Annotated in this window: 49 protein-coding genes (2 of these 49 only partly in view); 18 read left to right on the top strand and 31 right to left on the bottom strand. The window is 61.2% G+C overall.

What is annotated here, in order from left to right; genetic code table 11:
• A protein-coding gene (gene yjeH, locus AB5Y81_RS07975; protein ID WP_279484696.1) for an L-methionine/branched-chain amino acid transporter crosses the window boundary here: on the bottom strand, positions 1-809 show its 5' portion. The gene continues 472 nt to the left of window position 1, outside the view; only the first 809 of its 1,281 coding nucleotides appear in the window; its start codon is at positions 807-809; its stop codon lies off the left edge, out of view.
• A 177-nt stretch (positions 810-986) separates the two neighbouring features.
• Positions 987-2,282 (bottom strand): HAAAP family serine/threonine permease, encoded by a 1,296-nt coding sequence (locus AB5Y81_RS07980; protein ID WP_005303413.1) that lies wholly within the window; start codon positions 2,280-2,282, stop codon positions 987-989.
• A gap of 507 nt (positions 2,283-2,789) precedes the next feature.
• On the opposite strand from AB5Y81_RS07980, the gene AB5Y81_RS07985 reads away from it, so the two are divergent.
• Positions 2,790-3,704, top strand: a complete 915-nt coding sequence (locus AB5Y81_RS07985) for a LysR family transcriptional regulator (RefSeq protein WP_017781890.1) — start codon at positions 2,790-2,792, stop codon at positions 3,702-3,704.
• A 99-nt stretch (positions 3,705-3,803) separates the two neighbouring features.
• Positions 3,804-5,222 carry an MATE family efflux transporter gene (locus tag AB5Y81_RS07990; RefSeq protein WP_279484697.1) on the top strand — a complete coding sequence of 473 codons (1,419 nt, stop codon included), beginning with the start codon at positions 3,804-3,806 and terminating at the stop codon, positions 5,220-5,222.
• Between the two features lie 7 nt (positions 5,223-5,229).
• Here the strand turns inward: AB5Y81_RS07990 and pdxY are convergent, their stop codons facing one another.
• The 21 genes from pdxY to rpsB form a co-directional block, all read right to left on the bottom strand.
• Entirely contained in the window at positions 5,230-6,093 is an 864-nt protein-coding gene (pdxY, locus tag AB5Y81_RS07995; RefSeq protein ID WP_017764131.1) for a pyridoxal kinase PdxY, read from the bottom strand.
• 71 nt (positions 6,094-6,164) lie between these two features.
• Positions 6,165-8,297: a lysine decarboxylase CadA gene (locus tag AB5Y81_RS08000; RefSeq protein ID WP_279484698.1), complete on the bottom strand. Its 2,133-nt coding sequence runs from the start codon at positions 8,295-8,297 to the stop codon at positions 6,165-6,167.
• Between the two features lie 76 nt (positions 8,298-8,373).
• A complete protein-coding gene (gene cadB, locus AB5Y81_RS08005) occupies positions 8,374-9,708 on the bottom strand; it encodes a cadaverine/lysine antiporter (protein WP_017764129.1) in 1,335 nt (444 codons plus the stop codon).
• Between the two features lie 757 nt (positions 9,709-10,465).
• A complete protein-coding gene (gene cadC / locus AB5Y81_RS08010) occupies positions 10,466-11,992 on the bottom strand; it encodes a lysine decarboxylation/transport transcriptional activator CadC (RefSeq protein ID WP_279484699.1) in 1,527 nt (508 codons plus the stop codon).
• Positions 11,993-12,393: 401 nt separating this feature from the next.
• Positions 12,394-13,344, bottom strand: a complete 951-nt coding sequence (gene accA / locus AB5Y81_RS08015) for an acetyl-CoA carboxylase carboxyl transferase subunit alpha (protein ID WP_005303428.1) — start codon at positions 13,342-13,344, stop codon at positions 12,394-12,396.
• A 16-nt stretch (positions 13,345-13,360) separates the two neighbouring features.
• Entirely contained in the window at positions 13,361-16,840 is a 3,480-nt protein-coding gene (gene dnaE, locus AB5Y81_RS08020; RefSeq protein WP_005303432.1) for a DNA polymerase III subunit alpha, read from the bottom strand.
• 53 nt (positions 16,841-16,893) lie between these two features.
• Complete coding sequence (gene rnhB, locus AB5Y81_RS08025) at positions 16,894-17,484, bottom strand: ribonuclease HII (RefSeq protein WP_019839053.1); 591 nt, start codon at positions 17,482-17,484, stop codon at positions 16,894-16,896.
• Between the two features lie 75 nt (positions 17,485-17,559).
• Positions 17,560-18,699: a lipid-A-disaccharide synthase gene (gene lpxB / locus AB5Y81_RS08030; protein WP_279484700.1), complete on the bottom strand. Its 1,140-nt coding sequence runs from the start codon at positions 18,697-18,699 to the stop codon at positions 17,560-17,562.
• Positions 18,692-19,483 carry an acyl-ACP--UDP-N-acetylglucosamine O-acyltransferase gene (gene lpxA / locus AB5Y81_RS08035; RefSeq protein ID WP_005303438.1) on the bottom strand — a complete coding sequence of 264 codons (792 nt, stop codon included), beginning with the start codon at positions 19,481-19,483 and terminating at the stop codon, positions 18,692-18,694. Before lpxA ends, lpxB begins: the two co-directional genes overlap by 8 nt.
• 5 nt (positions 19,484-19,488) lie before the next feature.
• On the bottom strand, positions 19,489-19,950 hold the full coding sequence (fabZ, locus tag AB5Y81_RS08040) for a 3-hydroxyacyl-ACP dehydratase FabZ (protein WP_010634777.1): 462 nt from the start codon (positions 19,948-19,950) through the stop codon (positions 19,489-19,491).
• A 24-nt stretch (positions 19,951-19,974) separates the two neighbouring features.
• Positions 19,975-20,994, bottom strand: coding sequence for a UDP-3-O-(3-hydroxymyristoyl)glucosamine N-acyltransferase (lpxD, locus tag AB5Y81_RS08045; protein ID WP_005303442.1), 1,020 nt, complete (start codon positions 20,992-20,994; stop codon positions 19,975-19,977).
• A 3-nt stretch (positions 20,995-20,997) separates the two neighbouring features.
• Positions 20,998-21,510: an OmpH family outer membrane protein gene (locus tag AB5Y81_RS08050; protein ID WP_017764121.1), complete on the bottom strand. Its 513-nt coding sequence runs from the start codon at positions 21,508-21,510 to the stop codon at positions 20,998-21,000.
• Between the two features lie 148 nt (positions 21,511-21,658).
• The gene (gene bamA / locus AB5Y81_RS08055) at positions 21,659-24,082 is read right to left on the bottom strand and encodes an outer membrane protein assembly factor BamA (RefSeq protein ID WP_005303446.1); all 2,424 of its coding nucleotides are present in this window, start codon (positions 24,080-24,082) and stop codon (positions 21,659-21,661) included.
• 34 nt (positions 24,083-24,116) lie between these two features.
• A complete protein-coding gene (rseP, locus tag AB5Y81_RS08060; RefSeq protein WP_017764119.1) occupies positions 24,117-25,469 on the bottom strand; it encodes a sigma E protease regulator RseP in 1,353 nt (450 codons plus the stop codon).
• 82 nt (positions 25,470-25,551) lie between these two features.
• Positions 25,552-26,745 carry a 1-deoxy-D-xylulose-5-phosphate reductoisomerase gene (ispC, locus tag AB5Y81_RS08065; protein ID WP_139431428.1) on the bottom strand — a complete coding sequence of 398 codons (1,194 nt, stop codon included), beginning with the start codon at positions 26,743-26,745 and terminating at the stop codon, positions 25,552-25,554.
• Positions 26,746-26,808: 63 nt separating this feature from the next.
• Positions 26,809-27,666, bottom strand: coding sequence for a phosphatidate cytidylyltransferase (locus tag AB5Y81_RS08070; protein WP_005303453.1), 858 nt, complete (start codon positions 27,664-27,666; stop codon positions 26,809-26,811).
• A 26-nt stretch (positions 27,667-27,692) separates the two neighbouring features.
• On the bottom strand, positions 27,693-28,469 hold the full coding sequence (gene uppS / locus AB5Y81_RS08075; protein ID WP_279484701.1) for a polyprenyl diphosphate synthase: 777 nt from the start codon (positions 28,467-28,469) through the stop codon (positions 27,693-27,695).
• 72 nt (positions 28,470-28,541) lie between these two features.
• Positions 28,542-29,099 (bottom strand): ribosome recycling factor, encoded by a 558-nt coding sequence (gene frr, locus AB5Y81_RS08080; protein ID WP_005303456.1) that lies wholly within the window; start codon positions 29,097-29,099, stop codon positions 28,542-28,544.
• A gap of 94 nt (positions 29,100-29,193) precedes the next feature.
• Entirely contained in the window at positions 29,194-29,928 is a 735-nt protein-coding gene (pyrH, locus tag AB5Y81_RS08085) for a UMP kinase (RefSeq protein WP_005303458.1), read from the bottom strand.
• Positions 29,929-29,999: 71 nt separating this feature from the next.
• A complete protein-coding gene (gene tsf / locus AB5Y81_RS08090) occupies positions 30,000-30,881 on the bottom strand; it encodes a translation elongation factor Ts (RefSeq protein WP_005303460.1) in 882 nt (293 codons plus the stop codon).
• 104 nt (positions 30,882-30,985) lie between these two features.
• Positions 30,986-31,714, bottom strand: a complete 729-nt coding sequence (gene rpsB, locus AB5Y81_RS08095) for a 30S ribosomal protein S2 (protein WP_005303470.1) — start codon at positions 31,712-31,714, stop codon at positions 30,986-30,988.
• Positions 31,715-32,075: 361 nt separating this feature from the next.
• On the opposite strand from rpsB, the gene map reads away from it, so the two are divergent.
• The 4 genes from map to AB5Y81_RS08115 all read left to right on the top strand — a co-directional run bounded on the left by map (position 32,076) and on the right by AB5Y81_RS08115 (position 37,110).
• Complete coding sequence (gene map / locus AB5Y81_RS08100; RefSeq protein WP_005303471.1) at positions 32,076-32,864, top strand: type I methionyl aminopeptidase; 789 nt, start codon at positions 32,076-32,078, stop codon at positions 32,862-32,864.
• Positions 32,865-32,949: 85 nt separating this feature from the next.
• On the top strand, positions 32,950-35,586 hold the full coding sequence (gene glnD, locus AB5Y81_RS08105) for a bifunctional uridylyltransferase/uridylyl-removing protein GlnD (RefSeq protein WP_017779848.1): 2,637 nt from the start codon (positions 32,950-32,952) through the stop codon (positions 35,584-35,586).
• A 184-nt stretch (positions 35,587-35,770) separates the two neighbouring features.
• Positions 35,771-36,598 (top strand): 2,3,4,5-tetrahydropyridine-2,6-dicarboxylate N-succinyltransferase, encoded by an 828-nt coding sequence (gene dapD, locus AB5Y81_RS08110; protein ID WP_005303473.1) that lies wholly within the window; start codon positions 35,771-35,773, stop codon positions 36,596-36,598.
• Between the two features lie 128 nt (positions 36,599-36,726).
• Positions 36,727-37,110, top strand: coding sequence for a DUF3461 family protein (locus AB5Y81_RS08115; protein WP_005303475.1), 384 nt, complete (start codon positions 36,727-36,729; stop codon positions 37,108-37,110).
• 162 nt (positions 37,111-37,272) lie between these two features.
• On the opposite strand, the gene ptsG is transcribed toward AB5Y81_RS08115, so the two are convergent.
• The 6 genes from ptsG to AB5Y81_RS08145 form a co-directional block, all read right to left on the bottom strand.
• Positions 37,273-38,703 carry a PTS glucose transporter subunit IIBC gene (gene ptsG / locus AB5Y81_RS08120; RefSeq protein WP_005303477.1) on the bottom strand — a complete coding sequence of 477 codons (1,431 nt, stop codon included), beginning with the start codon at positions 38,701-38,703 and terminating at the stop codon, positions 37,273-37,275.
• A gap of 432 nt (positions 38,704-39,135) precedes the next feature.
• Positions 39,136-40,005 (bottom strand): MalM family protein, encoded by an 870-nt coding sequence (locus tag AB5Y81_RS08125; RefSeq protein ID WP_226009481.1) that lies wholly within the window; start codon positions 40,003-40,005, stop codon positions 39,136-39,138.
• A 182-nt stretch (positions 40,006-40,187) separates the two neighbouring features.
• Positions 40,188-41,462, bottom strand: a complete 1,275-nt coding sequence (locus tag AB5Y81_RS08130; RefSeq protein ID WP_005303479.1) for a maltoporin — start codon at positions 41,460-41,462, stop codon at positions 40,188-40,190.
• 528 nt (positions 41,463-41,990) lie between these two features.
• Positions 41,991-42,431, bottom strand: a complete 441-nt coding sequence (locus AB5Y81_RS08135) for a flavodoxin (protein ID WP_005303481.1) — start codon at positions 42,429-42,431, stop codon at positions 41,991-41,993.
• A gap of 69 nt (positions 42,432-42,500) precedes the next feature.
• Positions 42,501-43,298: a tRNA pseudouridine(65) synthase TruC gene (truC, locus tag AB5Y81_RS08140; RefSeq protein ID WP_279484702.1), complete on the bottom strand. Its 798-nt coding sequence runs from the start codon at positions 43,296-43,298 to the stop codon at positions 42,501-42,503.
• Positions 43,299-43,324: 26 nt separating this feature from the next.
• The gene (locus AB5Y81_RS08145) at positions 43,325-43,660 is read right to left on the bottom strand and encodes a YqcC family protein (RefSeq protein ID WP_005303485.1); all 336 of its coding nucleotides are present in this window, start codon (positions 43,658-43,660) and stop codon (positions 43,325-43,327) included.
• Between the two features lie 221 nt (positions 43,661-43,881).
• Between AB5Y81_RS08145 and AB5Y81_RS08150 the strand changes: the two genes are divergently transcribed.
• From AB5Y81_RS08150 to AB5Y81_RS08170, 5 genes are all read left to right on the top strand, one after another.
• Entirely contained in the window at positions 43,882-44,910 is a 1,029-nt protein-coding gene (locus AB5Y81_RS08150; protein ID WP_017784025.1) for a DUF3549 family protein, read from the top strand.
• Between the two features lie 67 nt (positions 44,911-44,977).
• The gene (locus AB5Y81_RS08155) at positions 44,978-45,277 is read left to right on the top strand and encodes a DUF3301 domain-containing protein (protein ID WP_005303488.1); all 300 of its coding nucleotides are present in this window, start codon (positions 44,978-44,980) and stop codon (positions 45,275-45,277) included.
• 57 nt (positions 45,278-45,334) lie between these two features.
• Complete coding sequence (locus tag AB5Y81_RS08160; RefSeq protein WP_005303490.1) at positions 45,335-45,571, top strand: DUF2789 domain-containing protein; 237 nt, start codon at positions 45,335-45,337, stop codon at positions 45,569-45,571.
• Between the two features lie 88 nt (positions 45,572-45,659).
• Complete coding sequence (locus tag AB5Y81_RS08165; RefSeq protein ID WP_279484703.1) at positions 45,660-45,956, top strand: DNA-binding protein; 297 nt, start codon at positions 45,660-45,662, stop codon at positions 45,954-45,956.
• Between the two features lie 3 nt (positions 45,957-45,959).
• Positions 45,960-46,745: a Zn-ribbon-containing protein gene (locus AB5Y81_RS08170; protein WP_017779841.1), complete on the top strand. Its 786-nt coding sequence runs from the start codon at positions 45,960-45,962 to the stop codon at positions 46,743-46,745.
• A gap of 69 nt (positions 46,746-46,814) precedes the next feature.
• Here AB5Y81_RS08170 and syd read toward each other — a convergent pair whose 3' ends face one another.
• Positions 46,815-47,363, bottom strand: coding sequence for a SecY-interacting protein (gene syd / locus AB5Y81_RS08175; protein ID WP_279484704.1), 549 nt, complete (start codon positions 47,361-47,363; stop codon positions 46,815-46,817).
• Positions 47,364-47,521: 158 nt separating this feature from the next.
• Here syd and queF point away from each other — a divergent pair, with 158 nt between their 5' ends.
• The 7 genes from queF (at position 47,522) to AB5Y81_RS08210 (ending at position 56,630) form a co-directional block, all read left to right on the top strand.
• Positions 47,522-48,370 carry an NADPH-dependent 7-cyano-7-deazaguanine reductase QueF gene (gene queF / locus AB5Y81_RS08180; RefSeq protein ID WP_279484705.1) on the top strand — a complete coding sequence of 283 codons (849 nt, stop codon included), beginning with the start codon at positions 47,522-47,524 and terminating at the stop codon, positions 48,368-48,370.
• Between the two features lie 137 nt (positions 48,371-48,507).
• Positions 48,508-50,778, top strand: a complete 2,271-nt coding sequence (locus AB5Y81_RS08185; RefSeq protein WP_279484706.1) for a hypothetical protein — start codon at positions 48,508-48,510, stop codon at positions 50,776-50,778.
• 90 nt (positions 50,779-50,868) lie between these two features.
• Positions 50,869-52,476 carry a GGDEF domain-containing protein gene (locus AB5Y81_RS08190; protein WP_279484707.1) on the top strand — a complete coding sequence of 536 codons (1,608 nt, stop codon included), beginning with the start codon at positions 50,869-50,871 and terminating at the stop codon, positions 52,474-52,476.
• Positions 52,477-52,626: 150 nt separating this feature from the next.
• Complete coding sequence (ppnN, locus tag AB5Y81_RS08195) at positions 52,627-53,982, top strand: nucleotide 5'-monophosphate nucleosidase PpnN (RefSeq protein WP_005303505.1); 1,356 nt, start codon at positions 52,627-52,629, stop codon at positions 53,980-53,982.
• A gap of 128 nt (positions 53,983-54,110) precedes the next feature.
• Entirely contained in the window at positions 54,111-54,914 is an 804-nt protein-coding gene (xni, locus tag AB5Y81_RS08200) for a flap endonuclease Xni (RefSeq protein WP_279484708.1), read from the top strand.
• A 146-nt stretch (positions 54,915-55,060) separates the two neighbouring features.
• Positions 55,061-56,068, top strand: coding sequence for an isocitrate dehydrogenase (locus tag AB5Y81_RS08205; RefSeq protein WP_279484709.1), 1,008 nt, complete (start codon positions 55,061-55,063; stop codon positions 56,066-56,068).
• A gap of 121 nt (positions 56,069-56,189) precedes the next feature.
• Entirely contained in the window at positions 56,190-56,630 is a 441-nt protein-coding gene (locus tag AB5Y81_RS08210; RefSeq protein WP_279484711.1) for a hypothetical protein, read from the top strand.
• A 71-nt stretch (positions 56,631-56,701) separates the two neighbouring features.
• Here the strand turns inward: AB5Y81_RS08210 and rlmM are convergent, their stop codons facing one another.
• On the bottom strand, positions 56,702-57,671 hold the 3' portion of the coding sequence (gene rlmM, locus AB5Y81_RS08215) for a 23S rRNA (cytidine(2498)-2'-O)-methyltransferase RlmM (protein ID WP_005303513.1). Its footprint extends 125 nt past the window's final position; the window shows 970 of its 1,095 coding nt (coding positions 126-1,095); the start codon falls outside the window, past its right edge; it ends in the stop codon at positions 56,702-56,704.

Consider the following 57,671-nt stretch of genomic DNA (forward strand, 5'->3'; position numbering starts at 1 on the left):
AGCCACTTGGCGGTGGGGCCGAACAGCAGGGAGAGCAGGGCCGGAATGGCGGTGGCATTGGTCGCCTCGTCCCCGTAGAGGCCATATTTGAGCACCACCAGGGAGTGCACCCAGTAGATGAGCCCCGCCAGCAGCACGCCGCCCAGCAGGGCCAGCGGATAGTCCCGCTCTGGCCGCTTGAACTCCTCCCCCATGTGGGCGAAGGCCTCGAGCCCCACGAAACACCAGAACATCACCGCCAGCGCAGAGCCCATGGCAGGCCACTCGTCCGTCGTCGGTAGCGGCTTGGCCGCATCGTGCCAGCTCAGATCCCCCTTGAACCAGATGAGCAGGGTGAGCCCCAAAATGGCGAGCGCGATCAGCAGTTGCAGGTTGCCGGAGGAGCGCGCCCCCCTGAGCCCCAGCAGGAAGACCCCGAGCAGGGTGAGCAGCTGGATGCCCCACAGGGTCCACTCCCCCATGTCGAACAGGGCGTGCCAGAAACCGGCGGCGATGGTGAGGGCGGCGGGCAGGCCCACCGGCAGCACCGCCAGAAACAGGAAGGCGGAGAAGCGCTCGGCGCCGTTGCCAAAGGCAAGGCCAATCAGATGGGGGGCGCCCCCCGCGTGGGGATAACGCCGCCCGAGGCGGGCGAAGGTAAAGGCGATGGGCAGCACCAGCGCAATCAGCAGCAACCAGGCCCAAAGGGACGCCCCGCCCGCCAGGGAGGCGGCCGTCGCCGGCACCACGAAGATCCCGGTGCCGAGCAATGAGGTGGCGAGCAGTCCCATCCCCTGCCAGAGCCCGAGATCCTTTTTCAACCCAGACATATCCTTTTGTCCCGACTAGAAAAACATCCCGCCATGTTAGGCCTCCCCCGCCCCTTTGTTAAGCACGATGGCGAGAATATGCCCGGTTTTATGCAAGGCCGTAGCCCTGGACAGCGGCCATAAAAAAAGCCGCCTCTTGCGAGGCGGCGTCTTCATTCAAGCGGGTAACCGGTGTTATCAGGCAATCAGCTTGTAGATGATACCGGACATGGCGATCAGGCCGATGATGGTCACGAAGCCGTTGCTGATGTTGCCAGCGTATTTGCGCATGGCCGGCACCTTGGTGATGGCGTACATCGGCATCAGGAACAGCAGCATGGCAATGATGGGGCCGCCCAGGTCTTCAATCATGCCGAGGATGCTCGGGTTGATGGTGGCGATGGCCCAGGTGGTCAGGATCATGAACACGGCAGTAACTTTGTTCAGTTGCTTGGTGTCAACGTTCTTGCCCTTCTCGCGCAGCGCCTTGGCCATCAGGCCGTTCATGCCCTCTTGCGCACCCAGGTAGTGACCCAGAAAGGATTTGCTGATGGCAACCATGGCGATCAGCGGAGCCACGGTGGCGATGACCGGGTTGTCGAAGTGGTTGGCCAGGTAGGACAGGATGGAGATGTTCTGTTCCTTGGCAGCAGCCAGGTCAGCCGGAGAGAGGCTCAGTACGCAGCTGAATACGAAGAACATAACGGTCATCACCATCATGACGTGGGCGCCCAGCAGGATGTTGCTGCACTTCTTCTCGGCACCTTCACCGTAACGACCCTTGTTGTCCACCGCGAAGGAGGAGATGATCGGGGAGTGGTTGAAGGAGAACACCATGACCGGGATGGCCAGCCACAGGGTCTTGATGAAATCGCCGTTGAAGGCATCACCCAGCGCCGGGGCTTCGGTGATGATGGCACCATTCCAGTGCGGGATCAGGTAGAGCGCCAGGCCCATCAGGGTGATCACGAACGGGAATACCAGCACGCTCATCGCTTTGACGATGACCTGGCCGCCCAGACGAACAACCGCCATCAGACCCAGGATCAGCGCCAGTGACAGGACGGCACGGGGAGGTGCAGTCATGCCCAGCTGGTGAACAATCAGGCTCTCGACTGTGTTGGTGATGGCGACCGAGTACATCAGCACGATCGGGTAGATGGCAAAGAAGTAGAGCAGGGTGATGAACTTGCCTGCGGTCTTGCCGAAGTGCTCTTCTACTACTTCGGTGATGTCGCCGTCACGGGTGGAGCCGGACAGCACGAAGCGGGTCAGGCCACGGTGGGCGAAGAAGGTCAGCGGCAGGGCCAGGATCAGCATGGCAACCAGCGGCCACAGGCCACCTACACCGGCGTTGATCGGCAGGAAGAGCACACCGGCACCGATGGCGGTACCGTACAGACCCAGCATCCAGACCACATCGGCCTTGTTGATGCCACGGGAAGACGCATTACTGGCTAAGTTGCCTTCTACTGCAATGTTCATGTCAGACATAGGGGTGTTCCTGTCATCAAGGAAAATAGAAAATATCTAGTCAACCGGGCGCAATGCCCTGTCCCATTTCCCTGGAACGCTTGCAGTCCATCCCTGTTTTATTCTCATTCCCATCGCTCCGGCAAACTGGTCATCACTCCATGTAACAACCAAATTGCAACAAACAGACCGGTGGGGAGTGGGCCCGAGGGCCGCAAACGAGTCAGTTTTTACAACTCACTAACACGCCTTTGTTTCGATGAGCTGACTCTAATTAAATCCCCTTAGCGATCACAGTGTTTTTTTGAATTAATCAACCAAAGTTTGATTGGAATCGCCTTTCTGGCGTCAGAGATCACGTTTCGAGCCCAATTTTGTGAACAGCCGTTAACAAACAGCGGTAGTTTCACCCGTATCTATATCCTTATGGGTAAAACAATTTCGCTACATATGTCTGTTTGTTGGCCACGTTGTGCCTTGCCCCGCCCTGGCGTACCCTGTTGTTCAACATTTTTCCGCTGAATTGATATGGCCATCACCCGTACCGACCTCGCCGAACTGGCGGTGTTTGCCGCCGTCGCCCGTCACCAGAGCTTCAGCAAGGCCGCCCTCGAACTCGGGGTCTCGGCATCCGCCCTGAGCCACAGCCTGAAAGGGCTGGAGACCCGGCTGGGGGTACGGCTGCTCAACCGCAGCACCCGCGCCGTGGTGCCCACCGAGGCGGGCCAGCGGCTGCTGACCCAGCTGCTGCCAACCCTGAACCATCTGGAGAGCGCACTGGGCGAGTTGACCCGTCACAGCGACGAGCCGGTGGGACGGCTGAAGATCTGCGCACCGCGCGGGGCCATCGACGACCTGCTGGCCCCGGTGTTGATCGATTACCTGGTGCGCTACCCGCGCATGCAGGTGGAAGTGGTGGAACAGGAGCTGATGCCGCGCCTCATCGAGGATGGCTATGACGCCGCTATCTTCTACGGCGATCTGCTGCCCAAGGAGATGATCGGAGTACCGCTCGGGCCGCCCCAGCGCTATCTGGTGGTGGCGGCGCCCGCCTATCTGGCCGAACACGGCACCCCGCAACACCCTCGCGAGCTGTCGCGCCACGCCTGCATCGGCTACCGGCTCACCCCCTCCCATCACTACCGCTGGGCCTTCGCCGGGGAGGAGGGTTCCCTGCTGGAGATAGAGGTGACGGGTCCGCTCACCACCAGCACGCCGGCCCTCTATCTGGGGGCTGCCGAGGCGGGGCTGGGGCTGGCCTACTGTCTGGAAGAGGAGGTGAGCCAAAAAGTGGCTCAGGGGAAACTGCTCACCGTGCTGGAGCCCTGGTGCCCCACCTTTGCCGGTTTTTATCTCTTCTATCCTAGCCGGCATCAGCTGGGCAGCGGCTTGCGGGCTCTCATCGACATGCTGAAAGCCCACTATCAACCGACCAATTACTGAATATTACTCATCAATCCTTCAAGTAGAACCAGGATTATCGCAAAAACAATATTAATCTAGACTGTCTGCTCGATAATCGAACTCCCCAAGAGAACAGATATGTCTGCCTATTTCACTCTGCGCCAGCGGGCGATGACCCGCCGTTTCTGGGGCTATGCCCTCCCCTCCGTCATGGCCATGCTGGTATCCGGCGCCTACTACCTGGTCGATGGCATCTTCGTCGGCCACTACGTGGGGGCCGCCGGCCTCGCCGGCATCAACCTGGTCTACCCGGTCATCATGGTGCTGATCGGCCTTGCCGCCATGATCAGCATGGGGGCGGCCACCGCCATCTCCTTCCAGCAGGGCGCCAGGAACACCGGGCTGGCCCGCCAGGCGCTGGTCAATGCGCTCTGGTTGCTGGCGGGGCTGGGCACGGTGGCGCCGCTGCTGCTGCACTACTGGCACATCGACATCCTGCTGGCACTGGGCATCGAGCAGGGCACCGACACCTGGCAACAGGCCAGCGACTACCTCTACTGGATCGGCGGCGGTACCCTGCTGCTGGCCTGCAACCTGGCGGTGCCCTATCTGCTGCGCAACGACGGCCGGCCGAGGCTCGCCATGCTGCTGGTCAGCGGCGGAGCCATCCTCAACATCATCCTCAACTACATCATGGTGGGCCGGCTGGGGCTGGGGCTCATCGGGACAGCCCAGGCCACCCTCATCTCGGAAGGGGTGGTCAGCCTGCTAGGCCTGGGTTACTTCTTTACCCGTCACGCCAGATTGCGGCTGGAATGGCGCCAGCTGCTGCCCTGCTTGCCGGCCATGCCAAACCTGCTGTTCACCGGTCTGCCGAGCCTGATCGCCCAGTTCAACCTCGGCCTGCTGCTGATGCTGCACAACAGCCAGCTGATGGTGCACGGTTCGGTCAAGGATCTGGCGGGCTTCACCGTGGCCGGCTACACAGAGGCGGTGTTCATCGTCATTCTGCAGGGGCTGGCCTTTGGCATCCAGCCGCTGGTCAGCCAGGCGGCCGGCGCCAAGCGCCATCGCGATCTGAAGTTCCTGATGGAGATGGGGCTCAAGATCACGCTCGTCTACGGTCTGGCGGTCTGGCTGCTGATCCAGCTGCTGCCGCGCCAGGTGGCCATGCTCTACACCGGCGATCAGGATGGCGAGCTGCTCGCGGCCGCCATCAGCAGCCTGACCCTCAACCTCGGCGCCATTCCGCTGGAGGGGATCATCATGTTCGGCATAGTGCTGCTGCAATCCATGGCGCGCACCCGTCAGGCGCTGTTCATCTCCATCGCAAAGACCCTGCTGCTGCTGCCGCTGATCTTCATGCTGCCGCTCTGGTGGGGCCGCGACGGCGTGCTGCTGGCCCAGCCCACCACTGTGCTGCTGCTGACCCTGCCACTGTGCTGGTTGCTGTGGCTCGAGTGGCACCAGCTCAAGCTGGCGTGCGCCCCGCACACCAGGCGCTCGCCCAAGGCGCTTGCCCGTCAGCAGGTCACGCTGGCACGGCGCGCAGGCTGATGCGCGGCTAACCCAGCCGGCTGGCGCAGGTGCGGATCTCGGGCTCGACCAGCGCCTGCTGGGCGGCCACCAGCTGCAGCTCGTAGGCGCCCGCCAGCCAGGTCCGGGCCAGCACCATGTCCACGCTGGCATTGGTGCGCTCGAACGCCGCCACCGGCGTAAAGCCCGCCAGCAGGTTGGCCAGCATGGTGGCGCTCAGCAGATCCCCCACCCCGATGGGCTGACGTTGAAACTCATAGAGGGGGCGCGAGATATGAAACGCCCCCTCTTCGCACACCAGCAGCATTTCGAACCGGTCCAGGCTCAAGCCGGCGCGGCCCAGATGCTTGACCATCACCAGTTCGACACCCCCGTCACGCAGTTGCTGGCAGGCGGCCAGCGCCTCGCTCAGGTTGCAGATCTCGCGGCCGGTGAGCTGCTCCAGCTCCAGCAGATTGGGGGCCAGCAGGTCGGCGCAGGCCAGCGCCCGGTTTTTCAGAAAATCGGCGACGCCGGGCGCGACGATGCACCCCTTGTCGGGATGCCCCATCACGGGGTCGCAAAAATAGCGGGCGGCCGGATTGAGCGCCTTGAGGTGAGCCACCGCCGCCAGGATCTCCTCCCCCTGCTCGGCCGAGCCGAGATAACCGCTCAGGATCGCATCGCACTGCCCCAGCACGCCGATGTCGGCCAGCCCCGCCATCAGCTGGCGGATATGGCCGTTTGGCATCACCATCCCCTGCCAGCCGGCGCTGTACTGGGTATGGTTGGAAAATTGCACCGTGTTGACGGGCCACACCTCCAGCCCCATGCGGCGCATGGGAAACACGGCTGCGCTGTTGCCGGCGCAACCGAACACCACGTGGGACTGGATGGAGAGAACTCGCTTCATGCTGACTCGCAAAAAAATGAATGAATCAAAATGGGAAAAACGGGCCTTGCGGCCCGTTGTTGTCACTGTGATTAACGCAGCACCTTGACGGTGTAGCTGCCATCGGCCTGACGATAGAGGCCGTGGATGTCGGTCTCGAAGCCCGGGTAGTGGGCGCCGATCTCGCACAGCATCTCGAGGAACTCGAGTACCGGCAGAGAATCCCTGGTCACCATCTCGCCCGGCAGAACCAACGGTACTCCCGGCGGGTAGGGCAGGATCATGTTGGCGCTAATGCGGTCCACCATGTCGCGCAGCGGCACTTCCACCACGTTGCCGGCCAGCTCCTGCTGCCAGGCGGCGTGCGGGGTCATCTTCATCTCCGGCAGCACGTCGAACGCCTTGAACATCAGCTCCGGCAGACGGTACTTGCTGGTCAGATCGTGAATGCGCTGGGCCAGCTCCTGGATACGCATCCCTTCGTAGAAGCTCGGGTCTTCACGATAGAGGCTCGGCAGAATGCTCTTGATGGTCAGGTTCAGGTCGTAGCCGCGCTTGAACTCGGTCAGGGCACGCAGCAACTGCATCGCCTTGGACTGATCGATACCGATGGAGAAGAGGAACAGCAGGTTGTAGGGGCCGGTCTTCTCCACCACGATGCCGCGCTCGTCCAGGAACTTGGAGACCAGGGACGCCGGGAGACCGCGCTCCAGCAGCTGGCCATCACGGCCCATGCCCGGGGTCAGCAGGGTCACCTTGATGGGATCCAGGTACATATGGTCGTCATCGATGTCCTTGAAGCCGTGCCAGTCATCCTTCGGATCCAGCTTCCAGCACTCGACGGTGTCGATGTCGTCCGGCTGCCATACATCGAAGAACCAGCCTTCGCTCTGCTCGCGCAGGCGCTTGATCTCTTTGCGGAAGGAGATGGCGCGATCGATGGAGTCCTTGATCAGCCGCTTGCCGGTGTTGCCACGCATCATGGCAGCGGAGATCTCGGTGGAGGCCACGATGCCGTACTGCGGCGAGGTGGAGGTGTGCATCATGAAGGCTTCGTTGAAGGTCTCTTCCTCCACGTCACCCTTGATGTGGATCATCGAGGCCTGGGAGAAGGCCGCCAGCAGCTTGTGGGTGGACTGGGTTTCGTAGAACACCTTGCCCGGCATGGCTTCGCCGCTCATGCCGCACTTGCCTTCGTAGATCGGGCTGAAGTTGGTGTAGGGCACCCAGGCACTGTCGAAGTGGATGTAGGGGGTGTCCAGCGCCTCCTTGATGAAGCCGGTGTTGTAGAGCAGGCCGTCATAGGTGGAGTTGGTGATCACGGCGTAGCGCGGTGCCTGGGCACCCGGGGTGGCGGCGACCTTGGCAGCGATGGTGTCGCGGCTGAACTCGCTCTGCGGGATGCCACCCAGAATGCCGTAGGCGTTGCGGGTCGGACGGAAGTAGATCGGGGTCACGTCGTTCATCATCATCAGGTGAGTGAGCGACTTGTGGCAGTTGCGATCCACCAGCACTGTGCTGCCGGCCGGCGCGGAGTACATGCCGACAATCTTGTTGGCGGTGGAGGTGCCGTTGGTGACGATGTAGGAGCGATCGGCGTTGAAGGTACGAGCGATGTACTCTTCGGCTTCCTTGTGCGGGCCTGAGTGATCCAGCAGGGAGCCCAGCTCCGGCATGGAGATGGAGACGTCGGCCTTGAAGGCGTTCGGGCCGTAGAAGTCATAGAAGATGCTGCCGGCCGGGCTCATCTGGAAGGCGGTACCGCCCATGTGACCCGGGGTACAGAAGGTGTACTTGCCCTCTTCCACGTACTTGAACAGCGCCTTGGTGAAGGGCGGCAGAATGGCGTCCTGATACTCCTGGGTGGCCTGACCAATCTTGAGGGCGATATCGTCGGCCATGCCGAGACGGTACTCGAAGAAGTGCACGTTCAGGCGCAGGTCGGTCAGGTGAATGTCCAGGGTGGACTGGTCGTTGGCGAAGGCGAAGATCGGCAGCTTCTCGTTGCGATCGTGGATCTCCTTGCACAGACCCAGGGAGTATTTGTCCCAGTCAAAGATGGCGCCGCAGACGCGGGGGTTCTTCTCGATGAGTTTCAGCAAGTCGGCCACATCGACCGGATAGACGACCTCGAAACCCTTGCGCTCGAGGGAGGCTTGCAGCTGGCGAATGGGTTCTTCTTTAAAGAAAACGCCGAGGTGGTTGAGGATGGCAATGATGTTCATCTTGATGCTCCACACGTAAGAGGGCGCTCTCCATCAGGGATGGTGAGTGAAGAGCGCTCGGAAGATAAAAGGGAAATCAGTTGCTGGGCTGTTCGCTCAGCAGGGCATCGTGCTGACGCAGGCCCAGTTTTTTGGCGTAGAACATCAGGATGATGAGCGACACCACGAAGGTTGCTGTGAGGTTGGAACCCTTGGCGCCCATCAGGGCAATCAGGCAGAAGACGCAGGCCACACCGGAGAAGATCATGGCGCCTATACTGCGGGAGGTCATGCCCTCGAAGCGAATGAGGTTAATGCTGGAGTAGAAGTAGGGCAGCATGGTCAGCAGCACCGCATCTGTGGTCAGCACGTTGAAGAGATCGGCCGCGTGGGCGGACTGGGAGGTGAAGGCGGTCAGGCCGATCATCAGCGCAGTCATCTTGAGGGAGCCCAGGATCAGACCCTTCTTGGCCACGCCGTTCTTGTCCACTTCACCGTAGATTTTCGGGAAGTTGCCGTCGTGGGCGGCGCGCTTGCCCGCCTCGCCCACCAGCATCATCCAGGAGCCCAGCGAGGTGAAGCAGGCCAGGGCGGTGAAGGCGGAGACGAACGGTGCGGACCAGTTGCCGAAGATGACGGAGGAGGCCATGGCAAACGGGGCGCCGGAAGCCGCCACTTCACCGGCCGGGAACATGCCGCTGATCACCTGGGTAGAGAGGATGTAGATGACCCCCGCGATACCGGTGCCCAGCATGGTGGCGAGCGGTACGGTACGCTTGGGGTTCTTCACCATGCCGGAGGAGACGGCAGCAGACTCCACCCCCACGAAGGACCAGAGGCAGATCAGCACGGCACTGATGACCGCATGCAGGTCGCTGCCGCTGGTGGTGTTCCAGTTCTGGCTGTAGACGGCGCTGTCGAAGTGACCCCAACCCACCAGGGCTGTGCCCACCACCGGCAGCAGGATCAGCACCAGACCCAGGGTACAGAGCCGGCTCACCCAGCTGCCGCCCAGCAGGTTGACCAGGGTGAAGATCCAGACGGCGGCGATGGTGGCTGCGGCGGCCGGGATCGGGCTGTTGAGGATCGGGAAGAAGACGGAGAGGTAGGAGACGCCGGTGATGGCGATGGCCAGGTTGCCGATCCAGTTGGCATGGTAGTAGAGCACACCGGTCTGGAAGCCGAACACCGGAGAGATCTCGCCGGCATAGGCGATGGGGCCGCCCTCCTGCGGGTTCTTGGTGGCGAGGCGGGCGAACACGAAGGCCAGCCCCATGGCGCCGACCAGGCAGATGGCCCAGCTGAACACAGAGATGGAACCTATGGTGGCCAGGGCCGAGGGCAGCAGCGCGATACCGCTCCCCATCATGTTGCCGGCCACTACACCTGTACAGGCGACAAGGCCGATCTTCTTGCTCGTATCTAGGGACATAAAATCTCCGGGTCGATATTAAGGCATCAAACACACGCTTGGCGGAGCCTTCCGCCAATCAATGGCCACAGACTAGGCCTCTGCGCCCCGGAAAACATAAAGTCCCGCTAAGGGATAAAAACATGAGCAAACTTTTTCAGCCCGCCCGTCGAAGCTGATAAAAACAGAGTTAAAACAGCAGGTTGACTGAAGGCACCGCAAGCATCTTGATAAAATCTTGATATCCTTCGCCCTCCTTGATGAGAGCACTCGGTGCCACCCGAACCACCTTGATATTTTTCTGATGACCCGCTGCGGTGCAGCTGGGCCGATAACCCCCTCTCCCCCGAACTGCATATGCCAAAGCGACCCCCTTTTCCCCTCACCGCCCTTCATTGCACCGCTCGCTTTGCACGATCCAGCCCCCCTGGCCGGCATAACGCCCCCTCACACACCAAACGGACGAAGTGATGACCCGGTGCGATATCGACAAAGGCGGCCAGGTCGCCGGGGCGACGGTCACAACTGTCGGCATCGACAGGTAGCACCAGGAAATCGTGGCCAGGGCTTTATCAGCAGAGGATGGAACAGGGGGATGGCGCAGCCACAAGCCTGCCATGGCCAGTCGTTGTTGCGAGTCAGGGATAGGGATAGGGATAGGGATAGGGATAGGGATAGGGATAGAAGAGCAAGCCCGAGTGCCCATGGGAGGGCAAGAAACACGCAGGCCGCCCGTGGGCGGCCTGCGAACAGCGGGGCGGCGCGCGGCCGGCGCCGCTCAGAACAGCTTGACCTTGCTCTGGCCCAGGGCGTTGAACAGCGCCGGGGTGAGGGTTTCCATGTTGCTGTAGAAGCCGAGCTGCTGGCAGAGCAGGTAGGTCTGCTCGGTCGCCTCCATCAGGAAGGCCTGGCTGTAGGCATCCCCCGCCGCTTCCGGGTGACCGTCCAGCTCCGCCAGCTTGCCGCTCAATATGTGATAGAGCACCGAGCGGCCCCGGCTGCCAGCCTCACCCAACAGGCGGTTGGCCTCCTGCTGCTGGCCGCCCAGAATGGCCTGCAGAGTCAGCGCCTCCCACACCCGGGCCGGCTGCACAGGCTGGCTCTGAACCACCCGGGCCAGGTGAGCACCGATCTGCTGCAACCGGTCGCTCTGGGGAGTGCCCGTCAGGGTCGCCAGCGCTTCCCCGGCCAGATAGCGCTCCGCCAGCAGCAGCGGCTGATCCGGCTGGCTGGTCAGCGACTTGTCGAGCAGCTCGACGCCGCGCTTGAGGGCCACCGGATCCTGGCTGTTGATGTAGTAGTGCGCCTCCATCATGGCCATCAAAGCGCCGTCATCGGTGGGCCAGCCCATACCAGGCTGCGCGTCCGGCTGATTGAGGGCGCTCAGCAGATCCCGGCTGCTCGCCTGCAAGACCCCGTGCACGTTGTGGCGACTGAGCTGGTACTGGTGGCTGAACAGCACCCGGTTGGTGTTGATGTTGCGGTACTCCAGATCGAGATAGGTGCCCCCCGGCTGGCGGGAGACCCGCACGCTCAGCTCCTTGCCGGGCAGGATGCCCCCCATCAGGGTGTTGGCGCCGTACTGCACCCGCAGCGGCGTGGCAGCAGCCACCTCCCCCATCAGGGCGCGGGTGATGCCGTCGGCGAGGCGCACGTTCTCGTTGCTGCCATCCATGCCGGAGTGAAAGCGAAACACCAGCAGCTCGGGATCCAGCATGGAGTGCACCTGGGGGCTGGCGTGCTGATAGCTGAGCAGGCTGACCAGGGTGACCAGGATCGCCACCACGAAGATGTCGAAGCCCACCAGCTTCCAGCGGCTGCCCCCCTCCCGGGCATGGGTGGTGACGGCGCGGGTCAGCGGGCCGGCCGGGAAGGGAGTGACGTTGGCCTGCTCCTCCTCTTCATCGATGGCTGGCGCCGCAAGCGGCGGCCGGGGGGCAGTCACGCTCTCCTGCTCGCCTGCCATCACCACCGAGACCACCTGCTGCGGCCGCACCGGCGCCACCAGCTTGTAGCCGCGCTTGGGCACTGTGACTATGTAGTCGGCGGCGTCGTTGCGGCCATCCTTGAGGATCTTGCGCAGCTCGAAGATGGATTGGGTGACCACCTGATCGGTCACCTCGGCGCCGTCCCAGACCTCGTTGATCAGGCAGTCGCGCCCGAACACGGTGCCGGCGTTGCTCGCCAGGAAGCGCAACAGATTGACCAGCCGGGGCTCGAGGTAGACCTCGCGGTCGGGGCGACAGAGCATGTTGTCGTCGACGCTCAGGGTCCAGTCGTGGATCTCAAAAACCGATTCGCTCATGATTCACTCGCTGCAGATGGAGACGATGCAAGATGAGAGTGACGTAACACCGGGCGGCTGAACGGGCAGCAGGGCGCTGCAAAAGGCAGTGCCGCCGGCAGGGTGAACATTCCTGTGAGTCAGGCCGGGCTGGCCTGTTTACGTCCGCAGAGCGTCCTTGCGGGCATGCCGATCGGGTCGATCGGAAAGGGTCACTTTAAGCAAAACGGGAGTGGGATCCCACTTTTTTTGGCTACAAATCGCCGCTGAATTGATCCAACATGGGGGTTTTGGCAAACATCGTGCCAACAGGTATCCATATGGACAGGATTTTTCCCTGCCGACAGGGCCCCTGCCGCCGTAAAAAAAGAAGGCCCCCGCAGTGCGAGGGCCTTTCGTCATCCATTTGTTCCCGACCGGGCTCAGCAGTAGCCGTAGCCCAGCAGACGCTGGTAGCGCTGCTCCAGCAGCTGCTCGTTGTCGAGCGGACGCAGGGCGTTGAGATCCTGCTGGATGCGGTCTTTCAGGTGCTTGGCCATCTTCTCCACGTTGCGGTGGGCGCCGCCGAGCGGCTCCTCGACGATGTTGTCGATGAGCTTGAGCTCTTTCAGACGCTGGGCAGTGATGCCCATGGCATCGGCCGCCACCGGTGCCTTGTCGGCGCTCTTCCACAGGATGGAAGCACAGCCTTCCGGCGAGATGACGGAGTAGGTGGAGTACTGCAGCATGTTGACGCGATCGCCGACACCGATGGCCAGGGCGCCGCCCGAGCCGCCTTCACCGATCACGGTGCAGACCACCGGCACGGTCAGACCGGCCATCACTTTCAGGTTGCGGGCAATCGCTTCGGACTGGCCACGCTCCTCGGCACCCACGCCCGGATAGGCGCCCGGGGTGTCGATGAAGGTGATGATCGGCATCTTGAAGCGCTCGGCCATCTCCATCAGGCGCAGGGCCTTGCGGTACCCTTCCGGGCGCGGCATGCCAAAGTTGCGCTTGATCTTCTCCTTGGTCTCGCGCCCCTTCTGGTGGCCGATGACCATCACAGGCTCACCGTCCAGACGGGCGATGCCGCCGACGATGGCCTTGTCATCGGCATAGGCGCGATCGCCGGCCAGCTCGTCGAAATCGGTGAAGATGTGCTCGATGTAGTCGAGGGTATAGGGGCGCTGTGGATGACGCGCCATCTGGGACACCTGCCAGGCGCCCAGATCGCCGAAGATCTTCTTGGTCAGCTCTTCGTTTTTCTTCTCCAGCCGACGAATATCCTCGCTCAGATCCACGGCACTGTTGTGCTCGCTCACATGGCGCAGTTCATCGATCTGTGCCTGCAACTCGGCGATCGGCTGTTCAAAATCCAGAAAAAGACTCATAGGGACTATAGATCCTCTAATCAAAAACCAATTCAACCCGCTCTCGTCCCAGCAGGACGCGCAAGTCATCTATCAGTTGATCGGTGGGCGTCACCCGCCACTCGGTGCCGAGCGTCAATCGCACCCGGGAGCCGGGGCGACGATAGTTTACCTGAACCGGACAGACTCCGGCACGGGCGGGCTCCAAAATCTCGCACAAACGCGGGAAAAAGCGATCATCGATTCGCTGTTCATCGAGAGAGATGCGGATTGCCCTGGCAAAACGCTCTCTCGCATCGTTGATATCCAGTAATTCACGGGCCGACATTTTAAGGCCACCGGAGAAGTCATCAAAGCTGACCTGTCCAGAAACCACCAAAATACGGTCTTTTTGCATCAACTCTTCATATTTTTCCAGCGCTTCACTGAACAGGGTCACATCCAGGCGACCGGAACGGTCGTCCAGGGTGAAGATCCCCATCTTGTTGCCGCGCTTGGTCACCATGCTGCGCGCCGCGATCACCAGCCCCGCCGCCGTGGTCACGGTATCGCGGGAGGTGGGATGCAGATCACACAGGCGACCTGAGGTGTAACGACGTAATTCGCCGCTGTACTGGTTGATGGGGTGACCGGTGAGGTAGAGACCGAGGGTCTCGCGCTCCCCTTCCAGCCAGACCTTGTCGGGCCAGTGCGGCACGTTGGCGAACGCCTTCTTGACGTCGTCTATCTCCTCGGTGAGCACGCCGAACATGTCGACCTGCCCCACCGCCTGGGCCTTGGCGTGCTGCTCGGCGGCGCGCATCGCCTCCTCCAGGGTCGCCATCAGGGCGGCGCGGTGGGGGCCGAGCCGGTCCATGGCGCCGGAGAGGATAAGCTTCTCCATCACCCGCTTGTTGAGCTTCTTGATGTCGACCCGGTTGCAGAAGTCGAACAGGTCGCGGAACGGGCCATCCCGATCCCTCGCTTCCAGGATCGCATCGATGGGACCTTCCCCCACCCCCTTCACCGCGCCTATGCCGTAGACGATGTGGCCGTCCTCGTTGACGCTGAAGCGGTAGCGGCCAGTGTTCACATCCGGCGGGATCACGGTCAGCCCCATCCGCTGGCACTCGTCCACCAGGGTCACTATCTTGTCGGTGTTGTCCATATCGGCGGTCATCACCGCCGCCATGAACTCGGCCGGGAAGTGGGTCTTGAGCCAGAGGGTCTGGTAGGAGACCAGCGCATAGGCGGCGGAGTGCGACTTGTTGAAGCCGTAGCCCGCGAACTTCTCCACCAGGTCGAAGATCTTCATCGCCAGCTCGCCGTCGACGCCGTTCTTGATGGCGCCCTCTTCAAAACCGGCCCGCTGCTTGGCCATCTCCTCGGGTTTTTTCTTGCCCATCGCCCGGCGCAGCATATCCGCGCCCCCCAGGGTGTACCCGGCCAGGGTCTGGGCGATCTGCATCACCTGTTCCTGGTAGAGGATGATGCCGTAGGTGGGCTCCAGGATGGGTTGCAGACTCTCGTGCTGCCACTTCTCGTCCGGATAGGAGATGGCTTCATTGCCGTGTTTGCGGTCGATGAAGTTGTCCACCATGCCTGACTGGAGCGGGCCCGGCCGGAACAGGGCCACCAGAGCGATCATGTCTTCGAAGCAGTCCGGCTGCAGCCGCTTGATGAGATCCTTCATGCCGCGGGATTCGAGCTGGAATACCGCGGTGGTCTCGTAGCGCTGCAGCAGGTCGAACGAGCGCTTGTCGTCGATGGGGATGGCGGCGATGTCGACCGGCGGCTTGCCCTCTTTGGCAAGGCGCGGGTTGATCATGCCGAGCGCCCAGTCGATGATGGTGAGCGTGCGCAGACCCAGGAAGTCGAACTTCACCAGGCCGGCGTATTCCACGTCATTCTTGTCGAACTGGGTGACCGGGTGATGGCCCTCGTCATCGCAGTAGAGCGGTGCAAAGTCGGTGATCTTGGTGGGCGCGATCACCACGCCACCGGCGTGTTTGCCGGCGTTGCGCACCACCCCTTCCAGCCGGCGCGCCATGTCGATGAGATCCTTGACCTCCTCGTCCTGCTCGTAGAGCTCGGGCAGCTTGGGCTCGGCCTCGAACGCCTTGGCCAGGGTCATGCCGGGATCCGGCGGAATGAGTTTCGAGATGCGATCGACGAAGCCGTAGGCGTGGCCCAGCACCCTTCCTACGTCCCGTACCACCGCCTTGGCCGCCATACTGCCGAAGGTGATGATCTGGGACACAGCGTCCCGGCCGTACATCTCGGAGACGTGCTCGATCACCTCGTCCCGTCGGTCCATGCAGAAGTCGACGTCGAAGTCGGGCATGGAGACCCGCTCCGGGTTCAGGAAACGTTCGAACAGCAGGTCAAATTCGAGTGGATCCAGGTCGGTGATCTTGAGGGCGTAGGCCACCAGCGACCCCGCACCCGAGCCCCGGCCCGGGCCGACCGGGATGCCGTTGTCCTTGGACCACTGGATAAACTCCATCACGATGAGGAAGTAACCCGGGAAGCCCATCTGGTTGATCACCTTCAGCTCGATGTCGAGGCGCTCGTCGTACTCGGGACGACGCTCGGCCCGCACCGCCGGATCCGGGAACAGGAACTCGAGCCGCTCCTCCAGCCCCTCTTTCGACTTGGCCACCAGGAAGTCTTCGGTGGTCATGTCGCCGGTGGGGAAGTTGGGCAGGAAGTATTCACCCAGACGCACCGTCACGTTGCAGCGCTTGGCGATCTCCACCGTGTTCTCCAGCGCCTCCGGGATGTCGGCGAACAGCTCGCACATCTCGTCCTGGCTGCGCAGATACTGCTGCGGGCTGTAGCGGCGCGGGCGACGCTTGTCCATCAGGGTGTAGCCGTCGTGGATGGCGACCCGGATCTCGTGGGCGTCGAAGTCATCGGCGGTGAGGAACACCACCTCGTTGGTGGCCACCACCGGCAGCGCAAACTCGCTCGCGAGGTTCACCGCCATGTGGAGGTAGACCTCCTCGTCGGGGCGACCGGTACGCAGCAGCTCCAGATAGTAGGCGTCGGGGAAGTGGGTCTGATAGAAGGCGACGCACTGCTCGGTCATCTGGCGGTTGCCCTTGAGCAGGAACTTGCCTACGTCCCCCTCGCGACCGCCGGAGAGCACGATCACCCCCTTGGCGTGCTCGACCAGCCACTCCTTGTCGATGACCGGCCGCCCCTGCACATGACCGCGCTGATAGCCACGGGAGATGAGCAGGGTGATGTTCTGGTAGCCGTCGTTGTCCATGGCGAGCAGAGTGAGGCGAAACTGCTCGTCGCCGAGTTCACTGCTCTGCACCCAGAAGTCGGCCCCGACCAGGGGCTTGATCCCCTTGCCGTGGGCGGCGCCATAGAAGCGCACCAGGCCGCACATGTTCATCTGGTCGGTCAGGGCCAGCGCCGGCATGTTGTCGGCCGCCGCGGCCCCGACAATGGGGTTGATCTTCTGCAGACCATCCACCATGGAGAAGTCGGTATGCACCCGCAGGTGAATGAAACGGGGGTCAGCCATCGTCATGCCCTCTCATTACGCAAGCAGCCATCGCTTAGACAAATCAGCATGGGTTATTCCACTCCCAGTGCGCGGCGCACCGGTTTGAAACTTTGACGATATTCCGGCAACGGGCCGCGCTCGGCCAGGATGGCTAGGTGCTCCGCAGTCGGATAGCCCTTGTGGCGGGCAAAGCCGTACTCGGGATGGCGGCTGTCCAGCTCGGTCATCTCCGCATCGCGAGTCACCTTGGCGAGGATCGAGGCGGCACTGATGGCGGCCACCAGGCTGTCGCCCTTGACCACGGCGCGGGCTTCCATCGGCAGAGCCGGGCAGCGGTTGCCATCGATGAAGACCAGCTCGGGCGTGACCTTGAGCCCCGCCACGGCGCGCTGCATCGCCAGCATGGTGGCGTGCAGGATGTTGAGCTCGTCGATCTCCGCCGGGCTGGCACGGCCGATGGCGAAGGCCAGCGCCTTCTCTTTGATCTCGTCAAACAGGGCGAGCCGCTTCTTCTCGGAGAGCTTCTTGGAGTCGTTGAGCCCCTCGATCGGGTTGGCCGGGTCGAGGATGACGGCGGCGGTGACCACGTCTCCCACCAGGGGGCCACGGCCCACCTCGTCCACACCGGCAACCAGCTTGTCGTCAGGAATATCGATCATCATCTTGTAGCCTTGAATCAAAACAGGCCCCGCAGGGCCTGGCGTCGCGTTGGCGCAGCCACACTGGCCGCCCGCTCTCTACCGACCCAGCAGCTCGGCCACCGCCTCGGCGGCCTGGTGGTCGGCATTGCAGCGAATGAGCTGATGGAGCTCGGTGAAGGTGTTTACCAGCGCGCTGTTGTCGTGCTCGAAATACTTGCTCACCTCGACCACCAGGTTCTCCGGGGTGCACTCGTGCTGGATAAGTTCGGGCACCAGCATGCGGCCGGCCAACAGGTTGGGCAGGGAGACAAATTCGGTCTTTACCAGTCGCTGGGCCAGCCAATAGCTGAAGGGCTTGAGCTTGTAGCCCACCACCATCGGCTTTTTCACCAGCATGGCTTCGAGCGCCGCGGTGCCGGAGGCCAGCATCACCACGTCGGCGGCGATCATCGCCTCGCGGCCCTGCCCTTCCAGCAGCACCATGTCGAGACCCGGCGCTACCTCGGCCTTGATGGCCATGAACTGCTCGCGCCGCTTCTGGTTGACCAGCGGCACGATGAAGCCGAGATCCGGGTAGCGCACCGTCAGGTGCTTGCACGCCTCGAGAAACAGGGGGGACATGAAGCCCACTTCCGCCGTGCGGCTGCCCGGCAGCACCGCCAGCCAGCGGCGGTTGGCGTCGATGCCGAGGGTTCTGCGCACCGCGGCCTGATCCGGCACCAGCGGGATGTCGTCCGCCATGGTGTGGCCGACGAAGCGGCAAGGGGCGTCAAAGCGGTCGTAGAAGGCTTTCTCGAACGGCAGGAAGGCGAGCACCATGTCGGTGGCGGCCTTGATCTTGTGAATGCGGTTCTGGCGCCAGGCCCATACCGAGGGGCTGACATAGTGAACCGTCTTGATACCGGCGCGGCGCAGTTTCAGCTCCACCCCGATATTGAAATCCGGTGCATCCACCCCGATGAAGATATCGGGCGGATTGGCGATGAAGTGGCGCAGCAGTTCGCGGCGGACCTTGAGGATGCGCGGCAGACGGCCCAGCACCTCGGTGATCCCCATGACGGAGAGCTCTTCCATCTCGAACAGGGCCTTCACGCCGAGGGCCTGCATGCGCGGCCCGGCGATCCCTTCGAACTGCGCGTCCGGGTAGCGGGCCTGCAGCTCGCGTACCAGACCGGCAGCCAGAATGTCGCCGGAGACCTCTCCGGCGACGATACCGATGCGAACCGGATCAGGCACGGATGATCCCGCGCTCGTTGTCTTTGAGGAAGTCCACATAGAGCTGGACGGCCGGCTCGGCTTGCGCCATCTCGATCAGCACAGGCAGCACCTCTTCGACGGTCTTGCCGGAGCGGAAGATCTCCTTGTAGGCGCGCTTGACGGCGGAGATCGCCTCAGGCGTGTAACCGCGGCGACGCAGCCCTTCGGAGTTGACCCCGAACGGTTTGGCGTAGTTGCCGGCGGCCATCACGTAGGGGGGCACGTCCTTGTTGAGGGCGGCGCAGCCACCGACGAAGGCGTGGGAGCCGACGCGGCCGAACTGGTGGATCGCGGAGAGACCGCCGAAGATCACGAAATCGCCGATCACCACGTGGCCCGCCAGGGTCGCGTTGTTGGCGAAGATGCAGTTGTCACCGATGATGCAGTCGTGGGCAACGTGGACGTTGACCATGAACAGGTTGCCGCTGCCGATCCGGGTCAGGGACTGATCCTGGATGGTGCCGCGGTGCACGGTGCAATTCTCGCGAAAGACGTTGTTGTCGCCGATCTCGAGGAAGGTGCGCTCGCCGGCGTACTTCTTGTCCTGGCAATCCTCACCGATGGAGGTGTGCTGGAAGATCTTGTTGCCACGACCAATCTTGGTCGGGCCCTTGATCACCACATGGGAGCTGACCCAGGTGTTGTCGCCGATTTCCACCTCGGCACCGATGACAGAAAAGGGGCCGATTTCAACCCCTTTACCGATGACGGCAGACTCATGGACGACGGCAGTATCGTGAATGATGGCAGTCTGGTCGATCACGTGTGTTAAACCTCGCGTTTGGCGCACATCAGCTCGGCGGTACAGACCACTTCACCGTTGACCGTGGCCACACCGGTGAACTTGGCGATACCGCGACGCTCTTTCAGGAACTCCACGTCGAGCACCAGCTGATCGCCGGGGCCAACCGGACGCTTGAAACGAGCGTTGTCGATTGAGGCAAAGTAATAGAGTTCGTTGGGGGACGGCTTGCCCACCATGGTAAACGCCAGGATACCGGTGGCCTGCGCCATGGCTTCCAGGATCAGCACACCGGGGAACACCGGCTTGGCCGGGAAGTGCCCCTGGAAGATCGGCTCGTTGAAGGAGACGTTCTTGATGGCGCGCAGGGTCTTGCGCTCATCGCTGATCTCGTAGTTTTCCACCTTGTCCACCATCAGGAACGGATAACGGTGGGGCAGCAGATCCATTATTTCCTGGATACCCAGGCTCTTCTTTTCAGTAGTCAAAACAGTACCCTATACCAATCGTGATTATTCTTGGTCCAGCTTCTTCTCAAGCTTGCTCAACCGCTTGTGCATCTCTTCGATACGCATCACCCGGGCGGCGGTCTTGCGCCACTCTTTATTGGTTTGCAGGGGGATGCCGGAAGAGTAGACACCGGGCTCGGTAATGGGTCGCATCACCATGGCCATGCCGGTAACGGTGGCCTGGTCGCAGATCTCCATATGCCCGTTAAAGACGGAGGCGCCGCCAATGATACAGTATTTGCCGACCTTGAGACTACCTGCCATCACGGTGGAGCCCGCCACGGCGGTGCCGTAGCCGATCTCGACGTTGTGGGCGATCTGGCACTGGTTGTCGATGATGACGTTGTCAGCGATGCGGGTATCTTCCAGCGCGCCGCGGTCGATGGTGGTGCAGGCACCGATCTCGACCCGGTTGCCGATGGTCACGCCGCCGAGCTGGGGGATCTTGATCCACTCGCCGCGCTCGTTGGCATAACCGAAACCATCGGCGCCGATCACTGTGCCGGATTGAACCAGACAGTCGGTGCCCATGGTGACGTCGTGATAGAGGGTGACGTTGGCCCACAACCGGGAGCGGGCTCCCAGTCGGGTATTCTTGCCAACGAAACAGCCCGGACCGATGCGCACATCATCCCCCAGCACCACGCCGGATTCGATCACCGCATTGGCCCCGATGGCCACTCTCTCGCCCAGTTGCACGTCCGCCGCGATCACCGCGCTCGGATGGATATCCGTGGCCGGCTGCGGCGTGGTGTCCAGCAGTTGGGCAACCCTTGCAAAGCCCACATAGGGGTCTTTGAGCACCAGGGCATTGGTGGGACAAAATGGCAGATCCGCTTCTGTGATGAGCACGGCGGTCGCCTTGCTCTGCTCCAGATAATGCCGGTACTTTTTATTGGACAGGAAGGTGATGTCCCCCTCCCCGGCCTTTTCCAGTGTCGCTACCTTGCGGATTTCCAGGGTTCCGTCGCCATGGACCTGGGCCCCCAGTTGCTGGGCCAGCTGTGCGAGAGTGAATGCCATCAATTAGTTGCTCTTGCTTACCTGAGAAATAACCTGGGCAGAGATGTCCAGCTTGCTGGCAGCGTACGGGGCGGCATTGCGCTCCAGCACCAGATCGTAACCATTGCTCTTGGCGATGGAGTCGATGGCTGCCTGCACCTTGGTCAGGATCTTGTTGCGCTCTTCGGACTGACGGCGACCGTTGTCCTGTTCAAACGCCTGACGCTTCTGGTTGAACTCCATCTGCAGCTTGGCCAGCTTCTCCTGGCTTTGTTTTTTCTGATCGGCGCTCATGAAGGCTTCATCCTTCTTGAACTTCTCGACCAGTTTCTGACCATCGGCTTCCAGCTTCTGCAGCTCGCGCATGCGCGGCTCGAATTCGCCTTTCAGCTTCTTGGAAACGGCTTCACGCTGGGGCAGCTTCTGGAAGACTTCGCCCATGTCGACCACGGCGATCTTGGTCTCGGCCAAGGCGGAGCCCATGCCGGCAGCCATCAGTGCAAAACTCAAACCAGCTACTTTCAACGCTTTATTCACACTTACTCCTTGTTCCCTCATGTGAGGGCTACCTGATTTACCTGATTATGCAAGTGGTACCCGGACCGACTTGTTACCTGGTGAGGCGCGCAGGCTGCGCGTCCCATCATTGAATACCCCCACCATTGGGTGGGGGCAAGGTCCGTCCTTAGAAGGTACGGCCGATGTTGAATGAGAAGAACTCGGTCCGGTCGCCCTCGTACTGCTTGAGCGGACGGGCAATCGCGAACACCAGCGGGCCCATGGGGGAGAGCCACTGCAGCGACAGACCGGCCGAGGCGCGGTAGTTGGTCGGATCCGAATAGTCGGCCAGATAGTTGCAGCCGCTGAAGCAACGGTTGCGATACTGGTCATAGTCGAAGGTGGTATCCCACACCGAGCCGGCATCGATGAAGAAGCTGGTCCGCAGTTGCGGCTGATAGGTCTCGGACGCAAACGGCGTCGGCACTATCATCTCGAGGGAGGCGACCGCCAGGGCGTTGCCGCCCACCGAGCTGTCGGTACCCTGGATGACGTCGTTGCCGCTCAGGTTGTAGTAGTAGAGCGCCTTCGGACCGACCGTGTTGCTCTTGAAGCCGCGCAGGGTGTCGAAACCACCGGCGAAGTAGTTCTCGAAGAACGGCAGTACGTGATCATAGTTGCCGTTGCTGCCGTAGCCGTTGCCGTAGGAGGCACGCGCCTTGGCCATCAGCACCCACTTGTGGTCCGCATCGAACGGGAAGTAGTGCGCGTCTTCGGCGTTGAGCTTGAAGTACTGCAGATCCATGCCAGGCACTGTGACCTTGGCGTTGACCCGCTGACGATCACCGGCGGTCGGGAACTGGCCCTTGTTGAGGGTGGAACGGGTCCAGCCGGCGGTGACGTCGACGGTGTTGAACACCATGCGATTGTCGCCATCCTTGTTCTTGCTGTACACCTTCCAGAACTCATCCACCTGCAGATAGGGGTTGGGCTGGGACAGTTTGTTGTTTTCGACCCCGAGGCTGAAGTCGAGACGGTTGTTCTCGTTGACCGGGAAACCACTGGAGAGGCGGAAGCCGATGGTGGTGTTCTCGTAGTCCACGATGTTGGCGTCGGCCGCACTGAACTGGTTGTAGTAGAGACGACCGCCGAGGCTAACCCCGTCCACGGTGAAGTAGGGATCGTTGTAGCTGAGGTCGACGCTCTTGGAGTACTTGTTGGTACTGGCGGAGATGCCGATCTTCTTGCCGGTCCCCATGAAGTTGTCCTGCTGCAGGCCCGCCTGCAGGCTCAGGCCCGACTCGGTACCGTAGCCGACACCGGCGTTGATGGAGCCGGCCGGCTGCTCCTTGACCTTGAAGTCCAGATCGACCTGGTCATCGCTGCCCGGCACCCGCTTGGTGTCCACTTCGGCGCTCTCGAAGAAGCCGAGGCGGTTGAGACGGGTCTTGGACTGCTCGACGCTGTCGGAGGAGAGCCAGGTGCCCTCCATCTGACGCATCTCGCGGCGCAGCACTTCGTCCTTGGTGGTAACGTTGCCGCTGAAGTTGATGTTGCGCACATAGACGCGCGGGCCCGGCTCGATGTTGACGATGAGCTCCACTTCCTTGGTCTGGTCGTTGACCTGCGGGAAGGTGACCACTTTCGGGTAGGCGTAGCCGTAGCGACCGAGGAACTTGGAGAGCACCTCTTCGGTATGGGTCACCTGGCTGGCGGAGTAGATGCTGCCGGTCTCGATGGGGATGAGCCCCTTCATCTCGCCGCCGCGGTCGATCAGATCGCCCTTGAGCTGGATGCCGGAGACCTTGTACTGATCCCCTTCCTTGACGTTGAGGGTGACGTAGACCCCCTTCTTGTCCGGGGTCATGGAGACCTGGGTGGACTCCTGCTGGAAGCGGATATAGCCGCGGTCCATGTAGTAGGAGCGCAGGGTTTCGATGTCTCCGGCCAGCTTCTGTTTCTGGTAGCGCTGGTCGCCGGTGAAGTTCCACCAGGGCACGTCATCCTTGAGGGAGAGCTGGGCCAGCAGCTTCTCTTCCGGGAAGACGTTGTTGCCGACGATGTTGATCTGCTGGATCTTGGCCGCTTCCCCTTCCACGAAGGTGAACTTGAGGTCGACCCGGTTGCGCGGCAGCGGGGTGACGATGGCCTTGACCTTGGCGGAATACTTGCCCACGCCGTAGTAGAAATCTTCCAGCCCCTTCTCGAGGGAGCTCAGCACGGTGCGATCGAGGGGATCACCCACCCGGATGCCGGAGGACTCCAGGCTCTGGGTCAGTTGCTCCTCCTTGATGTCCTTGTTGCCGGAGAATTCGATGCTGGAGATGGTCGGCCGCTCCTTGACCATCACCTGCAGTACCTGGCCGTCGCGGTAGACCTTGACGTCCTCGAAGTTGCCGGAGGCATAGAGCTTCTTGATGGCGTTGGCCAGCGCGACTGAGTCGACGGAATCGCCAACCCGGATCGGCAGGTTCAACAGGGCGGCACCCAGGGTCACCCGCTGCAGACCTTCAACCTGAATATCTTGCACCACAAAAGAGGCAGGGGCCGCCTGGGCCAGGAAACTGGCACCCAGCAGGCAACTCAACACCAATGCTTTTTTAACAGCCATTTTGTTCTTATGTGTCCTTGTTGATGCTCTGGCCTCAGAGGCGAGCGAAATCATTAAACAGCGCAATACCCATCAGTAACATCAGAATGGCGGCGCCAATCCGGAAACCCACTTCCTGAATTTTTTCCGATACCGGCTTGCCGGTGACCGCCTCGATGAGGAAGTAGACCAGATGGCCACCATCCAGCACCGGCAGGGGGAACAGGTTGATGATCCCCAGGTTGACGCTGATGAGCGCCAGAAAACCGAGGAAATAGACCAGTCCATAGTCGGCACTGCTGCCCGCCCCCTTGGCAATGGAGATGGGGCCGCTCAGGTTGTCCAGCGAGACGATGCCACCGATCAGCTTGCCGATCATGTCGAAGGTCAGGGTGGTCAGGCTCCAGGTCTTCTGGGCACCCTGCCACAGGGCTTGCAAAGGCCCATACTGTAACAGAATCCGATACTCATCCGGTAATGGAACCAGTTGCGGCGACAGGCCGACGAAACCGACCAGCTGGCCCCGCACCTTCTTGGCATCCGGAGTCAGGGTCAGGGTCAGCTCGCTGCCCGCCCGCTCGACGGTCACCTCAAGCGGCTGCCTGGGCGACTGCTGCACCTGGTGGACAAACTGGGCCCACTCGGTGATCGCCTCATCCCCTACCCGCTTGATGCGGTCACCAGCCTGGAGGCCGGCCTTCTCGCTGGCGCTCGCGGCCACCACCGCATCGACCACCGGCAGCACCTTGCCGCCGAGGGGCACTATCCCGAGGCTCCCGATGGGAGACTCCTTGTCGGGATCAAACTTCCAGCCGGCCAGCTGCAGGGTCTTGTCCACCGCATAGCTGGTGTTGGCCGCCTTGAGCTTGAGCTGGACCGAGTCATCGCCAAGGTGGCTGATGAGGGCATAGGTGACGCTCTCCCAGTCACCTGTCTCCTCGCCGCCGACGCCGACGATCTCCATGCCGGGCTCCACCCCGGCCGCCGCCACGATGGAGGCGGGACGCACCTCGCCCACCACGGGTTTGACGGCGGGCACGCCGATCATGAACATCAGCCAGAGGGCGAACAGGGCAAACACGAAGTTGGCCATGGGGCCGGCTGCGACGATGGCCATCCGCGCCCAGACGCTCTTGTGGTTGAAGGCGTACTGCTCGTCACCGGGCTTGAGCTCGTCGACCCGGCCATCCAGCATCTTGACGTAACCGCCAAGGGGGATCAGGGCCAGCACGTACTCGGTGCCATCCTTGCCGAGCCGGCGCCAGATGGCCTTGCCAAAACCGATGGAGAAGCGCTCGACCTTGACGCCGCAGCGGCGGGCCACCCAGAAGTGGCCGAATTCATGTACCGCAACCAGCAGCCCGAGGGCAACGATAAAGGCACCAATGTTCCACAACACACCGCCCATCAGCCCATCACCTCGCATTCATGCATGGTCCTGTCTCCGACAATCAGGGTGAAGGCAGCACAATGCCACGAAATACTTCTCATCAGCTAAGCTCCTCAATCAAATTGTGAGCACGGGCACGGGCCGCCCCATCCAGCGCAATCAAATCGTCCAGCGAGCCGACATCCGTGCCGCCCAGGGCGAGCATGGTGGCCTCATTGACTCTGGCAATATCCATAAAACCGATCCGCTCTGCAAGGAAAGCCGCTACGGCCTCCTCGTTGGCGGCATTGAGGGCCGTGGTCGCGGCCTGACCCTGCTGACAGGCATGCATGGCAAGCTGCAGACAGGGATAGCGCTCATAGTCGGGACGGATAAAGCTGAACTCTCCGACACTGAAGAAGTCCAAAGGTTCCACACCGGACTCGACCCGAGCCGGATAGGCCAGGGCGTGGGCGATGGGGGTGCACATGTCCGGGTTGCCGAGCTGGGCCAGCACGGAGCCGTCCTTGTACTGCACCATGGAGTGGATGACCGACTGGGGATGGATCACCACCTGGATCTGCTCGGGCGCCGCGTTGAACAGCCAGCGCGCCTCGATATACTCCAGCCCCTTGTTGATCATGGTGGCGGAGTCGACCGAGATCTTGGCCCCCATGGACCAGTTGGGATGAGCGATGGCCTGGGCCGGGGTGACATGGGCCAGCTCGCCGATGTCGGTGTAGCGGAACGGGCCGCCGGAGCCGGTCAGCAGGATCTTGCTGATCCCCGCCCCCGCCAGGTCGCAAAAGCCCGGCTGGCGCTGGATGGCCTCGGGCAGGCACTGGAAAATGGCGTTGTGTTCGCTGTCGATGGGCAGCAGCTCGGCACCGTGCTCGCGTACCGCCTCCATGAAGAAGGCACCGGACATCACCAGGGCTTCCTTGTTGGCCAGCAGGATGCGCTTGCCGGCACGCACCGCAGCCATGGTGGGCGCAAGCCCGGCGGCACCGACGATAGCCGCCATCACGCTGTGGGCATCGGGGTGAGCGGCCACGTCACACAGGGCGGCCGGACCGGGCAGCACCCGGGTGGCACTGCCGTGGGTCTTGAGTTGACCGGCCAGCTCGGCAGCCGCAACCTCGTCCACCATGACGGCGAAACGGGGGGAAAACTCGAGGCAGTCGCGCAGCATGGCATCCACGCTGCGGGCCGCCGTCAGCGCCAGCACCTGCCAGCGCCCAGGATTGTGCCGCAGTACCTTGAGCGTACTCTGACCAATGGAGCCGGAGGCTCCCAGAATCACCAGGTTATGCATCAAAACTCCCGCTGTATGACGAATGGATGGCACCTGCGGCCTGCCGGATCATCGGGCAGTCCATCAGAACTCCTGGCTGAGCAGCAGGTAGCTGAGCAGGAACACCGGCAGGGCGGCGGTCAGGCTGTCGATACGGTCGAGAATGCCGCCGTGACCGGGCAGCAGGGTCCCTGAATCCTTGATGCCGGCCTCGCGCTTGAACATGCTCTCGGTCAGGTCACCGAGCACAGAGGCGAGCACCGCCAGCAGGGAGCAGAACAGCACTATGGCCATCTTGGCGGGCACGAAGCCCATGAACCAAGTCACCCCCACCGCCAGCAGGCTGGCGGTAAACAGGCCGCCACACATGCCTTCGATGGTTTTACCGGGGCTCACGGCCGGCGCCAGCTTGTGTTTGCCGAACGCCTTGCCGAAAAAATACGCGCCAGAATCTGCCGCCCAGACCAGTCCCATCACAAACAGCAGGATCCAGGCTCCCATCATGGGGTCGTGATAGAAGTTGTAACCACGGATGGCCACCAGGGACCAGAAGAAGGGCACCAGGGTCACCAGACCAAACAGGGATTTGAGCCAGATGGACTCCTTCCACAGCTTGGCGCTCTGGGGGTAGCGCAGCACCAGCAGCAGCCCCAGCAGCCACCAGCTGACGGCGGTCCAGAGCACGCCCATCACCAGCGGATGCAGGTGGGGAGTCCACAACTGCTCCACCGGCAGCCAGAACAGGCTGGCACCGAGCAGCAGGCAATAGACCAGCGGCAGCCACTGTTGCGGTTTGGCGGAGACAAAGCCGCTCCACTCGCGGCTGGCCAACAGAAATACCAGGGATGCCAACAGGGCAAAGAATTTCAACGGCAGAAAAAAGAGGGCTCCCAACACCAGGGGAACCAGTAGCAATGCGGTAATAATTCGTTGTTTTAGCAAAAGAAGCCTCTCTCTTGGGAGGGGGGTTAGCCGGTCTGTTGCTCGGCGATCAATTCCCGGATCTGTTCACCGGTGCAGCCAAAACGGCGCTCACGGGAGACGAAGGAGGCCACGGCCTCGCTGAACTCGGCTTCGCTGAAGTCGGGCCACAGCACCGGGGTAAAATAGAGCTCGGCATAGGCGAGCTGCCACAGCACGAAGTTGCTGATGCGATGATCGCCACCGGTACGGATCAGCAGATCCACCGGCGGCAGGTCGGCCATGCACACCTCGCGACCAAGCAGGGTTTCATCAATCTGGTCGGCCGACAATTCACCTGCCGCCACAGCCGTGGCCAGCTTGCGGGCCGCCTGGCTGATGTCCCACTGGCCACCGTAATTGGCGGCGATGTTGAGGGTCAGCCCCCTGTTGTTGGCAGTCAGCGCCTCCGCCTTGGCGATTTTGGCCTGCAGCCGTTCGCTGAAGCGGGCGGTATCACCGATCACCTTGAGCCGAATGCCGTTGCTGTGCAGCTTCTGCACCTCACGACCCAGCACCGTCATGAACAGCTCCATCAGGGCACTGACCTCCCCTTCCGGACGGCGCCAGTTCTCACTGGAAAACGCAAACAGGGTGAGCGCATCCAGCTTGGCACGCGCGGCAAAGGTCACCGCCTCGCGAACGGACTTCACGCCGGCCTTGTGGCCATAGACCCGCATCTTGCCACGGTTCTGGGCCCAGCGTCCGTTGCCATCCATGATGATGGCCACATGACGAGGCAAGGACGAATTGGCACAATCACCTACGGCTGCCAAAAGCGACATTCATTTCTCCCACAAAGACAAAAGCGCCGTGCAGGGGCACTACACGGCGCTCGTAATATACCTGTCAGAGGCTTAGATTTCCATTAGCTCCTTTTCCTTCACGGCCAGTGCATCGTCTACCAGCTTGATGAAGGAATCGGTCAACTTCTGGATCTCTTCCTGGGCACGACGGTCGTCGTCTTCGGAGATCTCCTTGTCTTTGAGCAGGGCCTTCAGATCGGCGTTGGCATCACGACGGATGTTACGAACGGCAACCCGGGCACCTTCCGCTTCGGCACGCACGATCTTGGTCAGATCACGACGGCGCTCTTCGGTCAGCGGCGGCAGCGGCACGCGCAGGGTCTGGCCGTTGCTGGACGGGTTCAGGCCCAGATCGGAGGTCAGGATGGCCTTTTCCACCGCCTGGATCATGGAGCGATCGAAGATGGAGATGGAGAGGGTGCGGGCATCTTCTGCCACCACGTTGGCCAACTGTTTCAGAGGAGTGGCGGCACCGTAATACTCCACCTGGATGCCGTCGAGCAGGCTCGGGTGAGCGCGGCCGGTGCGGATCTTGGACATCTGGGTCTTGAGCGACTCGACACTCTTGCCCATACGGTCCTTGGCGTCGTTTTTAATCTCGTTGATCACAGTGGTTTTCCTTTTGGCGAACGAGCCGTCTACCGGCCCGTATCTATCTTATTTGCTGGCGTCATGGACAAACGAGCCGGAGCTCACGCTTGTCTCACTTGCTGACATGGTGGATCAGGGTACCTTCCGGCTCACCCATGATCACCCGACGCAGCGCACCCGGCTTGTTCATGTTGAACACGCGGATCGGCAGATCGTGGTCGCGGGCCAGAGTAAAAGCAGCAAGATCCATCACTTTGAGTTCTTTTTCAAGAACTTCATCATAACTCAGTTCATGGTACAGCACGGCATCCGGGTTCTTGACCGGATCATCCGTGAACACGCCATCCACCTTGGTGGCCTTGAGCACGACGTCAGCTTCGATCTCGATCCCGCGCAGACAGGCTGCAGAATCGGTAGTAAAGAAGGGGTTGCCGGTACCGGCGGAGAAGATCACCACCTTGCCGGCGCGCAGCTGGCTGATGGCTTCAGCCCAGACATAGGAGTCACAGATGCCTTGCAGGGAGATGGCAGACATCAGACGGGCATTCACATAAGCACGATGCAGGGCATCACGCATGGCCAGACCGTTCATCACGGTAGCCAGCATACCCATGTGGTCGCCCACCACGCGGTTCATACCCGCCTTGGCAAGACCGGCACCACGGAACAGGTTGCCGCCACCGATGACCAGACCGACCTGAACACCCAGCTCAACCAGTTCTTTGATCTCTTGGGCCATCCGATCCAGCACTGCCGGATCAATGCCAAAACCCTCGGATCCTTGCAGGGCTTCACCACTCAACTTCAGAAGAACACGTCTGTATGCAGGCTTGGGATTGGTACTCATGTCACTGATTCCTGGTCATATAAAGACCGCGACATAAGTCGCGGTCTGGGGAAACGGAAAAACCGGTTCGATTAGGCCTTTTGAGCGGCCGCGATTTGAGCTGCTACTTCTGCAGCGAAATCGGTCTCTTGCTTCTCGATGCCTTCGCCCACTTCGAAACGGGTGAAGGAAACAACGTCAGCGCCTTCTTTCTTCAGCAGCTCGGCAACGGTCATGGAAGGATCCTTCACGAACGGCTGACCAGTCAGGGAAACCTCACCGGTGAACTTCTTCATGCGGCCTTCAACCATCTTCTCGGCGATCTCTTTCGGCTTGCCGGAGTTGATGGCGATGTCGATCTGGATTTCGCGCTCTTTGGCAACGACGTCGGCAGACACATCTTCCGGCTTGACGAATTGCGGGCTGTTGGCAGCAACGTGCATGGCCAGATCTTTGGCCAGCTCGTCGGTACCACCGACCAGCTTGGTGATAACACCGATGCGGGAACCGTGAACGTAGGTGCCCAGGTTGTCACCTTCAACCAGCATCACGCGACGCAGGTTCATGTTCTCACCGATCTTGGCGATCAGGTTGGTGATGGTCAGCTCTACGGACTCACCGTTACCGAAGTCGGCGGCTTTCAGCGCGTCAACGTCAGCAATCTTCTGGGTAGCGGCGATCTCAACGATTTTCTGACCCATGGCCAGGAAGCCGGCATCCTTGGAAACGAAGTCAGTCTCGCAGTTCAGCTCGATCATGACGGCAACGTTGCCTTCCGTACGGGCGAAGATCACACCTTCAGCGGCGATACGGCCAGCTTTCTTGGCGGCTTTGGCCTGACCGGATTTGCGCATGTTTTCGATAGCCAGTTCGATATCACCGTTGGCTTCTTCCAGTGCTTTTTTGCAATCCATCATGCCAGCGGCGGTGCGCTCGCGCAGTTCTTTTACCAGGGCGGCAGAAATGTTTGCCATGTCCAGTATCCTCGGTCTTGAATTGACAAGAAACAGGGGCCACAAGGGCCCCTGCTAACCAATTACATCAGCTTGGTTAATAAGGGCTTTGCAGTCCTTATCAATTACTCAGCTTCAACGAAGCCATCTTGTTCGGCTTGAACAACGATGTCCTGAGCGCGAGCTTCCAGTACGGTGTCAGCAGCAGCATTCAGGTACAGCTGAACGGCACGGATAGCGTCGTCGTTACCCGGGATGACATAGTCAACGCCGTCCGGGTTGGAGTTGGTATCAACGATGGAAACTACCGGGATACCCAGGTTGTTGGCTTCTTTGATAGCGATGTGCTCGTGGTCGGCATCGACAACGAACAGAACGTCAGGCAGGCCGCCCATGTTCTTGATACCACCCAGGCTCTTCTCCAGCTTTTCCATTTCGCGAGTACGCATCAGCGCCTCTTTCTTGGTCAGCTTGTCGAAGGTACCGTCTTGGCTCTGGGTTTCCAGATCTTTCAGGCGCTTGATGGACTGACGAACGGTTTTCCAGTTGGTCAGCATGCCGCCCAGCCAGCGGTGGTTAACATAGAACTGGTCGCAACGCTCAGCGGCTTCTTTTACGGCTTCAGACGCGGCACGCTTGGTACCTACGAACAGTACCTTGCCCTTCTTGGCAGCTACGGAGCTGATGAAGTTCATGGCATCGTCAAACATCGGAACGGTTTTTTCCAGGTTGATGATGTGAACCTTGCTGCGGGCACCGAAGATGTAGGATTTCATTTTCGGGTTCCAGTAACGAGTCTGGTGACCGAAGTGAACGCCGGCTTGCAGCATGTCGCGCATAGAAACTTTAGCCATTTTATACCTCTGTATTGGGGTTAGGCCTCCACACATCCCATATAACCGACCCGTTAAGGCACCCCGGCATATGTGTCGATGTGTGTGTGTTGTTTAAGTAAGGGTGATGGTACGGGGAGACAAGTTCCCCATTCCGGCGCGCTTTATACCATAACTTTGGTCAGGACACCACCAGCCTCACCGCTAAAAATGGATCCCTGCCGAGCAGGTTGCGGCACCGATTTGACGCTGTGATGACAATCACACTGGAAGTAAACGGGGGTTGGGGATAAAATTTTGGCCTGATTGCAAACGCATCTATTTTTCATTACCTGATTGCCGGACATCACAGGGTGCGCGGTCAGGTCCCAAGAGAGATCCCATGTCCATTAAAATCAAGACACCGGAAGAGATTGAAAAGATGCGCGTTGCCGGCCAGCTGGCCGCCGATGTGCTGGTCATGATCGCCCCCCACGTCAAGGCGGGCGTCACCACCGACGAACTGAACACCATCTGCCACAACTACATGGTCGACGTGCAGCAGGCCATCCCTGCCCCGCTCAACTATCACGGCTTCCCCAAGTCCATCTGCACCTCGGTGAACGATGTGATCTGCCACGGCATCCCGAACCACAAGAAGCTGCGCGAGGGTGACATCATCAACCTCGACATCACCGTCATCAAGGATGGCTACCACGGTGATACCTCCGCCATGTTCATCGTGGGCGAGACCACCCCGCTGCGCCGCCAGCTCTGCAAGGTGGCTCAGGAGAGCCTCTACGCCGCCATCAAACAGGTGCGCCCCGGCATGTGCATCACCGAGATCGGCGCCGTGATCCAGCCCATCGTCGAGAAGGCCGGTTTCTCCGTGGTACGTGACTACTGCGGTCACGGCATCGGGGCCGAGTTCCACGAAGAGCCGCAGATCCTGCACTACCGCAACGGCGGCAAGCTGGAGCTCAAACCGGGCATGTGCTTCACCATCGAGCCCATGGTCAACAGCAAGAAGTACCACTGCAAGGTCAACCCGAAGGATGGCTGGACCGTGACCACCAAGGATGGCGGCGACTCCGCCCAGTGGGAGCACACCCTGCTGGTGACCGAGGATGGCTGCGAGGTGCTGACCCTGCGCCCGGACGACACTATCGACCGTCTCATCAAACACGGTTAACATCAAACCCCGGCCCCTCGCCGGGGTTTTGTTTTTATCAGCCACAGGCCCCGCACGACGGCCTGTGACAAGAGTGTGAGACGCCATGGACGCCAGCCTGCTTTCCCCCCATCTGCTGCCCGACGATCAGCTCACCCGCGAGAACTGCAAGGAGTACCTGAGCCGTTTTCTCGGCTGGCTGCACGCCCGCTTCGACGCCGGTGACAACATCATCGAGCTGGTGGCCACCCGCTCCGAATACATGGACCAGCTGCTGACCCGGCTGTGGCAGAAATTCGGCTTCGACAAGACGGAGCTCACCCTGATCGCGGTGGGAGGCTATGGCCGCGGCGAGCTGCACCCCCACTCCGACATAGACCTGCTGATCCTCTACGAAGGGGACGAGCTGGACGAGGTACTGGGGCTGCGCATCGGCGAGTTCATCACCCTGTTGTGGGATCTCAAGCTGGAGGTGGGCCAGGCGGTGCGCAACGTGCGCGAGTGTATCGAGCAGGGCCGCGGCGACATCACGGTCGCCACCAACCTCATCGAGGCGCGCTACATCACCGGCCGCGAGGCGGGCTTCCAGCAGCTCAAGGAGGCCACTGGCCCCCAGCACTTCTGGCCAAGCGAGCAGTTCTTCAAGGCCAAGCGCGAAGAGCAGGCCCAGCGCCATCAGCAGTTTCTCGGCACCGCTTACAAGCTCGAACCGGATCTCAAGTGCAATCCGGGGGGGCTGCGCGACATCCAGACCCTGGCCTGGGTGGCTCGCCGCCACTTCGGCGCCACCACCCTGTTCGAGATGACCAGCCACGGCTTTCTCAACCGGGCCGAGTATCGCGAGCTGCTCGATTGCCAGAATTTCCTCTGGAAGGTGCGCTTCGCCCTGCACATGGCCATCAACAAGGGCGACAACCGGCTGCTGTTTGACCGCCAGCGCACCGTGGCCCAGATGCTGGGCTTCGAGGGGGAAGGCAACGCCCCGGTCGAGCAGATGATGAAGCGCTTCTATCAGACGGTGCGACGGGTCTCCGAGCTCAACGAGATGCTGCTGCAGCTGTTTGACGAGGCGATCCTCGGCAATACCGCCATGGACGTGCGCCGCCTCTCCGACGAGTTCCAGCTGCGCGGGCGCCTCATCGATGCGGTGGATAGCGAGCTGTTCGGCCGCGATCCCGCCGCCATCCTGCGCCTCTTCTACCAGATTGCCCAGCACCCGGAGATTGCCGGCATCCACTCCGCCACCCTGCGCCAGCTGCGCGAGGCGCGCCGCAAGCTCAACTGCTGGCTGCAGGACCTGCCGGAGTGCCGCCGCCTGTTCATGGCGCTGCTGCGCCACCCCAACGGCATCGGCCAACCACTCAGCCTGATGCACAAATACGGCATCCTGGCCGCCTACCTGCCGCAGTGGAACCTTATCGTCGGCCAGATGCAGTTCGACATGTTCCATGCCTACACGGTGGACGAACACACCCACCGGCTGCTCAAGAACATCCACCAGTTTCCCAACCCGGCCAGCCGCCAGACCCACCCGCTCTGCCACGAGGTCTTCACCCGGCTGCGCAAGCCAGAGCTGCTCAGCATCGCCGCCCTGTTTCACGACATCGCCAAGGGGCGGCGCGGCGATCACTCAGAGCTCGGCGCCGTCGATGCGCTGGAGTTCTGCCAGCTGCACGGCCTGGATCGCTACGAGAGCCGGCTGGTCGCCTGGCTGGTGCGCCACCACCTGCTGATGTCGGTCACCGCCCAGCGCCGCGACATCTACGACCCGGACGTGGTCACCGACTTTGCCCAGAAGGTGCGCGACGAGCAGCACCTCGACCTGCTCTACTGCCTGACCGTGGCCGATATCTGCGCCACCAACGACACCCTCTGGAACGACTGGAAGGGCACCCTGCTGCGCGAGCTCTACTTCGCCACCCAGAAAGCCCTGCGCCAGGGGCTGGAGAACCCGCCTGACATGCGCCTGCGGATCCGTGAAAACCAGCGCCAGGCCAAGCAGTTCCTGGCCCAGCGCGACGTGCCGGAAGAGGCCATCAACCAGCTATGGAGCGATTTCAAGGCCGACTATTTCCTGCGCCACAGCCCGGAACAGATCGCCTGGCACTGCCGCAAGATCATCGAGCATGGCGACAACCCGGCGCCGCTGGTGATCATCGGCAAGCACCCAACCCGCGGCGGCAGCGAGGTGTTCATCTACTGTCGCGACACCCCGAATCTGTTCGCCACCGTGGCCTCGGCGCTGGATCAGAAGAACCTCAACATCCACGACGCCCAGATCATGAATTCGCGCAGCGACTACGTGCTCGATACCTTCGTGGTGCTCGAGCCCAACGGCGAGCCCATCAGCCCCAACCGCACCGCCACCATCAAGAAGGCACTGGAGAAGGCGCTGCAGGAGCCGGGCAAGCTGGTGCTGCGCAGCAAACCGCTGTCGCGCCGCCACCGCCAGTTCAGCGTGCCGACCCGGGTGGTGTTTCTGCCCCACAAGGGGGAAAACCGCCACACCCTGCTGGAGCTGACCGCGCTCGACACCCCGGGCCTGCTGGCCCGTATCGGCGCCGTGTTCCAGCAGTGCGGCCTGTCGCTGCACGCCGCCAAGATCACCACCATCGGCGAGCGGGTGGAGGACTTCTTCAGCCTCACCACCCTGGCTGGAGAACCCCTGACCCAGACCGAGCAGCAAGCACTGGAGGAGCGGCTGGTCAATCAGCTCAACCCTGTGGAGAGTGCTGAAGGGTAGGCCCATGACACCCCGGACCGGCCTCACAAGACCCCGTTTATCAGCCTGATTTTTCAGTCAGAACAAGTGGTTGGGCCACTCAAGTACAATAAATCGCCGTTCTTGTGAAGAAATCGGCCCGGGCCCTTAAAAACAGTTGGAAAAGTGTGATACAACAAACGGAATTTTTTAAAGGAAACCTGTCATGACCGAGTTGCAACAGATCATCGAAGCGGCCTTCGAGCGCCGTGATTCCATCACTCCCGGCTCCGTCGATGCCGCCACCAAGGCCGCCATCCTGCAAGCCATCGACCTGCTGGATTCCGGCAAGGCCCGCGTCGCCGAGAAGATTGCCGGCGAGTGGGTGGTGCACCAGTGGTTGAAGAAGGCGGTGCTGCTCTACTTCCGCATCAATGACAACGGCATCATCAAGGGCGACGATGCCCAGTACTACGACAAGGTTCCCCTCAAGTTCTCCGACTACAGCGCCGAGCAGTTCAAGGCCGCCGGTGTGCGCGTGGTGCCCCCTGCGACCGCCCGCAAAGGCTCCTTCATCGCGCCCAATACCGTGCTGATGCCCTCCTACGTCAACATCGGCGCATTCGTCGATGAAGGCACCATGGTCGACACCTGGGCCACCGTGGGCTCCTGCGCCCAGATCGGCAAGAACGTGCACCTCTCCGGCGGCGTCGGCATCGGCGGCGTACTGGAGCCGCTGCAGGCCAACCCGACCATCATCGAGGACAACTGCTTCATCGGTGCCCGCTCCGAAGTGGTGGAAGGGGTGATCGTGGAGGAAGGCTCCGTCATCTCCATGGGCGTCTTCATCGGCCAGTCCACTCGCATCTATGACCGTGAAACCGGCGAGATCCACTACGGCCGCGTGCCGGCCGGCTCGGTGGTCGTCTCCGGCTCCCTGCCCTCCAAGTGTGGCAAGTACAGCCTCTACGCCGCCGTCATCGTCAAGAAGGTGGATGCCAAGACCCGCGCCAAGGTCGGCATCAACGCCCTGCTGCGTTCCATCGACGAGTAAGCGGTTTTGTTGTGATTCAAAAGGGCGCCTGATGGTGCCCTTTGGATTTTGGCGCCCCTGTCACAGGCAAGCCACACCGGCTCGGTTAAGATAGACGTGACAGGATCGTTTCAAACCGAGGAAGCCCGATGTACGAGAATCTGAAGAGTCTGGGGATCCAGGATCCCGCCTCCGTCGACAGCTATACCCTGCGCCAGGAGGCCAACCACGACATCCTCAAGATCTACTTCAAGAAGCAGAAGGGCGAGTTTTTCGCCAAGAGCGTCAAGTTCAAATACCCGCGCCAGCGCAAGACCATGCTGGTCGATTCTGGCACCCATGAGTACAAGGATGTCACCGAGATCAACGCCAATCTGAAATACGTGGTGGACGAGCTCGACAACCTGACCCAGGGCGTGCACGTGCAGGCCGACCCGGACATCAAGCAGAAGATCTTGCGCGACCTGCGTCACCTGGAAAAAGTGGTGCAGAACAAGATCAGCGAAATCGAGCGGGATCTGGAAAAGCTCTAAACCGGTCTGATGCAGCAAAGGCGCCCACGGGCGCCTTTTTCATTGGGTCACACCATACAGGCGCCATCAGGCCAGCCCCGCACATGCCCCGCCGCCCAAACGCGGCCCAGCAAAAAGGGAGGCTTGCGCCTCCCTTTTCGGAACTCGGAATGAAAGCAGGGATTAGTTGCTCTTCATCCAGATGTCCATGTCGGTTTTCAGGTTGTCGGACTTGGTACCGAAGATGGCTTGTACGCCAGAACCTGCAACCACCACACCGGCGGCGCCCAGTTTCTTCAGACCGGCCTGGTCAACCTTGGCCACATCCTTCACGCCGACACGCAGACGGGTGATGCAAGCGTCCAGAGAAGCGATGTTCTCCTTGCCACCGAAGGCAGTGACCAGTGCGGCAGACATCTCGTCCTTGCTCTGACCAACGCTCTCTTCAGCAGTTTCGTCTTCACGACCCGGGGTCTTCAGGTTCATGGCACGGATGACCACGGTGAAGACCACGTAGTAGATGACGGCATAAACCAGACCCAGGCCTACCAGCAGCAGCATGTGATCGGCACGCGGGGATTGCACCACGAAGTCGATGAAGCCGTTGGAGAAGGTGTGGCCGTGTACCACGCCCAGGGAGTTGGTCAGCACGTAGGCCAGACCGGCCAGCACGGCGTGGATGGCGTACAGTACCGGGGCGATGAACAGGAAGGAGAACTCGATAGGCTCGGTGATACCGGTCAGGAAAGAGGTCAGGGCGGCAGAGGCCATGATACCTACAATCTTGGCGCGGTTTTCCGGCTTGGCGGAGTGCGCGATGGCAAACGCGGCGGCAGGCAGACCGAACATCTTGAACAGGTAGCCACCAGCCAGCTGACCGAAGCCGTTGCCGGCAGCGCGGGAGGCGTCGTCAGCAGTCAGGAAGCAGGTCATGATGCCGTGTACGGTTTCGCCGGCGGCGTTGACACAGGTACCAGCCTGATAGAAGAACGGCACGTTCCAGATGTGGTGCAGACCGAACGGGATCAGGGAGCGTTCAACCACGCCGTAGATACCGAAGGCCAGTACCGGGTTCTGGTTGGCAGCCCAGTCGGAGAAGGCACCGATGGCGGCACCTACCGGCGGCCAAATCACGGACAGGATCACGCCCAGACCGATGGAGACGAAACCGGTGATGATCGGCACGGCACGCTTGCCGGCGAAGAAGCCCAGGTACTCGGGCAGCTGGATCTTGTAGAAGCGGTTGAACGCCCAGGCGGCCACGCCACCGGCGAGGATACCACCCAGTACGCCGGTCTCGATGGTCTCGACGCCCATCACGGGGGCCATCACCTTCAGGGTGGCGCTCATGATGCCGTAGCCAACGATGGCAGACAGGCCGGATACGCCGTCGTTATTGGTAAAGCCAAGCGCTACGCCCACGGCGAACAGCAGGGCCATCTGACCGAATACGGAACCACCGGCCTGCTCCATCAGCTGGGAGACAATTTCCGGCAACCAGCTGAAGTGGGCAGCACCCACCCCCAGCAGAATACCTGCAACGGGCAAGACCGATACTGGCAGCATCAGCGCCTTACCGACCTTTTGCAGATTAGAGAAAGCATTTTTTAACATGTGTGCGCTCCTGAATGGAATGTCTTACCGTAGACGCTTCAGTCCAATTTATAGACGACCAAGAACATCATCTCTCATCGGCATGAATTCGACGCGGGTTTGTTTATTTTGACCAGCTGAATATAACCCAGCAGATCGCAAATATCTTCCATCAGGGGTAAGCGAATAAAAAATTTGGAGGGGAGATCACAAGATAATTTTGGCGGGAATTTTCAGCTAATTACAGCTATATTTCGGCATCTTCATGCTAAACCAGAAATATGAAAAGTGCTGTTTCGCATTGTATTTTAGCCAATCAAAACAATACACCACGAAACGTAATGTAACTTAATGTAACCATTTGCTGTTTTTTCTATTTTAGTCTACCGATTAAAAAGGCCTCCAACAAGGGAGGCCTCAAATAAATATTATCTTTTAAAGACCGGACGATATTCAGCCTTTCTGGGAACGCTTGACCGCATCCACAAAGACCGATTTCGCCTTGGTCGAACCTGCCCGTTCCGCTTCGCTGACCAATCTCATCGCCTTGTCGATGTCACCGGCTTTCACCGCTTTCTCGATCTGGGATTGATAGAAGGCCTCGGTTTCGCTCAGCATGGGGGCACTGCTCTTGACTGCGCCGGCGGTCGCCAGGGGCACGACAAGCTTGTTTGGTGCCGTGTTGACTACCGGGGTGTTGGCATCAATCACATCCTGATAGACGGGCTTGTAATAGTTGCTCTCGGTTTTGACGCCACTCAAGTCCTCCACAGAGAGGCTGACCACGCCCCAGGGGGAGTGCGGAATGACGGGGTCTTTTTCACCATAATCAACCACCCCCAGCGACTTGGTCATCAGCTTGGAAGGGCTCAGAATGGTGGTTGTTTTGTCCAGACCACTCTGGTCTGTGTAGATCACCATGTAACTTTCGTTATTGGGGTTACCGACATAGGAGCGATCCACGGTAAACACGGCTTCCATGCGATCCCCCTGCAGCATGCGTGCAGGCTCGTACTTGAACACGTCGCTGCCCAACTTGCGGGTCACATTGAATTTGGAATCAAGCATCAAGACGGTCGGGTTGAACAGCGATTTGTCGATCAAGCCATCAACCGTGATGCGCAGGTCACCGGAGTTGACCGGCAACCGGAAGGCGGCGAAGTGGCTTTTCCCTTCGCTGAAAGCGTAAACGGGAGAGCTGCCATCAATGGGGATAAGCTTGGTTGCGCCCGGTTGTATGTCCTGAAACGGCAGACTGGAGACATCGCGACAGCAGCTGCTAACCGTAGCCAATTGGCTCATCGCAACGTCGCGATTTCCCATGATGGACTTGAACTCCTGAGTCGGCGCCACCGTCGTTTCCAACGTGGCGCACCCACCCAGCACAACAGAACAGAATACAGTCAAGGCTAATCTGGAATATCTCATCGCGTGACCCTAAGAAACGTGTTGTAAAAAAAGAGCCCCCGTCATGCGGGGGCACTTGCAGTCATGACGTCAACAGATTACCACCAAGCTTCAGCTTGAACACCGAAGTTCCAGGAATCGTCCTGTTTCACGCCATTGGCATCCGGGCGGAACTGGCCGTCAGAATCCAGGTAGGAAGCGTAGACGCGGATTTCCGGACGGGCCCAGAAGCTGGAGCCAGCGGACCAGGCCTGAGCCAGGGTGTATTTCTTGCCGATGGTGCTGGTTTCGGTGCCATTGTTCGGCTTGTAGCTGTCATGGTGATAGCCAAGCTCGGCGATGGTCTTCATGGTGTCATTCCACTTGTACATCGGGCGAACGACAACGGAGAAGGTGTCTTTGTCAACGCTGTCATTCTCGAGGTCACTGGCAGTACCGTAAACCAGCTGGTGACCAAACTCGACCTTGTCGCCAACCGGCAGCACGCCCCAGTTGATGAAGCGCCAGCCATCGCCCTTGGCGGCAGATTGGCTCAGGCCGCTGCCAGAACCGCTACCGTAGTCAACAGCCTGAGAGGCATAACCGTCGGCGAAATACTGAACCACGGTCTTGTTGAAGCCACCCAGCATGGATTGGGTCAGCTCGGCGGTCAGCATGTGGCCGTTTTTCTCGTAATCTTTGCTGCCCAGAGCCGCTTTCTGCTCATCGGTCAGGTTGCCGCGGGCGTAGTCATATCCCAGCTCCAGGGAGCCGTCTTTCCACAGCGGGATACCGGCATAACGCAGGTCCAGTACGTCGGTATCAACACGCTTGTCGACACCAACACCACCTACAAACTTGTCGTAATCTTCCCACGGGTCGTTACGCAGCCATGCAAATGAGAGCTTGCCCGGACCAGCCTGGATGTTTTCTACACCAGCACCGGCACCAGACACATCCCAGTAGTAGAAGTCGGAGATGTGGATGTCGTGACGTTGATAGTAACGCTTACCGGCCCACAGGGTAGCTTCCGGCGCGAAGCCCAGCACGCCCTTGGCCTGGACGTTGAATTGGCGCAGAGCAAAGTCGGCATCGCTGCCGCTGGTGCTTTCCCAGTCACGACCCTGCTGACCTGCCACCATTGCAAACATGGAGTCTACGTAGAAGGACTTGCCGTCCTTGTTGTAAGCCTCTTGACCCAGCTGAACTTCGCCGTAAGTCTCGGCTTCGTTGCCCAGACGACCGACTTTCGCCTTGGAATAGGTTTGCAGGCCGCCGTTATCGGAAGTACCGACACCGGAACGCATGTAGCCGTGGAAATCAACGGCGAAGGCGGCTTGGGAAGCCAGGGCTGCGGTTACTGCTGCAGCGATCGGGAGCCACTTTGCTTTCATTTTCATTTTCCTTATTCCCGCTGTGAGGAGTGTGATCCTGAATATCCAAGTTCTTATCACCGTAAAAACGTTTGGGTGATAACCGAGGCCGATTATAGGTAGCCAATTTCGGGACAAACATGAGCTGATTCACAAAATGGCGACAAATCGCCCAGCATTGGCCACAGAGGGTTTTATGGGATGGATAACTGTAATTTTATGCAATAACTCACTATTTACTATGGTTTAAATGCAAAAAGATCCACCATGAAACCGCTACCAACAATTAATTCGCTTCGAAGATTAAGTGATAAATATTCAAATTGATGACAAAAACATGACTGAAATCGCTTTCAATGGGGAACTTTTAAATTTACGGCATGTCAGCTGGCGCCGAAATAAATCACTGAGCAAACAAGGAACGGCTTGAAAAATAACCGGAGAAATAGCGGGCAAATATGGTCAGTTGAGACTGGCCTGCCCCACAAAATAAATATCCCCGCCAGACGGACTGAACGGGGATCTATAAGTGATGAAAAAGAGTGGTCGCTAGAGTTTATTTAGCCAGTCATTGAGCCAAGCTAGCGCCACTTTTTCCGGTTCATCGTCGACGGTGGCATCTATTTCCAGGCGGGGCAGCAGAGGGCTGGCGCCAAGCTCCTGCAGCAGTCCATCGAGGTGGCGACCGGCGCCGCAGAAGTGCTCATAGCTGCTGTCCCCCATGGCGATGAGGGCATAACGCCACCCTTTCATATAGGGCGCCCGATCAGTCAGAGCAGTAGCCAGTGGTTGCAGATTGGGCGGAATGTCGCCCTGGCCGGTGGTGGCGGTGATGACCAGCAAGAATCGACTCGCATCCAGATCTTCCAGCTCGGCCTCCTCGAACACCCGACAACCGTGTCCCGCCTGTTCCAGCCGCGCAGCCAGCGTCTCGGCCACCAGCATTGCCGCGCCGTACACGGTTCCCACCACTATATCTATCTGCACCATCACGACCCCCTTTGACCAACATGGATGCCCAGCATGCCACAGCGCGGAGTCAGGCAACACCCCGACGCTTCAGTAGTCGCTCTCGCTGGCAGGCCAGCCCAGTGCGGCAAACAGCTGCAGCACGTGCGACCCCAGTGGGGCCTGGATGCGCATCGGCACCTTCAGCACCGGGTGCTTAAAGCTGAGGGTGCGGGCCACCAGCAGCAGGCGCTCACTGCCATAGTGCTCGCGAAAGAAGCGGTTGTGGCGGCCATCGCCGTGGGTGGTGTCACCGACGATGGGGTGGAACAGATGATCGAGGTGACGGCGCAGCTGATGCTTGCGACCCGTCTTGGGGAACAGCCGAACCAGGCTGTAGCGACTGGTAGGGTGTTTCTTGGAAACCGCATGGGGCAACTCGACCTGATGCAGGCGACGAAACGCGGTCACCGCCTCCTGGGCCGGACGATCCGGGTCGCTCATGGCATCGGCGATCTTGTCCAGCTGCTCCTTGAGGGGGTAGTCGATCACCCCCTGCTCCGGAGCCCAGCCACGCACCAGCGCCAGATACTCCTTGTGGACCTGACGGGCGGCAAAGGCCTCGGTCAGGGTACGGGCCACGGCAGGATCGAGGGCAAACAGCAGCACCCCCGAGGTGGGTCTGTCCAGCCGATGTACCGGGTAGACGTGACGACCGCCGATGAGATCCCGGGTCATCTGCATGGCAAAACGGGTTTCGGCCTTGTCGAGCCAGCTGCGATGTACCAGCAGACCGGAGGGCTTGTTGACCGCCACCAGCCAGTCATCCTGGTAGAGCAGGGTCAGCTTCATCTCGCCGTCGTCTTGAGTGGTGCAAGCATCTAAACTGCCGCCCGTCTGCGTTTTCATCTGATGACCCAGGGTCTGCTCGCTCATCATTGTTCGACCACTTTGCCGGAGAGCAGCAGATCGAAGCGGGCGATCAGGCGCAGCAGGGCTTCGACCTCGGCCAGCTCTTCCTTGTAGACTTCGCTGGCCATGGGATAGAGAGAGACGCTGCTGGGCAGCGGCGCCTGCAGCAGCACCAACTGCTCCATGCGCGGGATCAGCACGAACTGCAGCCACTGATCGAAGCTCAGGGTATCGACGCAAAACGGCAGCTCGCTGGCCAGAGCCTCTTCCCCCGGATGGGTCGCTTGCCAACGTTCCAGACGTTGCAGTTCGGCGGTCAGTTCGCCCAGCAGGCCGGCTACCAGCAGATATTGATTCATTGCGCTCTCTTCCTCATCACCACGTCCCCGGTTCGCGGTTCAGTCAACAGCGAATCGGGCTTTGCAAAAAAGGGCGCTACTATACACCCTCCCCCCCGCTCTCTGCCATGCCCCCGGCGGCCATCCATACGGGTCGCCGCCGGCCGCAACACGCCTCCCCGCTGGCTATCTTGTGCCAGCGCCTTATAATCGGCCCGCATCACCCTTAGCCGGATCACCTCATGTCCACCATCAATACTCTGACTGACTTTCTGACCCAGGCCGATACCCAGTTTCAGCTGTTCGACATGGGCCGCCAGGTGCGGCCGCTGGCGAGCGACACCTTCGTGCGCATCGAGCAGCAGCAGGAGCCCTACCCCTGGCCCCTGCAGCAGCACGCCTGGCTCGGCGTCCACTTTTTCCAGCCGGCCGAGTCGCGCCACTACCTCTGGTTCCTCAAGTTCGCCCTCGACGAGCGCGGTCTGCTCATCTCGAGCGGCCCCAAACACTTCATGGATCAGGTGGTGGAGACCCTGGGCTACAAGCTGACCGGCGAGCTCGATGAGGAGAAGGCCCAGCGGCTGGCCGAGAATCCCTACACCTTCCGCCCGGCCGAAGCCAAGATGGCCAGCCTGCACGCCAAGCTTGCCCGCCAGCTGGAGCAGGCCCCGTCCGCCTATTACGACGGGCTCTGCCACTACCTGTCCGCTCCCTCTCCCGAGGGGTGGCAGACCCTCGGCGTACAGGGCTTTGCCGATCTGGCGGAGCGGCTGCAGGATGAGCGCAACCTGGCGCTGGTGTGCAAGGCGCTGCCGAAGCTGCCGCAAGAGCCGCTCTATGCCCTCTGCCAGAGCCTGGAAAACGCCCCGCTGCCGCCGGCCGTACAGGGCGCCCTGTTCGAGCGCATCGGCAAGGAGCAGGAGTGCGCCGAGCCCAACGCCGAGACCCTGGCCTACCTGTGTCGGGCGCTGGCCTCCTGCAACGGCAGCAGCATGCGCACCAACAAGCTGCTGACCCTGCTGCAAACCCAGCCGAGCCCGGCCCTGCTGCTGGCCATCGCCGGCCGGCTCTGGCCCGATCTGAAGGATGCCGCCCTGCTCAGCCTGTTCCTGGAGCAGCTGGCCCTGCAGCCGACCCAGTTCTTCAATCAGGTATTTGCCGAACTGGTGACCCTGCCGGCCCTGCGCAATGATATGCTGGCCAGACTACGCGACCCCGAGCGCAGCGACGCCCTGGGCCAGGCCATCGGCCGCCTGTTCGCCTCGGCCTGATGATAGCGGCGCCCCGCCCCCTGGCGGGGCGCCACCCGACACGGACACACCGCAAAAGGAGCCCGCGATGGGTGAAGTGCTCGCCATCTTGCTGCTGACCCTGGGTGCAGGTGCCTTCTGGCACCAGCGGCGCCAGGCCGAACTCGCCTGGCAATACATGCGCCGCTACTGCCAGCATCACGACCTGCAACTGCTGTCGCTGGCACGCAGCCACCGGGCGCTGGCCCACCAGCCGCTGCGCCTGCTCACCTATTACGAGTTCGAATTCTCCAGCGATGGCGAGAGCCACTACCTGGGACAGCTGCGCATGCAGGGGTTGCAGGTGGTCGGCGTTGACCTCCCGCCACATCGGGTACCCAGCCTGTAAATCTCCCTCCACGGGGCGAGCCTATACTGTTCTGGAATGTCTTTTCGGAGAGATGAGATGGAGTTCCTGACCCACGATCTGGCCGCCCTGTTTGCCCAGCTGGGGCTGGCCAACGACGAGCTGAGCCTGCACCGCTTCATTCACGAGCACCGCCTCGACAACCAGACCCTGCTGCCGGAAGCCCCCTTCTGGACCAGTGCCCAGGCCAATTTTCTGCGCGATGCCCTGTGGAACGATTCGGACTGGTCGGAAACCATCGACGAGCTGGACGTACTGCTGCGCCGGCACGATTGACCCGCTTCCCGCTTTTCAGCCCCTCGCGCTTTGGTTAAGCTCTGTGCCCCGTCCAGCCCCAATATCCCCATGCCGTGCAGGAGCACTCATGTCAGCCCAAGAGATCATCCGCATCGCCAATGAACTGGCGGCCAAGGGCATCGCCCCCACCACCGCCATGGTCAAGGCCCGCCTCGGCCAGCCCGTTCCCATGGCCGAGCTGCTCAAAGTGCTGAGCCAGTGGAAGCAGCAACCCGCAGGCGCCCCGGAAGTCGCCAGCCCGGAGCAGGAAGCCCCCGCTCCCGCCGCCGAGCCCACCCTGCTGCAGCTTGCCGAACGGCTCGAACGTCTCGAACGCAAAGTGGATCGGCTGACCGAACTGCTGCTCCAGCAGGGGAAGTCGTGAACCATGTACATCCTCGAACTCTGCTTTGAGTGCTATCGCGACACCTCGCTGGGCGAGGCCGAGCGGGCCATCGTCAACTACCTCGACATGCTGCGCTATCAGGGCCAGATCCTCGGCCGGGAGTTCCCCACCAGCATGCACGAGGGCTACTTCGTCAGCCGGGTGGTCTGCCCGGAGCAGGACAGCCTGCACCCCGACAACCAGAGCGAACAGGTCAAGCTGGCGGAGCAGGGCCTGCACCAGGCAGGGCTGCTCGCCCCCAAACTCCACCTGCAGGGGGCGGACCTGCTCTCCGACAGCACCGACCCCTGCGGCCATGATGGCGAGCGCCCCAGCTGGATGCTGCTCTATACCAGCTTCCTGCACACCTGCTCGCCGCTGCGCTGCGGCGATCACTTCGCCCCCATCCCGCTCTATCGGCTGCCGGCCGTCGCCAACGGCGACCACAAGCAGATCATCAAGTGGCAGGAGGATTGGGAGGCGTGCGATCAGCTGCAGATGAACGGCTCCATCGCCGAACATGCGGCGCTGCACGAAATCGGTGAGGTGGGCAGCCGGCTCCAGCGCCGTGGCAGCGATCTCGGCAAGCGGCTGGAAGCCCTGACCGGCATCCCCACCTACTACTACCTCTACCGGGTGGGCGGCCGCAGTGTGGCCGAGGAGAAGGCCCGCCCCTGTCCGGGCTGTGGTGGCGAATGGGCGCTGGCCGAACCCTTGCACGAGATCTTCGACTTCAAGTGCGATCCCTGCCGGCTGGTCGCCAACCTCTCCTGGGATTTCAAGGACTGAGTCCGGCGGTGAACCAGACAAAAACGCCTTGCCGGTCGGCAAGGCGTTTTTCATTGTGGCTGACGCCGCTTATTGGGGCAGGGTTTCCAGCCGCTCGAGGAATGCGGGCAGAGAAGGCGCCAGCACCAATCGGCGGCCCGAGTCGAGCCACTCCAGCCACACCTGACCACTCTCGTTGTCGAGCGATACCAGCGTCATCTCGTTGCGGGTGGTGGCGATGAACAGGGAGGGGCTGCGCTTCAACTTGCGCAGCATCAGCAGGTGGCCGATGAGGTTTTCCTTGAGCAGGTCGAGATCCGCCTCGTTCCAGGGCAGCACAAACTCGAGCCGCAATCCCCTGTAGAGGCAGGGCACAGGGCGGCTGAACCAGCCACCAAACAGGGCCTGCGCGGCCGGGTGCAGGGTCAGCTCGAGCGCCTCGTTCATCGCCGTGAAATCGGCGGGCTCGGTGCGCCGATGCGGGCGCCAGGCGACCCGGCCTTCCTTGGGTTCATCCAGCTCGCAGGGGGAGCGCCAGTCCGCCTCCCACTCGCACAGGGGCAGCCCTCGCCTCGCCTCGCCGTCGCGCTGCCAGCGCAAAAAAAAGTGTTCCAGGGCAGACAAGACTTGATCCGACATCGAAATTCCCCACAATTGCTGCCAAAGTTCGCTATTGCACCATCAAAGCCATGAGCAGACAAGGTGAAGCGCGGATCGCCAGCCGGCACTCCCCGCCTTGCCACCCCTAGCGGGGCCCATGCCTCTGCCATCGCCCATTCAACGTTCGAGTCACACAGATGAGCAAACAAGATAGATACGCCGGCGCCAGCGCCCTGCAGGGGCTGAGCCTCGGCCAGCAATCGGCCTACATCAGCCAGTACACCCCGGCCCTGCTGCAGCCGGTGCCCCGCAGTATGAACCGCGACGACCTCGGTCTTGGCGGCGAGCTGCCGTTCCAGGGCTGCGACGTCTGGACCCTGTACGAACTCTCCTGGCTCAATGCCAAAGGCAAACCCATGGTCGCCGTCGGCGAGGTCTCGGTGCCTGCCACCAGCGCGAACCTCATCGAATCCAAGTCGTTCAAGCTCTATCTCAACTCCTTCAACCAGACCCGCTGCGACTCGCTGGAAGCGGTGCAGGCCATGCTGGTCAAGGATTTGAGCGCCTGTGCCGGCAGCGATGTGAGCGTCACCCTGTTTCCGCTGGCCCAGGCTCCGCACCACATTGCCGCCCTGCCGGGCGAGTGCATCGACGAGCAGGATATCGAGGTGGACTGCTACGAGTTCGATGCCGACCTGCTGCAAGGTGCGGCCGGCAGCCTGGAGGTGGAAGAGACCCTGCACAGCCACCTGCTCAAGTCCAACTGCCTGGTGACCAGCCAGCCGGACTGGGGCTCCGTGGTGATCCACTATCGCGGCCCGCAGCTGGACCGGGAAAAACTGCTGCGCTACCTCATCTCGTTTCGCCAGCACAACGAGTTCCACGAGCAGTGTATCGAGCGGATCTTCACCGATCTCAAGCACTTCTGCGCACCGAGCCAGCTGACCGTCTACGCCCGCTACACCCGCCGCGGCGGCCTGGACATCAACCCGTTTCGCAGCGACTGGGAAGTAGTGCCGGCCAACCTGCGCCTGATCCGGCAATAATCCGCAGGCCCTGCCCCCGCCGCTCTGCGCCGCCAGCGCCCGGATAACGGGGCTGGCGCGCAATCTGTCAGTAAACTCTGGACGCACGGGGGCGGGCTTGGATAACATGCCCTCACTCCCGTGCTGCCCTTAATCCAATGAATCAACTGTTTTTTCTGGCAATGATGATGTCCTCCCTGTCCGCTCCTGATCTGGAGCTGGCCAAGGAGCAGTTGTCCATCGATCTGCAACAGGCCCAGACCCTGGTGCTGACCGATCCTGCCAGATGCGTGCAGATCACCTCCGCCTTTCTTGCGCGCACGGCCAATAATCCCAAGCAAATCATCAGCAATCGCCAGGAGTACGGCTACCGTGAGCCGCTGTTGAGCTATGGCACCGCCGCCCAGGCCACCGGTGCCCACCTGCTCAAGGGGGAGTGCCTGCTGCAACTGGGCCAGTTCCAGGCCGCCCAGAAGTCCCTCGATCAGGGCATCGCCATGGCGGCCAAGGAGCAGCAGCTGGAGCTGCAGGCCCACGGCCTCTACCTCAAGATCCGCAGCCAGAACCTGCTGGAACGCTCCCACGGTGCCAGCAGCGGCCTGCTCGGCCAGCTGGAGACCCTGCTCAGCACCCCCAGCCTGAAAGAGAGCCAGCTGCAGGTTTACAGCCGGCTGCTGCGCACCAATGCCAGCATAGAGGCGCACCAGTTCGACGAGGCCAAACGCCAGCTGGCCGAAGCCCGCCGCTGGGCGGATCAGACCAAGAACCCGCTGGCCAGCGCCTGGGTCAGCGCGGTGAGCGGCGATCTCTACCACGCCCTCAAGCAGCCGCAGCTCTCGCTGGGCGACTACATCGATGCCCAGCAGCAGGCCAGAGGCCTGCAGGATCCCCTCTTCCTCGGCCTGCTGTCGAACCAGATAGTGAACCTCTATGAAGAGGAGCAGGAGCCGCAGAAGGCGCTGCAGTATGCCAATGAGGCAGCCAACTACTTCCACGCCCTCGGCAATCCCTCCCTGCTGAGCGACGCCCTCATCGTGCTGGCCCGCCTCAACCGGGAGCAGGGAGAGATGAACATGGCGCTGGTCTACTTCTTCAACGCCCTGGATCTGCTGGACGAGGGCACCAACCGCACCCGCATCGCCAACCTCAAGTACGAAATAGGCAAAACCTATCTGGAAACCGGCAACCTGACCCTGGCCCGCAACTACCTCACCGCGGCCCGCCAGTCCCACGAGCTGGGGGATGACAAGGAGCCGCTGATCGACACCCTGCTGCTGCTGGGCGAGCTGCACCTCAAGCAGAAGGAGGCGGGCATCGCCATCCTGCAGCTGGAGAACGCGCTGGCGCTGGCCAACCAGATCGGCGACACCCAGCGCCAGTTCGAGATCTTCCGTCTGCTCTCGGCGGCCTACGAGCAGAAGGGCTATCTGCAGCAGGCACTGGAGAGCTACAAGAATTTCCACCAGCGCAGCGAGCAGGTGCGCCAGCAGCAGGTCGATCTGGAGCAGGAGGCGATCCGCGACAACTACGCCCAGGTGGAGCGTGAACAGCAGATCAAGGAGCTGGAGCAGCAGCTGAGCACCAGCAAGCATCAACAGGATCGCTACCTCTGGTCGAGCGTGATAACCGGCCTGCTGCTGACCCTGTTCATCTACCTCTTCTTCACCCTCTGGCTCAAGTTGCGGGTCGCCCGCCTGCAGGGCAAGCAGCTGGGCGAGGCGCTGCTGATCGAGCCACGCACCGGGCTGGCCAACTGGCAGCGACTGATGAGCCGCTGGCCACGGGAGATGGCCAAGCGCCAGCAGCGCTCCGAGCGCTGGTATCTGAGCGAGCTGCCCAGCAGCGAATTTGACGACAAGCTGCACTACCTGCTGTTTCGGGTCCCCTTCCTGGTCAACAGCCTGGAGCAGCACGGCTACCAGGTGAGCCGCGAGATAGAGCAGGCCTTCGGTGCCTACGTCAACGGCCTCACCCCGCAGGATGGCCGCATCTACGACCTTCGCGAAGGCCATCTGCTCTATGTGGTGCCCCAGCGTCATGTGGAGGATCTGCACCGGCTGGCCCGCGAGCTGCTCGCCGCACTGGCCGAGTTCCCCTGCCAGCATCCGCTCGATCGCCACATCAGCCTCGGCATCGTCAGCCACCCCTTCCTGCCCAAGGCGGCCACCGCCCTCGATCATCACGGGCTGTTCGACCTCTGCTATCTGGCGCTGGCAGGAGCCATTCAGCTCAGTGAAAAATCCCAGCAAAGCGTCTGGTTGGAGCTGGCTGCCATCGATTGCCAGCAGGCCGCATTTTTTAATGGGGATGTGTGGCAATGCTGCTTGATGGCAATTGACAAGGGACTGGTAAAAGTAAATTCTTCTCATGAAAAGCAATGGGTTAATTGGCTTCATCTTTCACGGAAGAGAGTGCCGGTTGATCAGTGACGAATAGATATTCAACTGGGTCTGGAACTGGGTTCGACCGCTGTTGCTATCCAACACAACAACGATAATGACAACAGGGCGACCTGAATAATGAATGATATCGCTGCCGTAGCCGGACAACTGGCCAGACTCAGGGAATCCCTTCAGCAAAAACAGCTGGAGCTGGACGGCATTGTCTCCTTCTCCGATACCGAGCGCGCCCGCAGCATCCAGTTCATCGCCAAGCTGATGCAGGCCTGCCGCGGTCACGACCGGGAGCTGGACAACAAGCTCGCCAAGCTCAAGCAGAAACTCGACGGCAACCCGCCGCTCTCCTCCCTCGACGCCGATCTCGCGGTCATCGAGAAGCTGCTGCAGCAGCACGGCAACGCGCTGGAAGAGTCCATCTCCCTGACCAAGTCCGCCATCGAACTCGGCTCCAAGCAACTCAAGGCGATCAAGGGCTTCCCGGAAGATACCCGCAAATCCCTCAAGGAGTTTCTGGCGAGCCCGGATGGCTATGGCATCGGCGATCACCAGAAGAAGGTGATCCGGCTGCTGGAGTTCTACCAGCAGGCCATCAAGATCCAGCTGTTGCCCAGCCAGCCCCTGCTGGTCCAGAGCAGTCAGCCTGAGGTGGTCACCGATCTGGCCGCCCCCGAGCCGGATGCCCCCTTTGACGTCAAGATCCACGCCCACATCGCCGACGAGCTGCAGCGGCTCATCACCGAGCTCGACTTTGCCGGTGCGGTGGGCGAAAGCCTGGCGGACATTCGCCGCCAGTTGCTCAATGGCATCACCCCTCCCCTGCTGGCCGAGATCTGCCTGCAGGTGATCGAGCTCATCATCGAGGGCACTCGCGAGGAGCGTAAAGCCTCCCAGGCGTTTCTCAGCACCCTCAACGAGAGCCTCTCGGCCGTCCACTTCAGCTTCACCGAATCCCTCGACGAGGGGCGGGCCCTGCAAAGTGCCACTCTGGATACCCGCAAGGCCATCGACCAGGAGCTCAAAGCCATCGACCATACCCTGGCCAGCCATGACACCCTGGGCGACCTCAAGGAGGCCATCTCAGGCCACATGGGCGCCATCAGCCTGCTGCTGCAGGACAGGGAGGCCATGGCCGCCCGCGAACGCCACCTGCTGACCCGGCTCTCCACCATGGAGGCCAAGCTGCGGCTGATGAAGGAGGAGACCGCCGAGTACAAGAAGCGGCTCACCATCCAGAAACACAAGCTGTTCCTCGACAGCCTGACCCAGGTGCACAACCGGGCGGCACTCGATGAGAGGCTCGAGCTCGAATACAAACGCTGGCTGCGCTACGGCACCCCGCTGTGCCTGGCCATCATCGACATCGACCACTTCAAGAACATCAACGACAACTACGGCCACATGGCCGGCGACAAGGCGTTGAAGGTAGTGGCCAAGGCGCTGCAGGGGGCCCTGCGCGACACCGACTTCATCGCCCGCTTCGGCGGCGAGGAGTTCGTGGTGTTGCTGCCCAACATCAACCCGGACAAGTATCAGAAACCGCTGGAAACCTTGCGCCAGACCATCAAGAGCATTCCGTTCCGCTTTCGGGATGCCAGGGTCGAGATCACCATCTCCATCGGCGCCACCCTGTTCAGGGAGGGGGACCACACCACGGATGCGTTCGAGCGGGCCGACAAGGCGCTTTACAGCTCCAAGCACTCGGGTCGGGATCAGGTGAATCTGGCCTGACAAGCGCCTAAAAAAGCAGCAAACGCACTTTCCCCCTATTCCCCTGCCCCACCGCTTGCAACTACTATCAAATTCAAGGGATGCCACAGGGCATCCCGTTTTCTCCCCAGGGAAAAGCACAACGATAACAAGCGAGTGAAAGGGGAACATATGATTACGCACATCAATCCAGTCGGCAGCATGGACTTGCTGTCCCAGCTCGAGGTAGACCGCCTCAAGCAAACCGCCTCCAGCGATATCTATCAACTGTTTCGCAACTGCTCGCTGGCGGTACTCAACTCCGGCAGCCATACCGACAGCTCCAAAGAGATACTGGAGCGCTTCAAATCCTTTGATATTCATGTGATCCGGCGCGAGCGCGGGGTCAAGCTCGAGCTGTTCAACGCCCCCGAGCACGCCTTCGTCGATGGCGAGATCATCCGCGGCATTCAGGAACACCTCTTCTCCGTGCTGCGCGACATCCTCTATGTGTCGACCCAGCTGGAGTCGAACCGGCTGGTCAACCTCACCAGCTCCACCCACATCTCCAACGTGGTGTTCGCCATCCTGCGCAACGCCAAGGCGATCTTGCCCGGCGCCGACCCCAATCTGGTGGTCTGCTGGGGCGGCCACTCCATCAACGAGATCGAGTACCAGTACACCCGTGCGGTCGGCAGCGAGCTGGGGCTGCGCGAGCTCAACATCTGTACCGGCTGTGGCCCGGGCGCCATGGAGGGCCCGATGAAGGGGGCCGCCGTCGGCCACGCCAAGCAGCGGGTGCGCAACGGCCGTTACATCGGCCTCACCGAGCCTTCCATCATCGCCGCCGAGCCGCCCAACCCCATCGTCAACGAGCTGGTGATCCTGCCGGACATCGAGAAGCGGCTGGAGGCCTTCGTGCGTCTCGGCCACGGCATCATCATCTTCCCGGGCGGGGTCGGCACCGCCGAGGAGCTGCTCTACCTGCTCGGCATCATGATGCACCCGGCCAACGAGCGGCAACCCATGCCCATCGTGCTGACCGGCCCGAAAGAGAGTGCCGACTACTTCCGCGCCATCGATGACTTCGTCAAGGCGACCCTGGGGGAAGCGGCCACCAGCCTCTACCGCATCATCATCGGCGATGCCCCCGAGGTGGCCCGGGTGATGAAGGAGGCGATGCCGAAGATCCGCGAATACCGCAAGTCGGTAGGGGATGCCTACTCCTTCAACTGGTCCCTCAAGATCGAGCCGGAGTTCCAGCTGCCGTTCGAGCCGGATCACGCCAACATGGCCAGCCTGGATCTGCACCGCAACCAGCCGCCCCAGCTGCTGGCGGCCAACCTGCGCCGTGCCTTCTCCGGCATCGTCGCCGGCAACGTCAAGGAAGGGGGCATCCGCGCCATCGAGAAGAAGGGGCCGTTCAAGATCCATGGTGACAAGGAGCTGATGCACCTGATGGACAAGCTGCTGGAGAGCTTCGTCAAACAGCAGCGCATGAAGCTGCCGGGCAGCCAGTATGTGCCCTGCTACGAAATCGTGCGCTGACGGGCAGCACAGATGAAACGAGGGGCGCATGGCGCCCCTTTTTGTTGCGGCCTCCCCTTCGGCCATCAATCCCCCATTGAGCCCGCTGGTTTGTTACAATGGGGCGTTCCGACTGCCAAGAGTGCCCCATGTCAAACCCAAGGCCACACCTGCTCATCATCGATGCCCTCAACCTCATCCGCCGGCTGCACGCGGTGCAGGCTCAGCAGGCGCTGACTCCGGCCCAGGCGTTGATCGCCACCCGTGCCAACCTCATCAATACCTGCCGCAAGCTGCTGGCCGGCAGCGAGCCGACCCACGTCATCGCGGTGTTCGATGGCGAGGTGCACAGCTGGCGCAAGGAGGTCTATCCCGCCTACAAGGAGGGACGCACCCCCATGCCGGCCGAGCTGCGCGAAGGGCTGAACGAGCTGCAGGATGCCTTCTGGGAGTGCGGTGTCGATGCCCTGCTCTCCCAGACCGACGAGGCGGACGATCTCATCGCCACCCTGGCCAGCGGCATTGCCCAGCACGGAGCCAGCGCCACCATCATCTCCACCGACAAGGGGTTCTGCCAGCTCATCTGCCCGCAGATCCGGATCCGCGACTACTTCAACAAGCGCTGGCTGGATGCCGCCTTCGTCGAGCAGCAATACGGCGTAGCCCCGGCCCAGCTGGTGGACTTCTGGGCCCTGACCGGCATCGGTGGCTCCAACATCAAGGGGGTGCCCGGCATCGGCCCCAAGACAGCCACCCAGCTGCTGCAACAATACGGCGATCTCGCTGCCATGCTGACCGCCTGCCAGCAGGAGGACGCCGCCAAGCCTTTGCTCAAGCTGCGTCAGCACCAGGATGAGGCCCTGCTGGCCCAGCGACTGGTACGGCTGCAGCGGGACATCCCCCTTGGCTTCAACCTGCGGGAGATCCGTTATCCGCCCACCCCGGATGCCTGATGACGCTATCTCGCCAAGCATGACCGGACTCACTCTCGCTGTTGACAAAAACAGATAGAATGTAAAGAAACATGGAGGGTTAGGTGGAGAAATGGTATAAAACCGCCGAATCCTCCCCCTCTGTTCCCTAGAAGTGGATACGTCTCATGTCAAAAAGAAAAATTACCGTCATCCCGGGCGACGGCATCGGCCCCAGCATCATCGAATCCGCCATCCAGATCCTGACCCACGCCGGTTGTGACTTCGAATACGAATACGCCGACGCCGGTCTGGTGGCGCTGGAGAAACACGGCGAGCTGCTGCCCCAGTCCACACTCGACCTGATTGAGAAGAACAAGGTCACCCTGAAAGGCCCCCTCACCACCCCGGTCGGCGGCGGTTTCACCTCCATCAACGTCTCCCTGCGCAAGAAGTTCAACCTCTACGCCAACGTGCGTCCCGTGCTCTCCTTCAAGGGCACCAAGAGCCGTTACGACAACATCGACATCATCACGGTGCGTGAAAACACCGAAGGGATGTACTCGGGTGCCGGTCAGAAGCGCAGCGATGACAACCAGAGCGCGGAGGCGATGAGCATCATCACCCGCGAAGGGGCCGAGCGCATCGTCAAGTTCGCCTTTGAGCTGGCCCGTCAGGAAGGACGCAGAAAGGTCACCATCATCCACAAGGCCAACATCCTCAAGTCCACCTCCGGTCTGTTCCTGGAAGTGGCCCGTGAGGTGGCCAGCCGCTACCCGGACATCCAGAGCGAAGAGATGATCGTCGATGCCGCCTGCATGAACCTGGTGATGTACCCGGAGCGCTTCGACGTCATGGTCACCACCAACCTGTTCGGCGACATCCTCTCGGATCTGTGTGCCGGTCTGGTCGGCGGCCTCGGCATGGCGCCGGGCGCCAACATCGGTGATGGCGCCGCCATCTTCGAAGCGGTGCACGGCTCTGCCCCGGACATTGCCGGCAAGAACATCGCCAACCCCACCTCGGTGATCCTCGCCTCCATCCAGATGCTGGAGTATCTGGGCATGCAGGAGAAGGCCGAGCGCATTCGCGAAGCGGTGCGCGCCACCATCGAATCCGGCGACCGGGTGACCCGGGATCTGGGGGGCAGCGCCTCCACCAGCGAGTTCACCCAATCCATCATAGATCGTTTGTAATTGGTGCCAACTTGTTGATTTAAAAAGGGAGCTTCGGCTCCCTTTGTTTTATCTCACGGCGCGCTCCCCCCTTTGTCGATTGGCTACTATGTTCAATAGATAAGGGATAAGGAGATCCATTATGCGCGCTATCGTTACCCTGTTGCTCATCAGCAGCAATGTCATGGCAATAGACAGACCGGTCGAGAATGCCTGGCCCCAGCTGCCGCCATCCACCCAGCCGGCCAGCCAGGTCTGGCAATCCACCCTGGATACCAATGACCTGCTCAAGGCTCCCAAACCCCTCTCCTTCGGGATGGATGTCGTCACCGACAGCAATGGCAACAGTCAGGTCACTCCCTATCAGAAGCTCAACCTGACCGCCGAGAAGAGCGTCAGCCTCTCCTTCGAGCAGCACAAGCCCAGGATCAAGTTCCAGACCGCCGGCATGAACACCTCTCTCAAGCTGCGCAGCAACGGCGTCAAGCTGGAGTTCAGCCCGACCGATCGCACCATACCGCTCGACATCGAGCTCAAGCTTACCGATGGCGAATCCTCGCTGCGTTTTGACTATCGCTTCTGAACGCAAGCCGAATAAAAAGGCCGACAACCTTGGGGTTGTCGGCCTTTTTGTCAGCCCATGTCAGCCAGCCTTCACTCCTGGGGGGAGAGCTTGGAGACCCAATACTTGTTGAAGACATGCACCGTGATCTCTTCGCGATCGTGGTAGAGCTGCTTGGCCTGAATGATGAAGCCGCCATCGATCTCCGCCAGCAGTTCACGCAGCACCTGGATGTTGTGCACCGCCTCGGCGTAGCGCTTCTTCATCGGCAGCTTGAGGTTGAACATGGCTTCTTGGCAATCGCCCTCGCGGAACCAGTCGGCGATCATGTGGGTCACCCGTGCCGGCTTGTCGACCATGTCACACACCAGCCAGTAGATGTTCTTCTTGCTGGGACGCCAGACAAAGCCGTCATCGCGGATGTGCTTGACCTGGCCGGTATCCATCAGGGATTGCGCCATCATACCGTTGTCCACCGCGGTCACCATCATGTCGCGACGCACCAGCTGATAGGTCCAGCCGCCCGGGCAGGCACCGAGATCCACCGCCTTCATGCCGGAGCGCAGCCGCACGTCCCACTCTTCCCGCGGTACGAACACGTAGAAGGCCTCTTCCAGCTTGAGGCTGGAGCGGCTCGGCGCATCGGCCGGGAAGCGCAGACGCGGGATCCCCATGTGGAAGGCGGAGTTGTTGAAGGAGTAGGAGTAACCCAGCAACACGTGGTCGTTGGCCAGGAAGAAGGCGTGGAACACCGGACGGTTCGGGGTCTCCTTCTTGGTCAGGATCTCGTTGCTGCGCAGCGCCTGGCGCAGCGGCACGGTGAATTTGCGGCAGAAGGCGGAGAGCTCCTTCGCCTCGTTGGTGTCGGCCGTCTCCACCCGCAGATCGCCGCAGATGGCGTAGTCGCGGGTCGCCTCGATGATCGGGGTGATCCGATCCGCCAGATCCAGCTCCTTGAGCTCGCAGGTCACCACCAGCATCTGGCGGATGAAGATAAGCTCCTTGAAGGGCAGCTTGCGCGCCAGCAGGTCGGCCTCTTCCTCACCGTAGCATTCGAAGATG

The sequence above is a fragment of the Aeromonas sp. s2 genome, from assembly GCF_040907935.1.
Taxonomy (GTDB): domain Bacteria; phylum Pseudomonadota; class Gammaproteobacteria; order Enterobacterales; family Aeromonadaceae; genus Aeromonas; species Aeromonas dhakensis.

Coding starts and splice junctions, on each gene's coding strand:
- AB5Y81_RS08000 (WP_279484698.1), bottom strand. CDS start 8,297: ATGAACATCATTGCCATCCTCAACCACCTCGGCGTTTTCTTTAAAGAA.
- ppnN (WP_005303505.1), top strand. CDS start 52,627: ATGATTACGCACATCAATCCAGTCGGCAGCATGGACTTGCTGTCCCAG.
- uppS (WP_279484701.1), bottom strand. CDS start 28,469: ATGTCGCTTTTGGCAGCCGTAGGTGATTGTGCCAATTCGTCCTTGCCT.
- cadB (WP_017764129.1), bottom strand. CDS start 9,708: ATGTCCCTAGATACGAGCAAGAAGATCGGCCTTGTCGCCTGTACAGGT.
- AB5Y81_RS08210 (WP_279484711.1), top strand. CDS start 56,190: ATGCGCGCTATCGTTACCCTGTTGCTCATCAGCAGCAATGTCATGGCA.
- AB5Y81_RS07990 (WP_279484697.1), top strand. CDS start 3,804: ATGTCTGCCTATTTCACTCTGCGCCAGCGGGCGATGACCCGCCGTTTC.
- xni (WP_279484708.1), top strand. CDS start 54,111: ATGTCAAACCCAAGGCCACACCTGCTCATCATCGATGCCCTCAACCTC.
- syd (WP_279484704.1), bottom strand. CDS start 47,363: ATGTCGGATCAAGTCTTGTCTGCCCTGGAACACTTTTTTTTGCGCTGG.
- AB5Y81_RS07980 (WP_005303413.1), bottom strand. CDS start 2,282: ATGTCTGACATGAACATTGCAGTAGAAGGCAACTTAGCCAGTAATGCG.
- map (WP_005303471.1), top strand. CDS start 32,076: ATGTCCATTAAAATCAAGACACCGGAAGAGATTGAAAAGATGCGCGTT.
- AB5Y81_RS08155 (WP_005303488.1), top strand. CDS start 44,978: ATGGGTGAAGTGCTCGCCATCTTGCTGCTGACCCTGGGTGCAGGTGCC.
- rseP (WP_017764119.1), bottom strand. CDS start 25,469: ATGGGCGGTGTGTTGTGGAACATTGGTGCCTTTATCGTTGCCCTCGGG.
- lpxD (WP_005303442.1), bottom strand. CDS start 20,994: ATGGCATTCACTCTCGCACAGCTGGCCCAGCAACTGGGGGCCCAGGTC.
- AB5Y81_RS08115 (WP_005303475.1), top strand. CDS start 36,727: ATGTACGAGAATCTGAAGAGTCTGGGGATCCAGGATCCCGCCTCCGTC.
- rpsB (WP_005303470.1), bottom strand. CDS start 31,714: ATGGCTAAAGTTTCTATGCGCGACATGCTGCAAGCCGGCGTTCACTTC.
- cadC (WP_279484699.1), bottom strand. CDS start 11,992: ATGAGCGAATCGGTTTTTGAGATCCACGACTGGACCCTGAGCGTCGAC.
- AB5Y81_RS08135 (WP_005303481.1), bottom strand. CDS start 42,431: ATGGTGCAGATAGATATAGTGGTGGGAACCGTGTACGGCGCGGCAATG.
- accA (WP_005303428.1), bottom strand. CDS start 13,344: ATGAGTCTTTTTCTGGATTTTGAACAGCCGATCGCCGAGTTGCAGGCA.
- AB5Y81_RS08205 (WP_279484709.1), top strand. CDS start 55,061: ATGTCAAAAAGAAAAATTACCGTCATCCCGGGCGACGGCATCGGCCCC.
- glnD (WP_017779848.1), top strand. CDS start 32,950: ATGGACGCCAGCCTGCTTTCCCCCCATCTGCTGCCCGACGATCAGCTC.
- AB5Y81_RS08160 (WP_005303490.1), top strand. CDS start 45,335: ATGGAGTTCCTGACCCACGATCTGGCCGCCCTGTTTGCCCAGCTGGGG.
- bamA (WP_005303446.1), bottom strand. CDS start 24,082: ATGGCTGTTAAAAAAGCATTGGTGTTGAGTTGCCTGCTGGGTGCCAGT.
- pdxY (WP_017764131.1), bottom strand. CDS start 6,093: ATGAAGCGAGTTCTCTCCATCCAGTCCCACGTGGTGTTCGGTTGCGCC.
- ptsG (WP_005303477.1), bottom strand. CDS start 38,703: ATGTTAAAAAATGCTTTCTCTAATCTGCAAAAGGTCGGTAAGGCGCTG.
- truC (WP_279484702.1), bottom strand. CDS start 43,298: ATGAAAACGCAGACGGGCGGCAGTTTAGATGCTTGCACCACTCAAGAC.
- AB5Y81_RS08170 (WP_017779841.1), top strand. CDS start 45,960: ATGTACATCCTCGAACTCTGCTTTGAGTGCTATCGCGACACCTCGCTG.
- AB5Y81_RS08150 (WP_017784025.1), top strand. CDS start 43,882: ATGTCCACCATCAATACTCTGACTGACTTTCTGACCCAGGCCGATACC.
- rnhB (WP_019839053.1), bottom strand. CDS start 17,484: ATGATGATCGATATTCCTGACGACAAGCTGGTTGCCGGTGTGGACGAG.
- AB5Y81_RS07985 (WP_017781890.1), top strand. CDS start 2,790: ATGGCCATCACCCGTACCGACCTCGCCGAACTGGCGGTGTTTGCCGCC.
- AB5Y81_RS08190 (WP_279484707.1), top strand. CDS start 50,869: ATGAATGATATCGCTGCCGTAGCCGGACAACTGGCCAGACTCAGGGAA.
- queF (WP_279484705.1), top strand. CDS start 47,522: ATGAGCAAACAAGATAGATACGCCGGCGCCAGCGCCCTGCAGGGGCTG.
- AB5Y81_RS08185 (WP_279484706.1), top strand. CDS start 48,508: ATGAATCAACTGTTTTTTCTGGCAATGATGATGTCCTCCCTGTCCGCT.
- tsf (WP_005303460.1), bottom strand. CDS start 30,881: ATGGCAAACATTTCTGCCGCCCTGGTAAAAGAACTGCGCGAGCGCACC.
- ispC (WP_139431428.1), bottom strand. CDS start 26,745: ATGCATAACCTGGTGATTCTGGGAGCCTCCGGCTCCATTGGTCAGAGT.
- AB5Y81_RS08125 (WP_226009481.1), bottom strand. CDS start 40,005: ATGGGAAATCGCGACGTTGCGATGAGCCAATTGGCTACGGTTAGCAGC.
- pyrH (WP_005303458.1), bottom strand. CDS start 29,928: ATGAGTACCAATCCCAAGCCTGCATACAGACGTGTTCTTCTGAAGTTG.
- AB5Y81_RS08130 (WP_005303479.1), bottom strand. CDS start 41,462: ATGAAAGCAAAGTGGCTCCCGATCGCTGCAGCAGTAACCGCAGCCCTG.
- dapD (WP_005303473.1), top strand. CDS start 35,771: ATGACCGAGTTGCAACAGATCATCGAAGCGGCCTTCGAGCGCCGTGAT.
- dnaE (WP_005303432.1), bottom strand. CDS start 16,840: ATGGCTGACCCCCGTTTCATTCACCTGCGGGTGCATACCGACTTCTCC.
- AB5Y81_RS08165 (WP_279484703.1), top strand. CDS start 45,660: ATGTCAGCCCAAGAGATCATCCGCATCGCCAATGAACTGGCGGCCAAG.
- AB5Y81_RS08145 (WP_005303485.1), bottom strand. CDS start 43,660: ATGAATCAATATCTGCTGGTAGCCGGCCTGCTGGGCGAACTGACCGCC.